60 protein-coding genes and 2 pseudogenes (2 of these 62 only partly in view) are annotated in these 57671 nt (G+C 49.2%); 15 read left to right on the top strand and 47 right to left on the bottom strand.

The genetic code is table 11. The annotated features are described in order from the left end of the window. Positions 1-518, bottom strand: the 5' end (the start) of a protein-coding gene (locus METTU_RS04160) for a calcium-binding protein (RefSeq protein ID WP_006890050.1). The gene continues 1585 nt to the left of window position 1, outside the view; the window shows 518 of its 2103 coding nt (coding positions 1-518); it begins with the start codon at positions 516-518; the stop codon falls past the left edge of the window. 77 nt (positions 519-595) lie between these two features. Here METTU_RS04160 and METTU_RS24310 point away from each other — a divergent pair, with 77 nt between their 5' ends. Together METTU_RS24310 and METTU_RS24305 are read left to right on the top strand one after the other, a co-directional pair. Beyond that, entirely contained in the window at positions 596-1099 is a 504-nt protein-coding gene (locus tag METTU_RS24310) for a transposase family protein (RefSeq protein WP_050897715.1), read from the top strand. Further along, positions 1053-1433, top strand: coding sequence for a transposase family protein (locus METTU_RS24305; RefSeq protein WP_254257792.1), 381 nt, complete (start codon positions 1053-1055; stop codon positions 1431-1433). Before METTU_RS24310 ends, METTU_RS24305 begins: the two co-directional genes overlap by 47 nt. Here the strand turns inward: METTU_RS24305 and METTU_RS23855 are convergent. The 11 genes from METTU_RS23855 to METTU_RS04115 all read right to left on the bottom strand — a co-directional run bounded on the left by METTU_RS23855 (position 1430) and on the right by METTU_RS04115 (position 15540). Beyond that, positions 1430-3961 (bottom strand): glycoside hydrolase family protein, encoded by a 2532-nt coding sequence (locus tag METTU_RS23855; protein WP_006890048.1) that lies wholly within the window; start codon positions 3959-3961, stop codon positions 1430-1432. The two genes, METTU_RS24305 and METTU_RS23855, sit on opposite strands and share 4 nt — an antisense overlap. 15 nt (positions 3962-3976) lie before the next feature. Continuing rightward, the gene (locus METTU_RS04145; RefSeq protein WP_006890047.1) at positions 3977-4459 is read right to left on the bottom strand and encodes a hypothetical protein; all 483 of its coding nucleotides are present in this window, start codon (positions 4457-4459) and stop codon (positions 3977-3979) included. Between the two features lie 119 nt (positions 4460-4578). Next, entirely contained in the window at positions 4579-4782 is a 204-nt protein-coding gene (locus tag METTU_RS04140) for a hypothetical protein (RefSeq protein ID WP_006890045.1), read from the bottom strand. Positions 4783-4784: 2 nt separating this feature from the next. Next, on the bottom strand, positions 4785-5783 hold the full coding sequence (locus tag METTU_RS04135; RefSeq protein WP_006890044.1) for a hypothetical protein: 999 nt from the start codon (positions 5781-5783) through the stop codon (positions 4785-4787). Positions 5784-5941: 158 nt separating this feature from the next. Continuing rightward, complete coding sequence (locus METTU_RS23530) at positions 5942-6112, bottom strand: hypothetical protein (protein ID WP_006890043.1); 171 nt, start codon at positions 6110-6112, stop codon at positions 5942-5944. Positions 6113-6274: 162 nt separating this feature from the next. Then, complete coding sequence (locus METTU_RS04130; protein WP_006890042.1) at positions 6275-6964, bottom strand: calcium-binding protein; 690 nt, start codon at positions 6962-6964, stop codon at positions 6275-6277. An 18-nt stretch (positions 6965-6982) separates the two neighbouring features. Further along, on the bottom strand, positions 6983-9877 hold the full coding sequence (locus tag METTU_RS23525; protein ID WP_006890041.1) for a calcium-binding protein: 2895 nt from the start codon (positions 9875-9877) through the stop codon (positions 6983-6985). Beyond that, positions 9768-10373, bottom strand: coding sequence for a hypothetical protein (locus tag METTU_RS23000; RefSeq protein ID WP_150107731.1), 606 nt, complete (start codon positions 10371-10373; stop codon positions 9768-9770). The genes METTU_RS23525 and METTU_RS23000 overlap by 110 nt, the downstream gene beginning before the upstream one ends. 87 nt (positions 10374-10460) lie before the next feature. Continuing rightward, on the bottom strand, positions 10461-10631 hold the full coding sequence (locus METTU_RS23520) for a hypothetical protein (protein ID WP_006890040.1): 171 nt from the start codon (positions 10629-10631) through the stop codon (positions 10461-10463). Between the two features lie 18 nt (positions 10632-10649). Next, positions 10650-11723 (bottom strand): lysozyme inhibitor LprI family protein, encoded by a 1074-nt coding sequence (locus METTU_RS04120; protein WP_217182781.1) that lies wholly within the window; start codon positions 11721-11723, stop codon positions 10650-10652. Between the two features lie 154 nt (positions 11724-11877). Continuing rightward, positions 11878-15540: a calcium-binding protein gene (locus tag METTU_RS04115; protein WP_006890038.1), complete on the bottom strand. Its 3663-nt coding sequence runs from the start codon at positions 15538-15540 to the stop codon at positions 11878-11880. Positions 15541-15678: 138 nt separating this feature from the next. Between METTU_RS04115 and METTU_RS25050 the strand changes: the two are divergent. Beyond that, positions 15679-16568: pseudogene (locus METTU_RS25050) on the top strand (IS982 family transposase). Here the strand turns inward: METTU_RS25050 and METTU_RS04100 are convergent. From METTU_RS04100 to METTU_RS04060, 9 genes are all read right to left on the bottom strand, one after another. Beyond that, positions 16565-16954 (bottom strand): hypothetical protein, encoded by a 390-nt coding sequence (locus METTU_RS04100; RefSeq protein ID WP_006890036.1) that lies wholly within the window; start codon positions 16952-16954, stop codon positions 16565-16567. The pseudogene METTU_RS25050 and the gene METTU_RS04100 overlap by 4 nt on opposite strands. Before the next feature lie 18 nt (positions 16955-16972). Then, a complete protein-coding gene (locus tag METTU_RS04095; protein ID WP_006890035.1) occupies positions 16973-17524 on the bottom strand; it encodes a DUF5625 family protein in 552 nt (183 codons plus the stop codon). 18 nt (positions 17525-17542) lie between these two features. After that, positions 17543-18091, bottom strand: coding sequence for a DUF5625 family protein (locus tag METTU_RS04090; RefSeq protein ID WP_006890034.1), 549 nt, complete (start codon positions 18089-18091; stop codon positions 17543-17545). A gap of 18 nt (positions 18092-18109) precedes the next feature. Then, positions 18110-18496, bottom strand: a complete 387-nt coding sequence (locus METTU_RS04085; RefSeq protein ID WP_150107730.1) for a DUF5625 family protein — start codon at positions 18494-18496, stop codon at positions 18110-18112. Between the two features lie 496 nt (positions 18497-18992). Next, positions 18993-19592: an IS630 family transposase gene (locus tag METTU_RS24285; protein ID WP_050897714.1), complete on the bottom strand. Its 600-nt coding sequence runs from the start codon at positions 19590-19592 to the stop codon at positions 18993-18995. After that, positions 19589-20062, bottom strand: a complete 474-nt coding sequence (locus METTU_RS24280; protein WP_006893918.1) for a helix-turn-helix domain-containing protein — start codon at positions 20060-20062, stop codon at positions 19589-19591. The genes METTU_RS24285 and METTU_RS24280 overlap by 4 nt, the downstream gene beginning before the upstream one ends. 387 nt (positions 20063-20449) lie before the next feature. Next, on the bottom strand, positions 20450-21007 hold the full coding sequence (locus tag METTU_RS04070) for a radical SAM protein (RefSeq protein WP_217182779.1): 558 nt from the start codon (positions 21005-21007) through the stop codon (positions 20450-20452). A gap of 8 nt (positions 21008-21015) precedes the next feature. Then, entirely contained in the window at positions 21016-22209 is a 1194-nt protein-coding gene (locus METTU_RS04065; protein ID WP_006890030.1) for a glycosyltransferase, read from the bottom strand. 87 nt (positions 22210-22296) lie between these two features. Continuing rightward, positions 22297-23634: an HlyD family type I secretion periplasmic adaptor subunit gene (locus tag METTU_RS04060; RefSeq protein WP_006890029.1), complete on the bottom strand. Its 1338-nt coding sequence runs from the start codon at positions 23632-23634 to the stop codon at positions 22297-22299. Positions 23635-23653: 19 nt separating this feature from the next. On the opposite strand from METTU_RS04060, the gene METTU_RS23960 reads away from it, so the two are divergent. Beyond that, positions 23654-23851 (top strand): hypothetical protein, encoded by a 198-nt coding sequence (locus METTU_RS23960; protein ID WP_006890028.1) that lies wholly within the window; start codon positions 23654-23656, stop codon positions 23849-23851. Between the two features lie 264 nt (positions 23852-24115). After that, a pseudogene (locus METTU_RS24915) lies at positions 24116-24415 on the top strand (transposase); the annotation flags it as partial. 4 nt (positions 24416-24419) lie between these two features. Here the strand turns inward: METTU_RS24915 and METTU_RS04055 are convergent. The 3 genes from METTU_RS04055 to METTU_RS04045 all read right to left on the bottom strand — a co-directional run bounded on the left by METTU_RS04055 (position 24420) and on the right by METTU_RS04045 (position 28463). Then, positions 24420-26450, bottom strand: coding sequence for a translocation/assembly module TamB domain-containing protein (locus METTU_RS04055; protein ID WP_150107803.1), 2031 nt, complete (start codon positions 26448-26450; stop codon positions 24420-24422). A gap of 369 nt (positions 26451-26819) precedes the next feature. Next, positions 26820-27710, bottom strand: a complete 891-nt coding sequence (gene cysM, locus METTU_RS04050; RefSeq protein ID WP_040580011.1) for a cysteine synthase CysM — start codon at positions 27708-27710, stop codon at positions 26820-26822. A 66-nt stretch (positions 27711-27776) separates the two neighbouring features. Beyond that, a complete protein-coding gene (locus tag METTU_RS04045; RefSeq protein ID WP_006890025.1) occupies positions 27777-28463 on the bottom strand; it encodes a histidinol-phosphatase in 687 nt (228 codons plus the stop codon). A 162-nt stretch (positions 28464-28625) separates the two neighbouring features. Between METTU_RS04045 and METTU_RS04040 the strand changes: the two genes are divergently transcribed. Then, positions 28626-29174 carry an RNA pyrophosphohydrolase gene (locus tag METTU_RS04040; protein ID WP_006890024.1) on the top strand — a complete coding sequence of 183 codons (549 nt, stop codon included), beginning with the start codon at positions 28626-28628 and terminating at the stop codon, positions 29172-29174. A gap of 99 nt (positions 29175-29273) precedes the next feature. Then, on the top strand, positions 29274-29402 hold the full coding sequence (locus METTU_RS24790; RefSeq protein WP_302050573.1) for a hypothetical protein: 129 nt from the start codon (positions 29274-29276) through the stop codon (positions 29400-29402). Between the two features lie 469 nt (positions 29403-29871). On the opposite strand, the gene METTU_RS04035 is transcribed toward METTU_RS24790, so the two are convergent. Both METTU_RS04035 and METTU_RS04030 read right to left on the bottom strand, forming a co-directional pair. Beyond that, a complete protein-coding gene (locus tag METTU_RS04035; protein ID WP_006890023.1) occupies positions 29872-30240 on the bottom strand; it encodes a hypothetical protein in 369 nt (122 codons plus the stop codon). Positions 30241-30713: 473 nt separating this feature from the next. After that, positions 30714-30914 carry a hypothetical protein gene (locus METTU_RS04030; protein WP_006890022.1) on the bottom strand — a complete coding sequence of 67 codons (201 nt, stop codon included), beginning with the start codon at positions 30912-30914 and terminating at the stop codon, positions 30714-30716. A 68-nt stretch (positions 30915-30982) separates the two neighbouring features. Here METTU_RS04030 and METTU_RS04025 point away from each other — a divergent pair, with 68 nt between their 5' ends. After that, positions 30983-31426, top strand: coding sequence for a helix-turn-helix domain-containing protein (locus tag METTU_RS04025; RefSeq protein ID WP_040579597.1), 444 nt, complete (start codon positions 30983-30985; stop codon positions 31424-31426). A 213-nt stretch (positions 31427-31639) separates the two neighbouring features. Further along, positions 31640-31960, top strand: a complete 321-nt coding sequence (locus tag METTU_RS04020; RefSeq protein ID WP_006890020.1) for a coiled-coil domain-containing protein — start codon at positions 31640-31642, stop codon at positions 31958-31960. A gap of 354 nt (positions 31961-32314) precedes the next feature. On the opposite strand, the gene METTU_RS04015 is transcribed toward METTU_RS04020, so the two are convergent. The 3 genes from METTU_RS04015 to smc form a co-directional block, all read right to left on the bottom strand. Next, positions 32315-34279 carry a helix-hairpin-helix domain-containing protein gene (locus METTU_RS04015; RefSeq protein ID WP_006890019.1) on the bottom strand — a complete coding sequence of 655 codons (1965 nt, stop codon included), beginning with the start codon at positions 34277-34279 and terminating at the stop codon, positions 32315-32317. Between the two features lie 150 nt (positions 34280-34429). Beyond that, positions 34430-35134 (bottom strand): cell division protein ZipA C-terminal FtsZ-binding domain-containing protein, encoded by a 705-nt coding sequence (locus tag METTU_RS04010; protein WP_006890018.1) that lies wholly within the window; start codon positions 35132-35134, stop codon positions 34430-34432. Then, positions 35134-38724 carry a chromosome segregation protein SMC gene (gene smc, locus METTU_RS04005; protein ID WP_006890017.1) on the bottom strand — a complete coding sequence of 1197 codons (3591 nt, stop codon included), beginning with the start codon at positions 38722-38724 and terminating at the stop codon, positions 35134-35136. Before smc ends, METTU_RS04010 begins: the two co-directional genes overlap by 1 nt. Before the next feature lie 131 nt (positions 38725-38855). Here smc and queF point away from each other — a divergent pair, with 131 nt between their 5' ends. The 6 genes from queF (at position 38856) to METTU_RS03975 (ending at position 42539) form a co-directional block, all read left to right on the top strand. Further along, complete coding sequence (queF, locus tag METTU_RS04000) at positions 38856-39245, top strand: preQ(1) synthase (RefSeq protein WP_006890016.1); 390 nt, start codon at positions 38856-38858, stop codon at positions 39243-39245. Positions 39246-39251: 6 nt separating this feature from the next. Then, on the top strand, positions 39252-39536 hold the full coding sequence (locus METTU_RS03995) for an EscU/YscU/HrcU family type III secretion system export apparatus switch protein (RefSeq protein WP_006890015.1): 285 nt from the start codon (positions 39252-39254) through the stop codon (positions 39534-39536). Continuing rightward, on the top strand, positions 39533-40393 hold the full coding sequence (asd, locus tag METTU_RS03990) for an archaetidylserine decarboxylase (protein WP_006890014.1): 861 nt from the start codon (positions 39533-39535) through the stop codon (positions 40391-40393). Before METTU_RS03995 ends, asd begins: the two co-directional genes overlap by 4 nt. A 237-nt stretch (positions 40394-40630) precedes the next feature. Then, entirely contained in the window at positions 40631-41104 is a 474-nt protein-coding gene (locus tag METTU_RS24275) for a helix-turn-helix domain-containing protein (RefSeq protein WP_254257816.1), read from the top strand. Next, positions 41101-41700, top strand: a complete 600-nt coding sequence (locus tag METTU_RS24270) for an IS630 family transposase (RefSeq protein WP_050897707.1) — start codon at positions 41101-41103, stop codon at positions 41698-41700. Before METTU_RS24275 ends, METTU_RS24270 begins: the two co-directional genes overlap by 4 nt. A gap of 89 nt (positions 41701-41789) precedes the next feature. Then, positions 41790-42539, top strand: coding sequence for a DUF2971 domain-containing protein (locus METTU_RS03975; RefSeq protein ID WP_150107729.1), 750 nt, complete (start codon positions 41790-41792; stop codon positions 42537-42539). A 74-nt stretch (positions 42540-42613) separates the two neighbouring features. Here METTU_RS03975 and METTU_RS03970 read toward each other — a convergent pair whose 3' ends face one another. The 18 genes from METTU_RS03970 to METTU_RS03890 all read right to left on the bottom strand — a co-directional run. Further along, positions 42614-43429: a TatD family hydrolase gene (locus METTU_RS03970; RefSeq protein WP_006890011.1), complete on the bottom strand. Its 816-nt coding sequence runs from the start codon at positions 43427-43429 to the stop codon at positions 42614-42616. Positions 43430-43525: 96 nt separating this feature from the next. Beyond that, positions 43526-43876 carry a PilZ domain-containing protein gene (locus METTU_RS03965; RefSeq protein WP_006890010.1) on the bottom strand — a complete coding sequence of 117 codons (351 nt, stop codon included), beginning with the start codon at positions 43874-43876 and terminating at the stop codon, positions 43526-43528. 2 nt (positions 43877-43878) lie between these two features. Further along, positions 43879-44892, bottom strand: a complete 1014-nt coding sequence (locus METTU_RS03960; protein ID WP_040579596.1) for a DNA polymerase III subunit delta' — start codon at positions 44890-44892, stop codon at positions 43879-43881. Next, on the bottom strand, positions 44889-45560 hold the full coding sequence (gene tmk, locus METTU_RS03955; protein ID WP_006890008.1) for a dTMP kinase: 672 nt from the start codon (positions 45558-45560) through the stop codon (positions 44889-44891). Before tmk ends, METTU_RS03960 begins: the two co-directional genes overlap by 4 nt. Continuing rightward, positions 45557-46612, bottom strand: a complete 1056-nt coding sequence (gene mltG / locus METTU_RS03950) for an endolytic transglycosylase MltG (RefSeq protein WP_006890007.1) — start codon at positions 46610-46612, stop codon at positions 45557-45559. Before mltG ends, tmk begins: the two co-directional genes overlap by 4 nt. Continuing rightward, complete coding sequence (gene pabC, locus METTU_RS03945; RefSeq protein ID WP_006890006.1) at positions 46609-47460, bottom strand: aminodeoxychorismate lyase; 852 nt, start codon at positions 47458-47460, stop codon at positions 46609-46611. Before pabC ends, mltG begins: the two co-directional genes overlap by 4 nt. Positions 47461-47501: 41 nt before the next feature. Beyond that, on the bottom strand, positions 47502-48746 hold the full coding sequence (gene fabF / locus METTU_RS03940) for a beta-ketoacyl-ACP synthase II (protein ID WP_006890005.1): 1245 nt from the start codon (positions 48744-48746) through the stop codon (positions 47502-47504). A gap of 238 nt (positions 48747-48984) precedes the next feature. Continuing rightward, positions 48985-49215 (bottom strand): acyl carrier protein, encoded by a 231-nt coding sequence (gene acpP / locus METTU_RS03935; protein WP_006890004.1) that lies wholly within the window; start codon positions 49213-49215, stop codon positions 48985-48987. Between the two features lie 186 nt (positions 49216-49401). Beyond that, positions 49402-50130, bottom strand: a complete 729-nt coding sequence (fabG, locus tag METTU_RS03930) for a 3-oxoacyl-ACP reductase FabG (protein ID WP_006890003.1) — start codon at positions 50128-50130, stop codon at positions 49402-49404. Further along, entirely contained in the window at positions 50123-51073 is a 951-nt protein-coding gene (gene fabD, locus METTU_RS03925) for an ACP S-malonyltransferase (protein ID WP_040579595.1), read from the bottom strand. The genes fabG and fabD overlap by 8 nt, the downstream gene beginning before the upstream one ends. Positions 51074-51085: 12 nt before the next feature. Beyond that, positions 51086-52054 (bottom strand): beta-ketoacyl-ACP synthase III, encoded by a 969-nt coding sequence (locus tag METTU_RS03920; RefSeq protein WP_006890001.1) that lies wholly within the window; start codon positions 52052-52054, stop codon positions 51086-51088. Continuing rightward, positions 52051-53079: a phosphate acyltransferase PlsX gene (plsX, locus tag METTU_RS03915; protein ID WP_006890000.1), complete on the bottom strand. Its 1029-nt coding sequence runs from the start codon at positions 53077-53079 to the stop codon at positions 52051-52053. Before plsX ends, METTU_RS03920 begins: the two co-directional genes overlap by 4 nt. 95 nt (positions 53080-53174) lie before the next feature. Further along, positions 53175-53357 (bottom strand): 50S ribosomal protein L32, encoded by a 183-nt coding sequence (gene rpmF / locus METTU_RS22175; protein WP_006889999.1) that lies wholly within the window; start codon positions 53355-53357, stop codon positions 53175-53177. After that, positions 53357-53884 (bottom strand): YceD family protein, encoded by a 528-nt coding sequence (locus METTU_RS03910; RefSeq protein ID WP_006889998.1) that lies wholly within the window; start codon positions 53882-53884, stop codon positions 53357-53359. The genes rpmF and METTU_RS03910 overlap by 1 nt, the downstream gene beginning before the upstream one ends. Before the next feature lie 242 nt (positions 53885-54126). Beyond that, a complete protein-coding gene (locus METTU_RS03905) occupies positions 54127-54630 on the bottom strand; it encodes a TPM domain-containing protein (RefSeq protein ID WP_006889997.1) in 504 nt (167 codons plus the stop codon). Beyond that, entirely contained in the window at positions 54624-55469 is an 846-nt protein-coding gene (locus tag METTU_RS03900) for a TPM domain-containing protein (protein ID WP_006889996.1), read from the bottom strand. Before METTU_RS03900 ends, METTU_RS03905 begins: the two co-directional genes overlap by 7 nt. A 1-nt stretch (position 55470) precedes the next feature. Next, the gene (locus tag METTU_RS03895; protein ID WP_006889995.1) at positions 55471-56076 is read right to left on the bottom strand and encodes a LemA family protein; all 606 of its coding nucleotides are present in this window, start codon (positions 56074-56076) and stop codon (positions 55471-55473) included. Between the two features lie 182 nt (positions 56077-56258). Beyond that, positions 56259-57671: the 3' portion of a sodium-translocating pyrophosphatase gene (locus METTU_RS03890; protein ID WP_006889994.1), read on the bottom strand. It continues 714 nt past the right edge of the window; 1413 of the gene's 2127 nt are visible here — the last part of the coding sequence; its start codon lies off the right edge, out of view; it ends in the stop codon at positions 56259-56261.

Below are 57671 nucleotides of genomic sequence, written 5' to 3'. Positions count from 1 at the left end.
TTCTGGCTGCCATAATGAGTCGCTTTTAAGCCGCCGGCGCCGAGGCCGTTGGCTTGCGCCAGTTGAAGGATGTTGTGGCCTTCGGTGTCGATGAGGGTGTCTTCGCCGGTGACGGCGAGGTAGGTATCGTCGCCTGCCCCGCCCATCAGGATGTCGGCTCCGGCGCCACCGTCTAGGCTGTCGTTTCCGGCGCCACCGATCAAGGTATCGTTGCCGCCCAATCCGTTGATGCGGTCGGTGGTGTTGGTGCCGGTGATAGTGTCGTCCCCGCTGGTGCCGTCCAGGTCGAAACCGCGCGCCAGCAGTTGGTTGATGCTCAGCTCGGTGCCGTCGGCAAAGACAAAGGTGCTGACTGAGGAGCTGTTGAAGACGTCGTTGGGGTCGAATCCTTCAATATGGACTTCGTTACCGTTGCCCAGGTCAAGTTCCAGCGAACCGAGCCGCAGGATAATATCGCTATGGTTAACGCCAGTGCCGAAAATAATTTTACTGTTTTTTTGAGGATCGATAATAGACATCTTTCCTAAATAGTCGGTATAGGACTAATCTTGCCAGGGTTATAATAGCGGCCCGACCGCTGAAAACACGGATAGCCATGAAACCTTATGCCCAATTACCCACAGACAACCCCGAAGAATTCATGCGGACTGTCGGCTTATCAAAAGAAGGTTTCCATGTCCTTAACGACAAATTAACAGCTTATATTGCCACACAAAAAGCCCTCAACCCACTGACAATGCGCGGACGGAAAGACACCAAGTTAGTCTTAGAAGACCGATTGCTATTGACCCTCTATTACCTTCGCCATTATCCGACCCTGATAAACTTGGGGGCGATCTTTGATATCAGCGAATCTTACTGTCATAAGATTTATACCCGCACCGCGAGGATGATAGCCAAGGTCGAAAAACTCCCCAACCGTAAAACGTTGCTGGAGGATTCCACGACCACTTTAGCCATTGATGTTTCTGAGCAACCCATCGAGCGCCCTGTCAAAAATCAGAAAGCCTACTACTCAGGAAAAAAAACGCCACACGATCAAGGCCCAGCTCGTGATCTGCGTATTGACGCTGACCATTCTCTCCGTGGTAATGGGTAAAGGTCAACAGCATGATTTTTTGGTCTTTAAAAACAACCGCTTATTGTTACATTCCGGTGCCTTGTTATTAGCAGATTCTGGATATCAAGGGATACACAAACACCATCAGAATTCGACCCTGCCGGTTAAAAAGAAAAAAGGCCAGCCCTTATCGGCAGAAGACAAAGCTCATAATAAGGCGCTAGCAAAACGACGCATCTACATTGAGCATGTCAATCGTCGATGCAAGGTTTTCAGGATTGTCAAAGATGTTTATCGGGGCAAGCACAAAAATTACTCGCTAACATGGCGTTTAGTGGCAGCTCTTGTTAACTTGCGCTACGACGGTATTTAGGAAAGATGTCTAATGGCGTCGCGGCCTTCGTTGGCGTTGATGAGGTAGGTGTCATTGCCTTCGCCACCGTACATAATGTCATTACCGGTGCCGCCAATCAGTATGTCGTTGCCGCTATCACCGTACAGGGTATCGTTTTCACTGCCTCCCAGCAGCGTGTCATTGCCGTCGCCACCGTAGAGCTTGTCATCGCCTGCCCCGCCATCCAGGTCGTCGTTGCCGTGATATGGCAATGCCAGATTGTTTTCATTGTCATCACCCAGCAGCGTGTCATTACCAATGCCGCCGATCAAGGTGTCGTCATTGCCGCCACCGATTAACAGGTCATCACCTGCACCGCCGTCGAGGTAGTCCTTGCCGTGATATTGGCCTGACAATAACGTTTCGCTTTTGTCATCGCCCCAGAGAAAATCGTTTCCCGTCCCACCTAACAGGACATCGTTCTTGCCGCCGCCAATGATCCAGTCTCTGCCTTCGCCCGCGTCCAGAAAATCATTGCCTTGAATGAATGCCGGAGTTGTTTGGTAGAAACCTGAGCCGATAACACCATCGCCATAGATGTTGTCGTCGCCGGTACCGCCGTCGATGAGGTCGTTGCCGCCGTTACCCCATAGCACGTCATTGTCGGCGCCGCCGTCGATATAGTCGTCGCCATGCCCGCCGGTTATATGATCGTCTCCGGCATCGCCGTAGATGGTATCCGGGGCATTATCCAGCGCCAATGATCCGCCGCCATAGATGGTGTAAGTGTTGTTTGGGTTATTCGCAATGCCCCAGGTGCTACCTTGCGCCCAGACCGTTTTTCCTGCCGGTACTTGCCATGTGTCATCCGGGGCTTTGCGTTGCGGGACGTTTAACCCGGTGGCGCTTAAGATTTCGTCGTTGCCTGCACCGCCATGAATGATGTCGGAGCCCGCGCCACCGGCTATCAAATCGTTGCCTTCGCCGCCGTCGATCTGGTCGTTACCGGCTCCGCCGTCAAGGGCGTCGTTGCCGCCCAGGCCGTTGATTTTGTCGGCTTGAGCAGAGCCGGTGATGACGTCGTTGAAATTCTGTTCGGCAACACCGCCGGTGAGCGTGCCGTCAGCCGCCCAACTGGTGGCTGACCAGTCATAAGTATCCATGCCATTGTTCACGGTAACGGGCGCTCGCTGGTCGCCGTTATAGGTGTGGAGCGGAGCCAGCGGTTGCGCCCCCGCGCCCAAGCTAATGCCCAGATCGCCCGGCTGCCAATTGTCGACTTTAAGGACATCGCCGTTTTTGATGATATATAGGGTTTGGCTGCCGTCGGTCTCGGTTTGCAGATTGTAGCTGATGGGGTCTTGTGGGTTTTTCTGGTCTTGCCAGACGTGGGTATTAAACTTTTTCCATTTGTCGGACAGGGCGTTTGCATCGCCTTGGATATTGACCAAATCCCAGACGATCTGCCCGCTGCCGTCACTATCGATAAGGGTGTCAACGCCGTCGCCTTGGCTGTAGATGTAGGTGTCGGAGTCTTGACCGCCGATGAGCGTGTCGTTGCCGGTGCCGCCATTCAGGGTGTCGTTGCCTGCACCCCCAACCAGTATGTCGTTGCCGCCTAAGCCGTTGAGAATATTGTTTTGATCATTACCAATCAGTAGGTCGTTTTGTTCTTGCCCGGTGTTGTTTTGATAACCGTCGCGCTTACCTCCCGATAGATCAGTTTGCTGGTCGCTAGCAAGCTGAATATCCAGTGGATTGATGGTGCTCCGTAAGGCTTCCGGGACATAGAGTTGCTTTAACAAGTCGGCCGCTTTTTGCAGACTGTTTTCCAGGGTTTGAACTTTTGAGCTATTGTCAGTTAAGTGATAATCCGAATTGGCTTTGCCAATCTGACTACTGAATGTTGATTCGTAGTCCAAGATAGCGTCATGGTGTCGGTTATACATGGCGTAAATTTGTTTCGCCTGAACCTCGTCTAATACGGCAGCTTCATAAAGACCGAAAAGCTCGGATTCGTAATAACGGCGCTTGGCTATGCCATCGGCATATGTTGGATTTGTAGTTTGTGCCTTATACCGAATCTGAAACCAGGCTTCTGCCCTATCACCTGTCTCGATAGCCGAATAAAAATCTTGCATTTTGCTATGAACGGCTGGTTCACCACGATTATAAGTTACCGATACGAGAGCTACACGCTCCCAAGACAGTGGCATAGCGAGCTCATCAGCAGGTGATTCATATTTTTGGTATGTCTGCTCCAGTAACGCTTTCGCTTCCGAATGAGTCAGTGTTTTGCCGAACTGGGTGAGCGCAATTACGGTTTTTTGCGCTGAGCTTGCTGAATCAATCTGCTGTAGTATTGTCCATTCACCCGTAGTGAGCGTAATACCGGCAGCCTGCCATAGGGCGATATTATCGTTGCGTTCAAACGTGTACCCATAACCAATCGTTGACATCCCATCTTTGAGATTAGTAACTTGGGAAAGGTAACCTTCTGCTTTGCTGATCACATCAACCACGGTGTTGACATATTGTTGTGTAGTTAAAGTTCTGTAAGTAAACATAAGATTTTCCTCTAATTAAAAGTGTGGACAAATTAACTTTATCGTTTGATTGGTTATTTGATAGGCTCGTCGCTTTCCTAATTTAGCCATCTCCGGTTGCGATAAGCTTTCACCCAAAACCACATAAATATTGGACTTCACTCGTGCCAAGAAAAACTTTTCTTCTTCCAATTCAAATTCTTTGCCACTAGAAAGTTTGACGAATAAAAAACAAAGACCATCTATACCCGCCCCGCAGCTTCTTACAATAGAATCATCGATCCCATCACCATCGATGTCCAACTTTGGATAAATATCACCGCCTCCTCCATGTTCGAGAGATTCAACAAAAAAATCATCAGGAGCACGGCCTTGTTGTCTTAGGATTAAAAGTTTATGAATCTCTGAGCAAATTTGAGGTTGTTGATTTGCATTGGAATTTGATGTAAACATAAAAAAACTAACAACTACCAAACAAAAACTATTAGTCAAGACATTACGATGTTTAGTTTGAAACATATTTATTTCTCCTAATTACTGCAATTAAGGTTTTGGTAGCATACAAAAACGAAAAATGGGGACGGAGCCCGATATTCTTGGCTTCATCCATAATTGTGGCCCCCGCTGCTTTTAGGTCATCAATACTTTGCTTTGTACCATTCGCTGCAAAAATCATAACCATAGCCTATCGCCAGATTTTGTTTCCCATCAATGTGCGGGTGAAGGCCGGAAGTATTGGTTCCCATAGCCAGCGGTGCGTTTTCCGCGATCTTCAACAGAAAAGTTACGTCATCTGTGTACGAGCCTTTTAGATAATTGGTATTGAATGTGGTCAGTGACATGGTTATTCTCCTTTGGATGGTTGATGTACTTCAGTCATGCGAAAACGGCAGATGGTCTCAAATTCTAATGGCGGCTGATTGCGTCCTTTTCTGAAGCTTGATCCCTTGATGTATTTCAATACGTCCATATAGTCTTTGTATATGTGATTAGGCTTAAAGTCGTCATACGGTGATTCATAGCGAGCACCACTCAGGTAGGTAACGCCATCCAGAATAAAAGGGCGAAGCGAACGCCATGTATCAACACCAACCAAGGCTTCTCCCATGCCGTCTACTTCTCTAAAACTTTGCACATCCCTGACTTTAACAACTGATTCACCCACTAGGTCCTTCAAATCTACTGTGCCCGCAGAATAGACGGAAAATGAATCGATACCGTAGACCATGCCTTCAAAAAATCCACCCTGAATCACGGTGTCCATCTTGCCATCGTTGTCAATATCAAAATCTGCCACTAATAAGGGGTTTATTATTGTCCCTGTAAATACGACTTCACCACCGCTCTTAGTGTCTGTCGTCTGATATTTGTATCTTCCTTCACGCCATTGAATGGCCTCAAATTCCGGGCTGCTGGGGAATCTGGCACGGCTCATCAACCCCGCAAGATTGGCATTAAATTCAACTCCAGGCAGTCTAGTGAACACGTTTTTGGCGCGGTTTTCATCACTCCAAACATCGGCACGATAAGCCCATGGAGTGCGAAAATATTTCTTATAAACCTTCTCCATGTGGCGACACACCTTATCATCCTTGCTCATTTCCAATTTGTAGCGGTAGGTAGAGCCGAACGATGTCAGTGCGATTGCATTGCCACTGATCAAAAAGGTAAGAGTCAAACCGAAAAATAAACCGCTAAACCCGATAACCTGCGCCAAATAACTCGATAAAGCCCGGTAGGATTTGCCGACAATAACCCGATAAGGTACGCCAAATAGGATGTGCTGAACAAAGTGAAGCGCATCTGTCGAGTTTTTACATTCCTTCAATCGTTGTTGTTTCATTGTTTCCAGCCTTTTTTAAATTCAAACTTAATAGTCAAACCCCACGTAATAGGGGACGCGTAATAGGGGACGTAGCCCGATATTCTGTTCGACGTTTCTGTTCATATTTATCAGCACACTCATTTCCTCCTCAAACCAAAACCACACTATTTCGATATTCACTCATCGATCCCCTGTTTCCTCGGACGCCCCGGCATTCCGCGAAAAATGGGGACCGAAAAATGGGGACGGAGCCCGATATTCTGTTCGACATTTCTATTCCTGTTCATCACCATGCTCATTTTTTCCTCAACCCAAAGATAAAGCGGCGTGCCACGATTCTTTTTCATGCTACTTTTCCCATACTTCATCATTAATAATTCCGCTTATCAGTGTGTCGTTGCCAGTACCCGTCAGCAGGGTGTTGATCGACAACATCATTGTGACTCAATAAGTTGCTGATGTATGCCCGCTAAAGCCGACACTCTTGTAAGCCTATCTCTATAAATAACCTAAACATGTGTAGATTCTGTATTCTCAACGAGAATATTATCGAAAAAATTTTCCGCTTGCAGCACCATGCCTTGCGCTTGGTAGGCTTGAATGACGGTGTCTTGAATGCCGGCAATAAAGCTTTCCTGCACGCGATCCATTTCACTGCGATTGGCCCGGTAGGCGGCATTCTCGGCCAGCAACGCGCTCAGTTCGCGGGGCACGCCCGTTTGATCCTTGACTTGCCAGTCATGATTCAGGGTATAGAAATTCTTCAATGTCAGGCTGTCGCCGGCATCGGTAACGCCCAGCAGCAGATCCTCGCCCACGCGGGTTCCGGTCAGGCGGGTTACGTTGTAGGCGCTGACTTCGATCATTGAGGTTTCGCCTTCGACTTCGAACACTTGGTCGGCACCGCCGCCACGGGATAAGCGATAGGTGTCGGTGCTGGTTTCGCCGTGCAGGTCGTCGTTGCCGCCGTTGCCGATCAACAGGTCGTCGCCGGCTCCGGCCAGGATGATGTTGCGGTAATCGGTGCCGCTGAGTGGGTCGTTTCCGGCGCTGCCTTGCAGGGGCGTGACGTCCAGTGCGGCCAGGGTTTCGGCGGTGACTTGCAGGCCGTCCGCAAATTCAAACGCTTCCACGCGTTTTGCGGGGGCTGTGTACCAGCCGGTTACGATGATGGCATCGGCCAAGCCGGCGACGGTCACCGACAGGTCACCGACAGGTCACCGACAGGTCACCGACAGGTCGCCGTTGGCCCGATGCTTGAAGGTGACGTCGCTCAGGGCAATACCTGCGCCGAATATCACCCGGTCTTGCGAGCTTTGGCCGGCGTCGGGGTTGTCGTTCTCTTGGATGACATCCTGCCCGTCACCCGGACGATAGTGATAGTCATCCGAACCCAGGCCGCCATCTAACAGGTCGTCTCCTGCGCCGCCCCATAGGCTGTCGTTGCCGCCTTGGCCGTAAAGGGTATCGCCGGCTTGCCCGCCATACAGGGTGTTGTCGGTGTCGTTACCGTAAACGGTCTGCGGCTCGGCCCGGAAGTTCAGCAGGAATTCCGCCGAGGTCATGCGACTGCCGTCGGCAAATTCGAAACTGTAGTGGTCAACGCCGCTGGTGATCGTTGCGGCCTCCACGCCGTTCACTTTCATCCGCAGTGCGGGCTGCCCGGCCATGGTTAGGGTGCTGACTGTCAAGTTGGCGGCGCTTATATCGGCGGCAAAGCGGATGATATTTTGGCCTTCCGTGTCGGTAATCAGGTCGGCACCGGAGGTCGCGCTCAGCTGATAGGCATCATTACCGGCTCCGCCCAGCAGCAGGTCGCGGCCCGCGCCGCCGATCAGGGTGTCGTTACCGGCTCCGCCACTGAGGGTGTCGTCACCCCATGCGCCGCTGAGCATGTCGTCACCGCTACCGCCGTGTAAGCTATCGGCGCCGGCACCGCCGTAGAGTTTGCCGCCGCTATTATCCAGTTGCAGGTTAAGGGCGGTGGTCAGCGAGGCACCCACCAGGGTTTCCAGGTCCAGTTGGTTGCCCTTAGCAAATTGGAGGGTGGCATCGGTGCCGAAAAAGGCATCCTGGATTTTGAGGATGTCGCCGTTATCCAGGGCGATGTCCAGGCGGAGGTATTGGCTCTGGTTGCCATAATGAGTCGCTTTTAATCCGCCGGCGCCGAGGCCGTTGGCTTGCGCCAGTTGGAGGGTGTTGTGGCCTTCGGTGTCGGCGAGGGTGTCTTCGCCGGTGACGTTGAGGTAGGTATCGTCGCCTGCCCCGCCCATCAGGATGTCGGCTCCGGCGCCACCATCTAGGCTGTCGTTACCGGCACCGCCAATCAAGGTATCGTTGCCGGCCAGTCCGCTGATACGGTCGGTGGTGTTGGTGCCGGTGATGGTGTCATCCTGGCCGGTGCCGTCCAGGTCGAAGCCGCGCGCCAGCAGTTGTTCGATACTGAGTTCGGTGCCGTCGGCAAAGTCAAAGCTGCTGACCGATGAGCTGTTGAAGACGTCGTTCGGGTCGAATCCGTCGATGTGTACCTGATCGCCGTTGCCCAGATCAAGTGCCAATGAACCGAGCCGCAGGGTGATGTCGTCGGCACTGATACCTTCGCCGAAGATGAGGTTGCTGTCCTTTTCCGTGTCAATGACGGTATCGCGACCGTCGCCCCGGTTGAAGATGTAGGTGTCTTGGCCGGTGCCACCAATCAGGGTATCGTTGCCGATACCGCCGATCAGTATGTCGTCGCCTTGTTGCCCGCCGATAATGTCGTTACCCGCGCCGCCCATCAGTGTGTCGTTGCCTTCTTGACCGTTGAGGCTGTCGTTGCCGTCTTCGCCGAAGAGGACGTCGTTGCCTTGCCCGGCCCAGACGTAATCGTTGCCTGCCCCCGCATAGATCACATCGGCTCCGGCATCCGCCGGGGTCATATCGCCAACTACCGGTGAATACTGTCGTACGCCATTGGTAGTGCTGATCGTCCAGTTGAGATCGCTCGCCACATAGTTGGCGTCGCCGCTGATGTCGTCATCGCCCGCGCCGCCGATCAAGAGGTCGTTGCCTCCGCCCCCGGTGAGGACATCGTTGCCGACTCCGCCGATCAGGGTGTCGTCGCCGGATTCACCGGCCAGCCATTCGCCTTTCAAGCCGCTACCGGTTTGGCTGTTACCGGCGGCGATAGCATCGGCAACGCTGATTTGTGCATTCGCGTAAAGTCGGTCGTCATTTGCGCCGCCTGCCAGTATGTCGTTATCTGCACCGCCGATGATGACATCGTTACCCGCTCCGCCGTTGACTTTGTCTTGGCCTGCGCCTGCTTCGATCAGGTCGTTGCCGCCGCGTAGGGCGGTGATGATGTCGTTGCCGCCGCCGCTGAGGATGCGGTCGTTGCCGGGGCTGTCGTAAAGGGTGTCTTTCCGGTTGGCTTCGGCTTGGCTGGGGTCGGTTTTGATGTTGCCGAGGGCGTCGGCACCGGTATTCAGGGACGCGAGGTCTCCGACGATGTCCAGGGTGGTTTGCGGGTTGGTCTCGGCAACCGCGCCGGTCATGGTTAGATTGAGGTTTCCGCTTTGGTAGTCCTTGATCATGATGTTGCCGTCTATCACCAGCCCCTGACCGACGTCCACGTAGAGGCGCTTGTTGGCATCGCGATGAACGCGAGCATCGCCGTATTGACTGCCGCCTGACAGCGTAATGTCGTTGTAGATGATGCTGCCTTGGCCGTCGCTGTCTAAGAGGGTGTCGAAGCCATCGCCTTGGGTGTAGATGTAGGTGTCGTTACCTTGACCGCCGATGAGCGTGTCGTTGCCGGTACCGCCGTTCAGGGTATCGTCACCACCTTCACCCAATAGAATATCGTTGCCTGATTGGCCTAGCAGCGTGTTGCCGTTTGCGTCACCTATCAATAAATCATCTGTGTAGCCGGTGCGGGTGGTGGTGTCTTCTCCCGTTAGATTGGGGGTACCATCGTAGCTGATCTGGATGTTGAGCGGATTTATAGAGCCAAGCGTCAGGTTATTGGGCTGAAGATACTCGGTTTCGATTGTATCTGCGGCTCGGCGAAGCTCGAGTTCTAATTTTTGGGTCGTCCCTGGAATACCTGCTGTTGATAAAAAAAATACCATTTGCAGGAGCAATTAATGATGCATGAGTTTTATCATCGGCAACTATTGTATCGTGATGCTTTGTGTACATTTTATAAACACTGAGCGCTTCATCTTTAGTGATATTACCTGACTCATATAGCCCAAAAATAGTTCCCTGCGCATAGTCACGCGTAATGTTAGTGGTTGATGTATTAAAGCGAATTTCATACCAAGCTTCAGCTCTGTTGCCATTAATTATCGCCTTATGCAAACTGGGACTTTTACCCGCGCCGAAAAATCCATTATAAGCCAGTGATTCAAGCACCAGCATTTCTCGACTGCCCAGCAAGCTGTTATAAATTGCATCATCCCCCAGCCATGTTTTAACAGTAGTATCGTATTGGGGAATAATAGTATTAAATAAAGCTAAGGCTTGCGGTTCAGCAGTGATGTCCCAGTCCAGCACATTTTCGTCATGTCTAAAAGGGTTTACTACCCCTGCAATACCATTGAGTGAGTCAGCGGCATTTTGCAAACTGGTCTGAAGTACATTTAGTTGAGATGCTGTTAAATGATTGATACCGCTGGCAGCGAACTCCGCTTGATAATTGGCTCTTACATGTCAATGCCCTGGAGAACCAGTGACCAGTGCATAACCTACACCTAAGGTAGGGATGTTGCGGCTATCTGTGTAGACAAATGGTTCAAAACCTTCAACATTTTTAGTTTTAAGAAAATTGAATAATGCGGTGTTGAAGTCCCCAGCAAGAGGGGTTGCGGTAATTGTAGTCATAGCAATTTATCTCATAAATTAAGGGTTGGGGTTTTTGGCAGACCAGTCACATTTTGCCTTGGTGTTATCAATTGGGCTTATTGTCAATTTATAAAGTTTTCCTCTATCTAATCCTAAAAAATAGTATTTATCTTTGATGTTAATAATGTTTCTATAAACATGCCAGGAGGGTGGCCAAAGATGTGTCGCTTTACAATGATTAGCATCCAGATCGAAAAAACCTGCATCCCCACTGCCACCTGCTTCGCTACCAGCATCTTCTACATCTGGCGTAACATGACCCGCATCCATGTAAAACAAATATCGTTGTTTATCGGTTTTATCGATGGGTATTTCAAAAATTTTAAAGGGCGGCTGACCGTATGTTGGGAACCAACAATCATCTGATTCTGTTGCATGTCCTGATACCGCTTTGGGACACATGGAGAGATCAGGATAAATAACAAGCGATTGACCGATGTTACAATGTTGTTTCCAAGGGTCTAAAGCAGTATCCTCATAACTCATAACGCTTATCTTCGGTTTAACAAGATCAATCGCTTTCGCTTGCTTTAAACCATCCAAAATTTCCTGGCACATCATTGCTGTTATATTGTCATTGGCCGTGCTATAAAAGTTTGCTGTACTGAGTATTTGTTTTAGATCACCGTCACTCTTCTTATATAGCCTTACAACTGAAAATGAACCTAATTCAATTGACTTCGACCAATAGGCGCGTCTAACGCATTTGGCATCCTCGCATCGGTTACGGGTAAATTTAAGCCAATGTTTTTGATGTTTAATCAAATTAGTTTTTTCTTCATCTGAGGCTTTCTCAATTTCCTCTCGAAAATTAATATTTAATCGGTCATCTAATTTTGATATAAAAGTGTCTGAGCAAATTATTTTTTCAACATCGATGGCTGCTTTTGTACAATCAAAGCTGGCGGCATTTACTGTTGATGCTGCACAAAATAACGCAAAAATGGGAACGGAGCCCAATATTCTGGTAATAGGGAATGTACTACAATTCTTTTTCATTCTTGCTTTCCTCCACATTTCATCATTCGTAATTCTGTCCGTAAGCGTGTCATTGCCGATGCCATCCAGCATGATGTTAAGCGACAACATCATTGTGACTCAAAAATCTGCCGATGTATTGCCAGCCAAAACTGATCCCGTGTAGGCCTATATCTACATATGCCTATAAAATTGTGTATAGGTGACTGAGTTTACTACGATAATTTTAATCAAAAAATTTCCCTCTCTATGCTTGGCACAACGCAAAAATGGAGACGGAGGTACGAAGCTCATCAATCGCAAACGATGGGCTTCCTATGGCACTGTAGTTTATTTCCGCCGCATCGCTCGAATAGGTCGAAACACTGAACTGGCCGATCGTTAAACCCGTGGCACTTAAAGAATAATAGTTTGAGTCGGCCGGAACATTGCCATTATATCCCGGCGAGCGGACATAGTTGTCTGTCCGGTGGCTGAGTGTAACCTGCAAGGGCGTCCACCAGCTTCCATCCGCTTGCAGCACCATGCCTTGCGCTTGGTAGGCTTGGATGACGGTGTCTTGAATGCCGGCAATAAAACTTTCCTGCACGCGATTTATTTCGCTGCGATTGGCTCGATATACGGCATTTTCTGCCAGCAACGCGGTCAGTTCGCGGGGCACGCCCGTCTGATCCTTGACTTGCCAGTCATGATTCAGGGTGTAGAAATTTTTCAGGGTCAGGCTGTCGTCGGCATCGGTAACGCCCAGCAGCAGATCCTCGCCCACGCGGGTTCCGGTCAGGCGGGATAGGTTGTAGGCGCTGACTTCGATCATTGAGGTTTCGCCTTCGACTTCGAACACTTGGTCGGCACCGCCGCCACGGGATAACCGATAGGTGTCGGTGCCGGTTTCGCCGTGCAGGTCGTCGTTGCCGCCGTTGCCGATCAACAGGTCGTCGCCGGCTCCGGCCAGGATGATGTCGCGGTAATCGGTACCGCTGAGTGGGTCGTTTCCGGCGCTGCCTTGCAAGGGGGTGACGTCTAGTGCGGCCAAGGTGTCGGCGGTGATTTGCAGGCCGTCCGCAAATTCAAACGCTGCCACGCGTTTTGCGGGGTCTGTGTACCAGCCGGTCACGGTGATGGTATCGGCCAAGCCTGAGACGGTCACCGACAGATCACCGTTGGCCTGATGCTTGAAGGTGACATCGCTCAGGGCAATACCTGCGCCGAATATCACCCGGTCTTGCGAGCTTTGGCCGGAACCGGGCATGTCGGTTTCTTGGATGACATCCTGCCCGTCGCCCGGACGGTAGTGATAGTCGTCCGAACCCAGGCCGTCATCTAACAGGTCGTCTCCTGCGCCGCCCCATAGGCTGTCGTTACCGCCTTGGCCGTAAAGGGTATCGGCGGCTTGGCCGCCATACAGGGTGTCGCCGGTGTCGTTACCGTAAACGGTCTGCGGCTCGGCCCGGAAGTTCAGCAGGAATTCCGCCGAGGTCATGCGACTGCCGTCGGCAAATTCGAAACTGTAGTGGTCAACGCCGCTGGTGATCGTTGCGTCCTCCACGCCGTTCACTTTCATCCGCAGTGCGGGCTGCCCGGCCATGGTTAGGGTGCTGACCGTCAAGTTGGCGGCGCTGATGTCGGCGGCAAAGCGGATGATGTTGTCGCCTTCCGTATCGGTGATCAAGTCGGCACCGGAGGTCGCACTCAGCTCATAGATGTCATTACCGGCACCGCCCAGCAGCAGGTCGCGATCCGCGCCGCCGATCAGGGTGTCGTTACCGGCTCCGCCACTGAGGGTGTCGTCACCCCATGCGCCGCTGAGTCTGTCACCGCCGCTGCCGCCGTATAAGCGATCATTGCCTGCACCGCCGTAGAGTTTGCCGCCGCTATTATCCAGTTGCAGGTTAAGGGCGGTGGTCAGCGAGGCACCCACCAGGGTTTCCAGGTCCAGTTGATGGCCGTTGGCGAATAGGAGGGTGGCGTCGGTGCCGTAAAAGGCATCCTGGATTTTGAGGGTTTCGCCGTTATCCAGGGCGATGTCCACGCGGAGGTATTGGCTCTGGTTGCCGTAATGAGTCGCTTTTAATCCGCCGGCCCCCACGCCGTTGGCTTGCGCCAGTTGGATAGTATTGTGGCCTTGGGTGTCGGTGAGGGTGTCTTCGCCGGTGACGGCGAGGTAAGTATCGTCGCCTGCGCCGCCCATCAGGATGTCGGCTCCGGCGCCGCCGTCGAGGCTGTCGTTTCCGGCACCGCCGCTCAAGGTATCGTTGCCGTCAAAACCCCGGATACGGTCGGTGGTGTTGGTGCCGGTGATAGTGTCGTCCCCGCTGGTGCCGTCCAGGTCGAAACCGCGCGCCAGCAGTTGGTTGATGCTCAGCTCGGTGCCGTCGGCAAAGCGAAAGGTGCTGACTGAGGAGCTGTTGAAGACGTCGTTGGGGTCGAATCCGTCGATGTGTACTTGATCGCCGTTGCCCAGATCAAGTTCCAGAGAACCGAGCCGCAAGGTGATGTCGCCGGCGCTGATGCCTTCGCCGAACAGGAGGTTGCTGTCTTTTTCCGTGTCAATGACGGTATCGCGGCCGTCGCCCCGGTTGAAAAGGTAGGTGTCTTTGCCGGTGCCGCCGATCAGTACGTCGTCGCCTTGTTGCCCGCCGATAATGTCGTTACCCGCGCCGCCCATAATAATGTCATTGCCGTCTTCGCCGAAGAGGACGTCGTTGCCTTGCCCGGCCCAGACGTAATCGTTGCCTGCTCCCGCATAGATCACATCGGCACCGGCATCCGCCGGGGCCATATCGCCAACCACCGGCGAATACTGTCGTACGCCGTTGGTGGTGGTGATTGTCCAGTTGAGATCGCTCGCGACATAGTTGGCGTCGCCGCTGATGTCGTCATCGCCCGCGCCGCCGATCAAGAGGTCATTGCCTCCGCCCCCGGTGATGACATCGTTGCCGACTCCGCCGATCAGAGTGTCGTCGCCGGATTCGCCGGCCAGCCATTCGCCTTTCTGGCCGCTGCCGGTTTGGCTGTTGCCGGCGGCGATGGCGTCGGCAACGCTGATGGGTGCATCCGCGTAAAGTCGGTCGTCATTTGCGCCGCCTGCCAGGATGTCGTTATCTGCGCAGCCTATGATGACGTCGTTGCCCGCACCGCCGTTGAATTTGTCTTGGCCCGCGCCCGCTTCGATCAGGTCGTTGCCGCCGCGTAGGGCGGTGACGATGTCGTTGCCGCTGAGGATGCGGTCGTTGCCGGGGCTGTCGTAAAGGGTGTCTTCCCGGTTGGCTTCGGCTTGGCTGGGGTCGGTTATGATGTTGCCGAGGGCGTCGGCACCGGTATTCAGGGACGCGAGGTCGCCGGCGATGTCCAGGGTGGTTTGCGGGTTGGTCTCGGCAATAGCGCCGGTCATGGTTAGATTAAGGTTGCCGCTTTGGTAGTCCTTGATCAGGATGTTGCCGTCTATCACCAGCCCTTGGCCAACGTCCACGTAGAGGCGCTTATCGGCGTCGCGGTGGACGCGGGCATCGCCGTATTGGCTGCCGCCTGACAGCGTAACGTCGTTGTAGACAATGTTGCCTTGACCGTCGCTGTCTACAATGGTGTCGAAGCCGTCGCCTTGGTTGTAGATGTAGGTGTCGGTGCCAGCGCCGCCTTGGAGAATGTCATTCCCGTTTAAGCCATAAAGAAAATCGTTGTCGTCTCCACCGTAGAGTTTGTCATCGTATACCGTCCCTGTTAATGTGTCGTTACCTCCACCACCATAAATTGCGTTAGCGCCGATTTGGCTGTGAATATCAATGCTGATTACTCCTTGAATATCCTCATCATTCCCACTGCCGTAAATTGCATTAAATCCTCCTTGGCTTGCCCAATCCGAGTTCCAACCTGTTAAGCCTTTAAATAAATAGGTGTAGAGTACCCTATCTATATCGTCAGCATTCCACGATGACCAGGGATCTCCTTCAAATCCGCTTGAATGTGAATTAAGAGCTAAATAGAAGCCAGATCACCGGTTGGGCTAGACTATTGGGAAAGACACGACTCCCCCCAATCCTCTAAGTAAGCGATGAACTGGCAAGAACAATTAATAACAATTTACCTGTATGTATGCAAGCGCTATCAGGATAACCTTTGGGTTTATAGTCAGCGAATGTCGAATTACGCAGACTTGAGTTTTACAGATGAAGAAGTCATAGCGATCTATCTATTCGGTGTCATTGATAAAAATAGAGAGCTAAAAAAGATCTATGGTTATGCCGATCGCCATTTGCGGCATTGGTTTCCAAGGCTACCCAGTTACACAGCCTTTGTTCAGCGACTGAATAAGGTAGCTGATGTTTTCGCGCCGTTGCTGGAAATCATTCAGCAAGAGCAAGAAGAAAAAATCAAGGGCAAGTCTGGTTGATGGATTCTTTCCCTGTGGCGCTAGCCAAGCAAGGTCACCGGTTTAAAGCACGCGTTGCAAGGGAGTTAGCGGATGCGGGCTATTGTTCAACCAAGAAACTGTACTATTACGGTGTTCGGGTTCATATCGTCGGGCGTCGTCAAGCGGGCACGTTGCCGAATCCTGAATACATTGGTGTAACCGGAGCAAGTTGCCATGATGGAACAGTATTTGATCAGATTAGGCCTGAATTAACTCACAATGAGCTCTATGGCGATAAAGCCTATCACCGATCAGATGCAAAAGAAGTGAAAGAAACTCAAAACCTGACGGTATTAACGCCGGTAAAAAAACAAAAAGGCCAAAGGTATTTAGGCCCCCAGGATCAATGGTTATCGACTGCCGTTTCTCGTATCAGGCAGCCGATTGAAACTTTATTCGGCTGGATTGAACAACAAACAGGCATTGAATGCGCGGGTAAGGTTCGATCATACAGCGGTCTGATGGTGCATGTATTCGGCAAGTTGGCCGCCGCCATGTTTTTTTGGAATTATTTACGCGTTAGCTCTTAATTCACATTTGAGTTCAACCCAATGACTTCTAATCCTTTCCAAGCAAAATCAATGCAGCTATTAGTCAGTACGTTATAAAAGGTGCTGAATCCATAACTTTCTGGCGAGTTTGCAAAAGCGACTAGTTGGCTATATTGGCTGTCACTGATGACAATTGTTCCGGTGTAATACGTTTCAAGATATTTCTGATCATCATCAGGATGAACGTCTCCTGCGGCAAAAGGCTTGCCCTGCTCATCTGTCCTTGGAGCGAACCCCATTGAAACGGCAGGTGCCGAGCCAGTGCCGTCGATATCAGCAGAAAGCCATACATGCCCGGCCAGAGAATTTCCGGTGAAATCGTATGTTGTGCCGCTCTGAGAAATTTTTACCGTAAGTGTTGCCATTTTTAAGTTTCCTGTGGTTTACATAATGGGGGGGCGAATGTAGTACATACCAAATTCGACTTTGGTATTGGACAATTCAGGAAATTCCTCAATAGTTTCTAGCCTTATCCGATATTTTCCCGATTTAATAGTTAAATCATCAATTAGTCGATTTAATTCTTTTGCTCCATAACCAGCTAATTTAGTAGCAGGATAAGTTTTTTCGAGTATAGCCAAGTCTTCTTTAGGGGATATATGTTTCGTAATCCGCACTTTTATTGGGATGGATGTTTTTGTTTCACCAAATCCTCCCAGAAATGCCAGCAAGCGCTTTCGATCATCTGGTTGGTCATTCACAAAAAACCTTAACTGAAGGGTTACCCTGTCATCCTGCGCTATTTCGAAATCTGCTTCCGCCACGCTACCTGCTTGATGCAGGGCTATGGGCATTTTTATTATGGTGTTATCAAAAAATGTACATCCCGTTAAACACATCAATAACCCCGATAACATAAAAGTCCTTTTGTGAGCCGCACGTTGGAGGGCTCGGTAAAAGTATTGCCTAACAGCTTTTACGGTCAGTGTTGCCATTTTTACTTCTCCTGTGGTTTACATGATCGGGGGGCGAATGTAATAAACTCCAAACTCGACTTTTGTGTCGGACAATTCAGGAAATTCCTCAATAGTTTCTAGCCTTATCCGATATTTTCCCGATTTGATAGTTAAGTCATCTATTTTTATATCAAAAAAATTTTCCGCAATTCCGAATAACCCTGGTACTGAGTATATTCTTTCAAGAATCGACACATTTTTAGAGCCAATATGTTGTGTAATTTGTATTTTTAGCGGCACAGAAATTTTGTTTTTCTCTGGGCTATCCAAAAAAAACAGTAGGCGATCTCGATGGCCTTGGTCATTCACAAAAAACCTTAAACGAAGCGTTATCCTATCATCCTGCGCTATATTAAAATCGGCTTCCGTTACGCTACCTGCTTGGTGCAAGGCGATAGGCATTTTTATTATTGTGTTATTAAAAGATGAACATCCCGTTAAATACATAAATAAACCCCATAGCATAAGAACATTTTTATTAAGTACACGCTGAATACGCTGGTTAAAAACCTGTTGCATAGCTATTTCTACGGTAAGCATTGCCATTTTTAATACTCCTATGATTTACATGATGGGGGGACGAATGTAGTACATACCAAATTCGACTTTTGTGTCGGACAATTGGGGAAATGCCTCAATAGTTTCTAGCCGTATTCGATATTTTTCTGATTTAATAATTAAATCATCAATTAGTTGATTTAACTCTGTTGACCCAGAACTTACTATTCCATTAGTAGCATAAACTTTGTCTAATATTACTGATTCTTTAAAATTCGTATATTTTATAATCCGCAACTTTAATGGAACGGAAATGCTTAATGGGACAAGAACTCCGATTTTTTTTGAGCGCCCCAAAAAATCCAGTAGACGATCTAGGTGTCCTGGTTGGTTGTTGGGCAAAAATAGGGGACGGAGCCCGATATTCTGTTCGACATTTCTGTTTCCGTTCATCACCGCACTCATTTTCTTCTCAAATCAATAGTATATAAGAGGGCGTACCATGATTCTTTTTCATTCCTGCTTTCCTGTCTATTTCATCATTTGTAATCCCGCTCGTCAGTGCGTATTACGTACAGCCCGCATGATATTTAGCAACGATGCCATTGTGGCTTATTAAGTTGCTGTTATATGCAAGCCTATGCTGAACTTTTTAAGCAGTAAAAGGGGCATATATGCTAAAAATATATCTAGCTTTCTAAATAGGTTGACTTGGGCGTGAGTTTGCCTAGTTACATGTCCAATATCCATATTTTTGTGATGGTAATCTCATTTATGTCGCACCCAGCAGAAAATATAAGCAGGGGTAAATTTTTCGTGGACATCTTTTGGTTTTCTTGGCCGTCCCTATGGTTTGATTTTAATACGACGCCCAAATTGGCTTCGATTTCATCCCGAAACCCAGCACACAGTTTTTGTTCAAGTGTGTCCGTATGGCTTCAATAAGTAGTTACGCAAAAGTTATTTGGAATTTTTTACCGATGTCACTCAGGATTTCCAACACCCACTTTTTCAAGTGTCCGTAACTTTGATAGGCATCAAGCGGCAACCATTCGTACTTAACTTTACGCCAGAGTATTTCGATCAGGTTCAGCTCTGGGCTGTAAGGCGGAAGAAAATGTAAGCACACACCACGTTGTTGCCAGCCCGCCAGCTTTTCTTTGAATACGCCGCTACGATGAATGGAAGCATTATCCAACACCACACAGCACGGCACTTTAGTTTCTTCGTACTTGCCTGCATACGTTTCGACAAACGCATCAAAGGCATTGATAACCGTATCCGTTGTCACCGATTGTTCGGAGCTGTGGAAAAACAGATCATTGCTGCGAATCAAAAAACCTAACACATTCATGCGCTTGCTACGATAGCAGGGTATTTGTCGGGTCTCGCCAATCCGTTGCCATCCATAGGGTACACAGGGTGTCGTGCTAAATCCGGATTCGTCAAAGTAGTAAAGCTTCAATTCCCCATCATCCTCTTGCTGTTTCAAGGCCTTCAGATATGCCTTATCACGTTGGAAATCTGCTTCATTACGCTTTCCCTTCACTGATTGCCGACAACGTTTCCAGGCATAGGCACTTTTTTTAAAATTCGTTTAAAGGTGTCAAGGCTGGCTTCCTTGCCCGTCTCCTCCAGCAATCGTGCTGCGGCGGCCTTGGGCTGGTGTGGGTTTTTGTCAATATAGCCCAGAAAAACGGCTTGTTCCTCAACCGTGAAGCGCACAGGCCTACCGCTTCGTGGACAATCGTAAAGCCCTATTAATCCCTCTGTTTCCCATTTGTCTAACCATGAGCTGACAGTCTCATGCTGGGACTCAAACAATTCGCTCAGCCGTGCAATTACATACCTTCTATTATTCAATAAGATAGCATGTGCCCGTTGTCTAACCCGGAATAATGGGTGGTTACGATAGGCTTCGGTTAACGTTACTTCCTCTTCCGGGGTCAGTTTGGCGATGAATTTCAGGTGGACTCCTAATTTTTGTCTGTTATTGCAATCGTTTCCAGTTTGACACAATAAATTTACTTCCTAATAACTTTCGCATTACTACTTATCATGGCTTACCAACGGTTGCTGAAAAGCGCACGATAAACCGGTGCATGACTCTGGAATCGTGGCGCAACGCAAAATTCATCGTATCGATGGTTTTGATTATCGTCTCTGCCCATCACCTGATGACTTAAACGGTATAGGCAATTTGAACCTCTCCGGATTGGCCGGACACATGCCGCAAAACGCTTCCTCCTCACGCTGAAAGAATTCCACTAGCTGCTCGTCGGTGCAATTTGACTCTAACGGTTGATATTGCAAGTACGGTTTCCAACTGTCGGAAAGACGATACTTGGCATCTTGCAGCTTCAAATAGGCTAACGATGCGCACTTCCATATTTCCCCTTCAAACAGTTACGGATAATGTTTGGCCGGGCAACGCTCCCAACTTTGCCTCGGCAGCCCATTTTTCAACGGCTCCATAGCACTTCGGCTGCCTCGATACACACGAGTCCAGTGCTTGAACGACAGGTAGATATTGACTCGAATCCGGTAATTGCGAACCCAGCTTTTCAATAGCTCCATGACAGGCCGGAGTTTTTCTGCATATTCCGGCCCGTCGTGATGAATCGACAGATAAATACTGGTGTTGTGATCGCGTTGCAGAATGGCGGGCAAGGCTGGGTGCCGGTGCAGAAAGAAGCCATTGGTTACCAGACGCAGATGTGCACTCGGCCAGATTCTGCGGGCCAGCAAAACGAACTCCGGCAGGTCGGGATGAATACTGGGTTCGCCTCCCAACAAGGAGAAAGTGTGTGGGACCAGCCGCCGATGCCACAGTTTCATCGAGTGCTCCGCTTCGGCTAATGAAAGAATGCCTTTGTGCCCTTGGTTGGAATAGTGGGAGCAGCTCTCGCAAGCAAGATTGCAAGCATGGGCAAGGTGAATTTCCAAGTGGGGGATGCTTTTCATGCTACTTGCTACGACTGATGACTTAAAACCGTCTCGATCACTCGTACCGCATAGCTAACCGCCTGATCGGGATGAAAACCGCTATGCTGTGCTGCAAATGCTTTCGCCGCTGCTCGAAAACGATCTTCATCCAGCAACTGTTGCAGGGAAATCCGAAAATCCGCTTCGCTACGGTTTGTCCCCATCACTAATCCAGCCCCCAGTGCGTCAACCCGGCAGCTAAACATATATTGCTCGACATTCTGAGGCACCAACAATAAGGGCACGCCTGCCAAAAGCGCGCAACAGACCATACCCGATCCGGCATAAGACACCACAAGATCGGCCGATGAAATAATATTGTCCAGCCGGACGGGGTTAACATAGACTCGCAAGCGGTTCGCAATAGCGCGATTCAAACGCTTGAGACCGGGCACCACACAGATGACTTCGGCATCGAGTTCGGCTAACGCTTTTAGCAGGTTGCCTATACCCGGCACGCTGGGACGAAGGTAAGCGATTACCTTCCACCGATGCGTACTTTGCCATTGTACGGCTTGCCCGCCTGCATTCGAAAAAACAGGACCGGCGTATTCCGTTTCGTTGCGACAGCCATAATGATCCAACTCCGCAAACGTGGTCAAGACCGTTCCTTCGGTGTTAAACAAATCAACTAATCGTTCTAATTCTAAACCTCCGAAGGCACGGCAAACAAAGTTGATGCTACGTAAAACCGTTTCTTCGGCATGTTGCAGGCGTTGTTCGGTTATCGATTCCCAAGCGCGGATCGACGGTAGTGGTGCAATGTTGGGCGGCAATCCGAAGCCATTGTCAATGCAAACGGCTGGAATTTTGGCGATACGAGCGGCCAATAATGCTGTAGGCGAATAATCGGCTACCACGACATCGGGCTGAAAAAGTTGGAACAAACTCAGCCAACTGCGCAACATGCCGGATAGACCGTCTTGCTGACAATAACCTTCGGCGATCAATAGTTCGGCATAGTTAATCGGTGGCGCCGATAAGCAGGCTCGCCCGTGCCAAAACGGTGCCTGAGTGAATGGGAATTCTTGCGGCTCCAGCAGTGCGGCGGCAACTTCAGTGTCGCGCACGGCAAAAAACAGCTCATGTCCCAACTGACGCAATTGCTCTGCGATGGGCATGAGCCTGGTAAGGTGGCCGAAATTGGCTCCGAGCTCCCAGCTTACAAATATTCTACTCATGTCTTATTGTTCGGAAAGTTTTGTAGATACTCAGAAAACGATGACGAAGCCCGATATTCTGTTCGACATTTCTATTCATTCCCAGGCTCATCGTTCATGCCCTGCCTCAAATACCGCTTTTTGTACCGGAGATAGCAGATACTCCAGCACACTGCGATTGCCCAGGTTGATTTCCGCAGTCACCTGCATACCGGGCGTGAGCCGATAGCGCTTTCCGGCGTTTTCCAGAAAGGCGCTGGGCAGGCGAATCACGGCGCGGTAACCCGGTTCATCGCGTTGGCCTTTATCCGGCTCAGTCGCATCGGGGCTTACTTGGCTGACTTCGCCGTTGACCATGCCGTATTTCTGGAACGGATACGCCGCCAGCTTCACTTGCGCATGTTGCTGGGATTGCACAAAGCCTGCATCCAGGTGGGTGATCCAGACTTCCGCTTCGATCGGGTCGTTCTTGGGCACAACGGTCATCACTACCGTGCCGGGCGAAACCACGGTGCCGGGGGTGTGGGTGGCGATGTCTTTGACGATGCCGTCCTGCGGCGCTTTGAGTTCCAACAGTTCGTGGTGGTGCGCCTGTTTCTGGTTTTCCTGTTGCAATTTTCGGTATTCGCCTTCGGCCTGCACCCGTTCGTTCTGTAACTCCTGCCGATAGTTGGAGGTGATCTGGGCGATCTGTTGTTCGGTTTGGCGGATCGTTGAGCGCAAGCTATCCACGGTGTAGCTTTGCGCGCGCAGCTCTTGTTCCTTTTCGATATGATCGCGGGATTTTTCGTTGGCCATAAATTTGGAAACCGAACCGTCTTTAACCAGACGCTGAAACGCCTCGTCATGTGCCTTGTAAATCGGCACGGTCTGTTTTAGCTTGGTCTCGATTTCCAGCGCACTTTGCAGTTCTTGTTGGGCTTTGCTGCGCTGAGCGTGCGCCGTACCGAGGGCATCGGCGTAGGCTTTCTGGCGGGCAATATATTGAGAGTTGACTTGGGCGAACAGTTCCGGCAGATCATCGCTATTCGGCTGGAGCGAAACGTCCGCAAGTTGCGCATCGGCACGGCGCAATTGCAGGCTTTTAAGATGCAGCTCGCTTTCCAGCGAGCGCCCGTCGGCATCGGAGAACTGCGTATCCATGCGCGCCAGCACCTGCCCGGCGTGTACTTCATCGCCTTCGCTGACCAGTATCTCCTTGACGATACCGGCATCGGCCGGTTGCACGATCTTGACCGAGCTTTGCGGCACCAGTTTGCCTTGGGCGACCGCGATAATATCCAGCCTGCCGAAGATCGACCACAGCAGCATGGATAGCAACAACGCCAACAGACACCACAGCACCGCACGCGGCAACGGCGAAGGCGGCTGGTGCTGCAAGCGCTGGATGTCCGGGGCAAAGTCGTAAGCGTCGGCCTGTAGTTTGTTGCGCCATTTCTCCGCCATTGTTTAGCTTAACCTCACCATGCCGTCACTCAACCCGTGGGTAATAGAGGACGTACCACAATTCTTTTTCATCATGCCGCTTTCCTCCATATTCATTATTCGTAATTCCGCGAGTCGGCGTGTCGTTGCGCGTATCGTCGGCATGGTGTTGAACTACATTATTATTGTGCCGCAAAAAATTGTCGACGTATGCCCGCCAAAGCTGACACTCTTGTGAGTCTATATCTATAAATGACCTAAACGTGTGCAGGTGCTGTATTGTCAACGAGAATATTTATCGAAAAATTTTCCTCTATGCTTTGCAGAAGGTATTTTGTGTGAACTAATCCCTGCAAGTCGTTCGTGACTTTCTTGGTAAAAATCCCTTAGAAGCTGTTTAAAAACCTAAGCACTCGATTAAGCTACAACATTTTTGGCTTAGGAGGGCTGACGGTTGTACTTGACGAATTTAACTGGCTAGCAATGACGGTTATTATGTCCGGTACTTGAAATTGCACGCATCCCAAAAACAGGGGGTAGACCGCGAAGCTATCCATTTCGCGAAATCGTTAACGGCATTCTCTACCTCACCAAGACAGGTTGCCAATGGCGGATACTATATGTGGCAAGCCTGTCGTACTGCCTCACAGATGGATTGCTGAACGCTCTTTTGCCTAGCTTGGATACTCCAGACGGCTTTCCATGGATTATCAGTGACCGAGTATTCATCAAAACTACTGAAATACACTGTCTTTACACGGAATTTATTAGGTTTTTAAACAGCTTCTTAGCTACTGGGTAATCATTTATTCAACAATCACTTCATCCGATGTCGAAATACGCTTCAATCGATCCATCAACACATTCCAGTCAACGCGGGGGTTATAGCCGATCACATCAATCCGTGGTAGGCCGCCGCCGGTAATAATGGCATAGCCGGATTCTCTAGCCTCTACGCCCATCAATTGACACACGCCGTCATGCAAGTAACAACCCAGACCCAGCTTGTCGTAGCCAAAGGTTTCAAAAAAACGTAAAAAACTTTTGGACAGTAGATCAGCTGCACCACCGCCACCAATGTTGGCGATGTTTTGTACCGCTTTTTGACTGATCCTGTGCCGCGAATCATCGTTTTCCGGCGTGCCCAGCCACGCGAAAAAAGTGACCGGATGCCAGTTTTCCATGTACAACTGTCGGACATAACCCGATAACTTGCCGGTGATGCCGCCGAATTTAAACTTGCCGGTTAACTGATCCAGATCCAGGTTTTCGATTTCCAGATCGCTGTGAAATTTGGGGAAATCGGTAAATAATCCCGAAGAGGCAAGATTGCTGATTTTAACTTCACCGTCGAAAACCTTGACGATCAGTTCGCCGCCCAGACTCAGGGTTTTGTTGCTGTACTCGACGCGGGGAATATGACCGCTGATGGTGCCGGATAACGGTGTCCAGTTTAGGACCAGAGACAGTTGCTCAAGCGACACATTACTGACATCGCCTTCAAAGGACAGCTCGGGGTCTTGCTGCTTTTTGGCCTGCCAGTTGAATTGGTTGATAGCGATTGCGCCGCCCAAAAAAGGCAGTTGGGTCTTTTTTAACAGCCGGATGCTGTCAGCTCTGCTCAGCAGTGAAAGCTCGGCAGGACCTATGGGCACGGCGCGCACCTGCAATTGCCGCCAGGCAAATTTCGACGGCAGGCTAAAGGTTTCATCGTTCGCCCAGTTGAGCTGACCTACGCCGCCCTGAATTTCGCCGCGCCCGGCTGCATCTTTAACATCAAGATTATTAAAGCTTGCCGCCAACGCGGTTAAGAATTGGTCGTTAATAGAAAAATCGGCTTTTAAATGGCCTGCGAGCGTAACGCCTTGCAATACGGTCTGCTCAAAAAACGGTTTCAGGTAGATTGCAGACAAGTCCTGCAAATTGTCACTGTTCAACGAAAGTTGAGCTTTTTCAAGGCTTGCGCCATCCTTGTATTGAACGGTTGCACTGCCGCTTAATTCTCCGACTTTTGAATGCCGGTAACTTGCAGACTTTATTTCGACTCGTTTGTCTGATGCGTTCCAGTCGCCTTGTGCATCCAAAATGATATTTTGCCCGGCCGCTTCCAGGTACAAAGGCTCCGCATACAACGCGCCGCCGTTAATTTCGATATGACTTTGCCATTGCCACAAGCCGTTATTGTGTTGGGCGTTCAGGGTTGATTCCAGTACTAATGCCTCGGTAGCCAACCGCCCGTCTTTGGTCTGGCCGGTCAGGCCGTTAAGCCCGGCGGTTAAGGTAAATTCATTAACCCGCGCATAACTGCCGGACGCATTTAACTTAACATTGATTTTGCCGCCTTTCAGTTTGAACCGATCCTGCGGCAATAGCTGTTGAATCGACTTGCCATCCACCGCTTTGGCGTCGATCTGTAACTGCCATAGCTCGCCCTGCTCTTCGCCGTCAATCGCAATGATTCCACCGGCCAGATGTAAAGCGGTTAATTTGAATGAGCTGCGCTTTTCCGTGACATGAAAAGAAAAATTGGCGGTTGGCGATTGCCATTGCTTTGAACGCATCTCCGCCCTGCCCTGTTCGCACATCAGCTCCTTGTTTTGCCAAGTGAAAGCAGTGCAGCGGATATTGACCAGATTGAGGTCGTTGAAAGGTTTGGGCAGGCTTAACTTTGCGATCGTTAAGGCCAGTTTTTGCGGGTTTTGCGACAGGTCGGTCAAGGCGATATTGACGCCTTCCAGCTTCCATTGGCTTCCTGCAATGGTTCCTACATTAAGCGATACGTTATCCAATGCATGGGCGGTGGGTGTTGTTAAAGTAACGATGATGACCAAGATCATCACTGCAAAACGCGCCCACATTATCTAGGCTCAAGACGACGCTGGAGCGTCAAATACTGCATTCCCACGCAGGAGCGCTCATCGTGATACACAAGTGTCTGCGAAACACCGTCACTACTCCTCGTTCCCACGCGCTGCGTGGGAATGCTGTGCCGGACGCGCTGCGTCCCGTATACGCAAGACGCTGTTCGTAACTCGCGGCGCAGCGCGCCTTGACTGCATTCCCACGCAGCGCGTGGGAACGAGGGCATTCCTACCTGTATGACGACTTTCGGGCGGAGTTGTGTATAACGATGAGCCCCGGAGCTTGGGAACGATAATAAGGACGACCGGTTGGTCGTCCCTACAAACCCTTCAACAGGGCTTTCATTAGCCAGGAAAAACACCCGTAGATAAATACCGGTCACCCCGGTCGCAGATAATGACCACAATCACCGCATTTTCAACTTCTTCAGACAATTTCAAGGCAGCATGAACAGCGCCGCCGGATGAAATACCGGCAAAAATACCCTCTTGGGCCGCCAAAGCGCGGGTGACGTTTTCAGCTGAAATTTGGTCAACATCGATAATCCGGTCAACCCGATCAGCCATGTAGATCTTCGGCAAATATTCCTGGGGCCAGCGCCTGATGCCGGGGATTTTAGACTCGCCTTCCGGCTGTACGCCAATCACCTGAATATCGCTGTTTTGTTCCTTCAGGAATTTTGACGTGCCCATAATCGTACCGGTCGTACCCATGGAGCTGACAAAATGGGTTACTTTGCCCTGCGTATCGCGCCAGATTTCAGGCCCGGTGCCTTCATAATGCGCACGCGGATTGTCGGGATTGGAAAACTGATCCAGCACCTTGCCCTTGCCTGCTGCTTCCATTTCCCTGGATAAATCAATCGCCGCCTCCATGCTGCCTGCGGCAGGCGTCAGGATGATCTCGGCGCCGTAAGCTTTCATCGAAGCCCGGCGTTCTTCGCTCATGTTATCCGGCATGATCAAGGTCATTTTATAACCCTTGATCGCCGCCGCCATCGCCAGGGCAATGCCGGTGTTACCGCTGGTCGCTTCAATCAGCCGGTCGCCGGGCTTAATCTCGCCTCTTTCCTCGGCATGTTTAATCATACTGAGCGCCGGACGGTCTTTTACCGAACCGGCCGGATTATTGCCTTCCAGCTTAACCAGGATAGTGTTGCCGGTATTGCCGGGTAAGCGTTGCAGTCTGACAAGAGGTGTATTGCCGACAAAAGATTCTATGGTTGGGAAAGTCATAATCGTCATTGTGGTACCAGGCAGTAATTTAGGAACGGGCAACACACATCTATGTTGCCGTGTTTTCTATTTATGAAAATGATGCGTCGGACATTGGCCGTTTCTCAGGCTGATGACCGGCCAGTTGGCGGCGTCGGCGAATTCGGTCAGCTTTTCGTCTGGATCGACAGCGACCGGATGGTCTACCAGCTTGAGCAGCGGCAAATCATTGTGGGAATCGCTGTAAAACCAGCTACCTTGCATGGTTTCGGTTGAGCCCTTTAACCAGTCTTCCAGCAACCTAACTTTGCCTTCCTGAAAACAAGGGATGCCGTTAAAGCCGCCGGTATATCGGCCATCGATAAATTCCGGCGTGGTCGCCAGTAAATTTTCAATGCCGTACAGCTGGACTATCGGCTCGGTAACAAAGCGGTTGGTTGCGGTAATGACCAGCAAGGTATCGCCCCGGTCTCTATGTTTGGCGATCAGCTGCTGCGCAGGTTTTAACAACAGCGGTTTGATGGCTTCTTCTATAAATTGCGCCCGCCACTGATAAAGTTGATCGGGGTCGTTGTCCGCCAAAGGTTGTAGTGAAAAGCGGAGAAACTCGACAATATCCAGAGTGCCGTGTTTATAGTCATCGTAGAATTTGGCGTTGGCGCTTTCATAGTAACTTTTATCAACGATGCCCTGGTCTACAAGAAACTGTCCCCATAAATAGTCGCTGTCATCGGCAATCAGCGTGTTATCCAAATCAAAAATCGCTAAGCTCACGGTTAATCCTGTCTTGAGTAATTAAAAAGAGCTGTGCGCTATGGCATCTGCACTTTATTTATGGAACAATGCTGTCATTAATTTAAATTACTGACCTCTCTTTAATAATTTTACCATCAGCAAGATTAAAGAACTAGGAAAGGTAAAAACACAGGTTTTAACATGATTGACTCTAAAGGATACCGGCCCAATGTCGGGATCATCCTTTGCAATGACGAGGGTCGCGTGTTTTGGGCAAAACGAATGGGTGTAAACTCATGGCAATTCCCGCAAGGCGGGATAAATCCGAATGAAGACCCAGAAGCGGCGATGTATCGAGAGTTGTGCGAAGAAACGGGACTGCAACAGCAGCATGTCCAGGTGCTTGGGCGTACCCGCTATTGGCTGAGATACCAGCTGCCCGAGCGCTATATACGCAAGAATTCCCTCCCGTTATGCATAGGCCAAAAGCAAATCTGGTATATGTTGCGCTTGATTACGCATGAATCCAATGTGCGTTTTGATCAGTGCGCCAAACCGGAATTTGACGACTGGCGCTGGGTGGATTACTGGGAACCCCTTAAAGACGTGGTGTATTTTAAGCGCAAGGTTTATCTCAAAGCGATGAGCGAGTTAGGTGCTATTTTGACCGCCGATACTATCCCGGTTAATGCCTCAGGGTATTTGGCCAAGGAAATTGAAAAGGCAAAAGACAAAAGGCGTAAAAAGTAAGAACGCCCCCCTTCCCACGGTGTCATAAACAAGCCGTGGGAAGATCACTCCACTGCCGTTTAAATACGGCAACTCCAATATCCATGCTTTTTCCCCAGCTTGTCTTTGCTGCTGGAATTCGGCCTGCCCGCACTCGAAGTGCCGGTTATTGCAAAATCCTACTATTTAAAGGATGCCATTGATAAAAACGGACAGTTGGTTTTATTGTCTGCGAAGCAAGGTCGTTGAAATCCGGCATTGTTATCTTTAACCACCGTACGGTTTTCAAACGAAGTGTTCTATAAATATTTGCAGGAAAACAGCGTGACCTGCATCTTGCGTGGCGGCATACGATCTTCGCCCCATTTTTATGGCACGCTTGAGTTGATTGCATTGTTGTAGATACCAGTGATGTAAACCGATTCATCTCCGAAGCGCAATCATCTTAAAAAAATCCGTCGTTATATCTAACTACAGGAATGCCGGGCATAAAAACATACGCGGCCTACGCGGCTGAGAGCGTCAATTTGCTCAGCTCGGATGCTTAGAGGCGATAGCCCACTCATACACATTAATGATGTATTGCCAACAGGCAAGCAAAGCTTGCACTCCTGGAATACGACAAACATTAATGAGACGTCCAGAAACATATTTTTAGACGCCGATATTTATGAAAAAACCTGCCATGGTTAGCTTAACCAAAACACCACCCAATCAATCACCCATGTAATGTATTTCGCGTTGCACTACCCATCAGCGCTGACGCCATAAACAAACTTAATGGCATTACAAACCGCTTTTGGCTGGGCTGGCAAATAACCGCCACTTGATCGGCAGTACAATTATCTACATCGATGCGCCATTTGATGTCGGACGAAGATTCGCACTGATTAACCATATTAATGACCAAATTCTTAAGCTGATCATAGGTGAAAAAATCGTCTTCAAATTCAGATAGCCCAATCGTACACAAGTCAATAAAGCGGCTGCGCTGCTTGAGTAGATGATCATTGTTTTTATAAATATAAGTTTCAATCGCACCCAGTATTTGGGCCATTTTTTTAATTATTCCAAATTGATCCGACATGGTTCTATCCTCTATTGACGTTGAATATGTGCCAGCCGAACAACTGGTACATGGGCGATGATCTAACAGATCGTTTTATCAAAACAATTACAAGAGACCGTTCGGTCTGAGCTTGGCGAAGGCTGGTAAAACGATCGACTGGATATGTGTTGCATAGTATTGGCCAGTATTATTTCTACAAGCCCTCATGTTGCAAGCTATTAATACGATCCCTCAGAAGCTGCGTACACTGAATCTACGAAAAATACTCTCTCTTATATTTTGGCGATAATCCGTAGAAACCCTGAAAAGGCGTACGACAATTTCTATGTTGCAGTCTATACCTAAGGTTTTCAGTAAACGGCCCTTATCAATAATCTTGATGTTAATTCGCTGCATTTTGAATTAAAACACGTATTTTAACGAGATGAGTTATTAGCGATAATTCAAAACCATTTCTCAGGGAATCGCTAATCAACTAGCGATACGATTAGTTATTCCTGAACGATTTGATTATTCCGTATATCCAAGTTGTACATGGCTTTAAGCCCGGCATTGAAAATATTGCGGTACATGGTGCTTGGGAGCAGGTTGTTTTCGGCAGCTTTTGCATCAACAAAAGCCTTAACTTCAGCACTGTGGCGCAAATTCATCACGACCTTTTTATTTCCTGCCGAGATTGATTCTATCTGCATGATGATTCCTTGTATAATAAAAGAAAACTTATGAGACAAAAGAAAACTTATGAATCAAAAGAAACTTTATGAATACGATAACACGTAAAATAGGGAGATCAAAAAATAAAACTCCTGAAATTACGAGATTTCTTCTGGTTATGGACACACTCGGCTTAAAAGCCGCTGATATTGCAAGTAAAACAAAAATATCAGAACGGACAATTACTAATTTTATTTGGAACGATACGCCGATTGGTGCGCAGTTATTGCGGGAGTTGCACGCTAAATATGGGATTTCAATCGATTGGCTGTTGTCAGGATCGGGATCTATGCTGTTGGGCCAAACAAATGAGCCTGCGGGCACCTATGATGTCACGCCCAGCAGTGATCTCCGTGTCCAGCGCATGTGTACGCTTGTCCAAGAACTTATGAGTTCAGCCTCGCCTGACGAGCAGGCATTACTGGAGACACACTTCAAATTCTCCATGCGTCAATATCAGCAAATGTTATCGACGACGAATCAAGAATAGAACGTGGATTTTCGGGTAATTTCATTCAATTCCCGAGTCATCCGGGGCTGTCATTGATGCCGTTACGTCCTGTTTGTTGACCGCACAATCCCAAACTTTATCCCTGCCGGACGGGATATATTGCCTCATCAGATATGCTTTGCGGAGATTTCGTCACATTGCCTTTAGCCTATCCTATCGTGCTAAACTAGCAAAAAAACACCAGGAGCATCTATGTCGACCATCACATTCGATACCCACGAGTTTATCAAGGAACTGAAAAATGCAGGGTTCAGCGAAGAGCAGGCTGAAATTATTACCAAGCTCCAAAAAACGGCGGTAGCGTCGACACTTGAGCAAGCGCGGCATGATTATGATCTTGATAACCTGGTCACCAATCAATCGCTTGATAGCCGGTTCAGGGAGTCTGAATTAAAAAGCGAAGTCAAACTGGCAGAAACTAAAAGCGAACTTATTCGCTGGATTATCAGCGTTGGTCTATTACAAACAGCGCTGATTACGGCGTTGTTGATTAAATTGAGCGCAGTTGTTTAATTAATTTTTTGATCCAGGCGTTATTGGAGATAGTTCATCGATCTTATAGGCGCAATAGCGGTAGCGTATTACGCCATTTTCAAACCAACATGCGGTTGCAATACGACTAACGCCTATTGCAACCTACGAATTGCGGCTTACCGCGTTGGGATTGGTCGGGTTGCCGTAGAACCGTAGCAATTGCGGTGGATTGCCTACAAATAATCAACCTTACAGCGTTTAGCTTGGACATCATAAAAACGTTAGAAACGGGGACTGCAAACCTCGTCCCGCTTAGGAGCGACAGCGAAAAAAGCGTTTCCGGCCAGCAACCAAGCTACCAGAAACACCACATCGTGCTACGCTTTGGCGGTCTTACTCAGACCTACCCAGCAACGCCAAATAATCCTCTTCACTAATAACCCGCACACCCTTTTCCGTGGCGGCAGCGATTTTTGCCGCGCCCACATCGGAACCGGTAACCAGAAAATCGGTTTTTCCGGTGACTGAACTGCCCACCTTTGCACCCAAGCGTTTGGCTTCCTTACTCATGTCATCACGTTTACCGTGGATCATGGCGCCGGTAAAGACGATGGTCTTGCCGGAAATCGGGCTGATGTTTTGCTGCTGCTCGGCGATTAACGGCGTTTGGATTAAATTAAAACCCAGCTGGTGGATTTGCATGAAATCGGTTTTTATTTTTGCCAGGCATTCAACCACGGCGGCACTGGTTTTCTCGGCAAAGCCTTCGATATTAATCACGTCTTCAACGGTCAGCTTAAAAATATCCATCAGGTGATGGTGTTGCAGCAGGCGTTCGCAATTGCCCAGTCCCATTCTATGTATGCCGAAAGCGCCCAGGAACCGCCAGTCTTCTATGGATTCGGAACGGCTGCGCTGCAGTTGATCCATCAGGTTTTGCGCGGTTTTGTCGCCAAAACCCATGTCTTGCAATTGCTCCATATCCAGCTGATAAACGGCATAAACCGAGTTGATGCCGCAAGCGTGGAGTTTTTCTACGGTTTTTTGCCCGAAACCGTCGACATTTGCCAGGGTTCTGAAAAAATGCTCGATGGTGTTTTCAATTTGCGCGGGGCATTTCGTGGTGTTCAGGCAATAAAGGTAATCGCTGTCCCAAACCAGTTCGCTGCCGCAACTGGGGCAATGTTCGGGAATTTGCGGTTCTTTTGGGATAATGACCCGCTCGATTTTGGGTATCACCAAGCCTGAACGCGTTAACTCGATCAGTGTGCCGACGCCGATACCCAGCTCCTTGACCATGCCGTAATGATGCGCCGTCGCCCTCGAAATCACCGCACCGCTGAGTTTGGTAGGCGTTAGCTCTGCAACCGGATTAACCCGGCCGGAACGGGAGGTTTGCGGGGTGACTTTAATCACGATCACTTCGGCGGTTTCGACATTGCTTTTATAGGCGATCTGCCAGCGGTGGTGGTGCCGCGTTGCGCCCAGATATTTTTTTATCTGTTCATTGCCGACCAACTCGAAAACGACGCCGTCCACGTCGTAATCGACCAATGAGTACACTTTTTCGATAACCTGATCGAAATCGGCCAGCACTTCGGCGGCCGTGCCTTTCCAATCAGGCAGCTGTGAGAATGGAAAAAAAACTGCAGCATGGTTTTGGATGGCTTCCAAAGCATGTTGTTCCAGGTCTTTTTCTTTGATGATGCTGGCCTGGAAGTTTCGGGAGTTTTCAAAATAATCGGCCAGATGATTGTTGAAATAAGTCTGACTGACCACGATTTCGCCTGCGCCCTGTCCTCTTTTGCCGTTGCCGCCGACTTTCAAGCCGCGCTCGAAAACCCGACTAATATCAGTGCCTTTTCGGCCATCGCCGCGCGTGTACAGCAGTTTTCCGTCGTCGTAAGCCGCATAGCCGTCCAGCTTGGGGGTGGCGCGGATCATCAGCGTGGAAAAATCCACATCACAATCATCGGCGGCTTTTTCCAGACGGGACAGCCATTTTTCGATGCCGCTTTGGCTATAGGTTTTTTCGGTCGAGAGCATAGGCTCCGGCAGAGTGACGGTCTTGCCGACAGCGACGACTTCCGGTTCGACGGTCTCTAAATAGGGATGGTGCGGATGGCGTTTTTGCAATTCCGCCAGGAAAACAAAGTCGTAATCCGCATCGGAAATAAATGGTTCGCCGCCTCGATACAGCGCGTTGCAAACTTGCAAAAACTCAAGCAGCTGCTCATTGGTCAGTTCTTTAGGACTGGCCTGTTTTGCGATTTGAGCGATTAGCTCAGGGGATAAATGGGTTGATTCAATGTCAGCTTCCTTAAGAAGCTCTATCTGCGTTTTGCTGAGGGATGGCATTTAGATAGTCTAGGCAGGAAAACCACTTTTTGATTTGATTTTTTACATCCATGTATTCTGGATTCCGGCAATCCCTGCCGGAATGACGACAATATAATCTGGGTGATACCTATAAGCTTTAACGCAACCCAATCTACGAGGTCATTAAAATCACAAACTCTGCCGAATGGATTGCACAGTCGCGTCGGTCAACGGCTGTCTTCTATGATCAAGCACTACACCGTCCAATTTCTCGGCCAGCAGGTTGATTGTTTCTATATAGTCGTCAAAAACGGCCGGTGCATCATCCAATGCTTCGGGCTGCATAAAAAACACGATGCCGGGGCAGTAAAAGTTTTCTAAATCCTTATCCGGAAACGTGCCCGGCTCTACAATACAGGCCACGCCAAAATCGACCAGCCGGTTAGCGTCCAAGCGCTCGAATATTTTCAAACTGCCGTATTCAAGCCCGACCATTTTAAAAGCTTCAACCAAATCAGCGCCGTTAAAATCTTCGTCCGCCTTGGTGATAATGCTGAACTGAATAATCGCCGGTGCGGCGGCGCGTGGCGGCGGCTCTACGTCGTCATCCTGTTCATAGTAATCTTCGTCTTCGTTTTCATCATAATATCGGTCCGCTTTGTCATGGGCCTGATGACCGCCGACATTACCTTTAGCCGCTCCCAGCGGGATAATATCAAAGTCGTCCTCTGTGTCAACGGAGGTATCCGCCGCCAATGATTCATCCGAATCGTCATCGTAAAATTCCAGGTCTTCCCGTGCTTTTTTATCTTTTATATAAGCCCAGACCAACATACCGATAACTACAACCATACCGGTCGCAATAATTACAATTCTTAATATTTCTTTATCCATTAGATTTCCGCCAGACTCACTGCTTCTTCAATATCAACTGCGACCATCCGGGACACGCCCGGCTCTTTCATAGTAACACCTGCCAGCTGTTTTGCAATTTCCATTGTCACTTTGTTGTGGGAAATATACAAAAACTGCACAGATGCAGACATCTCTTCAACCATTTTTGAAAACCGCCCAACGTTAGCATCATCCAGCGGCGCATCGACTTCGTCCAGCAAACAAAAAGGCGCCGGATTAAGTTCGAAAATCGAGAACACCAAGGCGACCGCCGTTAATGCTTTCTCTCCACCCGACAACAAATGAATGGAGCTATTCTTCTTACCGGGAGGTCTGGCAATAATGTTTACGCCCGATTCCAGCTCGTCTTGTTCAGTCAATTCCAGATAAGCATGGCCGCCCCCGAATAATTTCGGGAACTTTTCCTGCAAACCGGTGTTTATTTTATCGAATGTTTCTTTAAAGCGCAGCCGACTTTCTTTATCGATCTTGCTGATCGCCTGATCCAGAGTCTGCAACGCCTCTATTAAATCGGCATGTTGCTCGTTAAGAAAATTCATCCGCTCGGACTGCGCCTTGTATTCCTCAATGGCGGTCAGGTTTATGGTACCTAATCTTTCGATTTGAGCCAATAAGTCGTCGACCGTTCTTTTCCAGCTGTTTTCTTCCGCCTGTTCCGGCAAGCTTTGCAATACCTGCTCGACATCCGCATCGATTTCTTTAAGCTGCTCGTTGACGGTTTGCTGGCGCACTTTGCTTTCCTGCAATTCAAAACGAATCGTATCCAGCGCTTCTTTTTGCTTTTCCAAGGCTCGCTGCACCCGGATGTGTTCCTCGGATAAGCGGGTTATTTCCGCTTCGAGGTCTTCCTGAAGCCGGCGTTGTTTCTTCAAACGCGTCTCTAGTTGTTCCTTGTCCACAACCATCTGCTCCAGCTGCTTTTTTTCCTCGTCCATCGGGGTCAGCGTTTGGTGCAGATTAAGCTCCAGATCGGCAATGCGTTCGACCGATTGTTGATGTTGCAGCCGCAAACGCTCCAGCTGTTTACCCGTTAAGGTTTCGGAAGAACGTAACGATTCAATTTGCGCCTTGATGCTGTAAACCTGCTGTCTGGCTTCATTGGCGGATTGGTCGACACGCTGTTGCTCGGATTGCAGCTCCTGATTTAACGCCTCCAGACTGTGCTTGTTTTGCTCTTGCTGTTCCATGCTCTGCTCGGCCTGTTCCAACAACAACTGGTATTCGGCGATAGTCTCGGCATTATCGGCGGTCTCGCGGCTTAACTCATCAATATCGTTACAGACCTGCTCCAGACGGCGTTGCTGATGTTCCAGCCGGGCCGAATGCGCACTGAATTCGGCGCTTTTTACCGACAGCTCACTTCCCAGGCTATTATCCTGTTGCTGAATCGATTCGCGCGTGACTTCCGCATCTTTCAAGCCGGTTTCGGCAGTTTCCAACTGGTCTTCAAACGCTTCGATTTCGATATGCAGCTCTTCCTGACGCTGCTTTAACAGGCGCAATTCTTTTTCGCGCTGCAACACGCCGGTTTTACTGTCTTTGGCGCGGATTATTTTTATCCAGCCGGAACCGAACCAGGTGCCGTCGGGGGTAATTACCGATTCATGCGGTTTTAATTGGGAGGATAAAGTTCTTGCCGTTTCGGCATCATCGACGCAGTAAACACCGGACAGTAGGTTGCTTAAATCCCACGGCGCTTTTACCTTATCCAGCAAAACCGCCCCTTCTCCCTCAGGGAGAAGGCTGGGATGAGGGGATCTAAATAAACTTTTTTCCTGCTGATTTCCCCTCACCCAACCCTCTCCCTCTGGAGAGGGCTTTGCACCGGCTAAGTCTCCAGTTTCAACCAACATTAACGACTCGTCGGTCAAACGCTGCAAGCCCGGAATAATCTGGTCGGCGCTTTCTATGCAAATCGCCTCAAGGTAACTGCCCAACACCGTTTCAACCGCCGTATCCCAGCCAGCCTGCACGTCCAGAAACTCGGCAAGTCGCTGGTTTTCGACCAAATCCACGGACTCCAGCCATGCGCGCAGGTGTTTATTATCTTTACCCATCGCATGCTGCTGCAATAATTCCAGCGAGGTGATTTTGCCTTTGACGCTTTGCATTTCCGAGCGGTGCGTATGCAACCCGTCATGATACTGCTTGATCTGTTGCCGCTGCTCGCGTATCTGCTGATGCAAATCTTCAAGCTGCTGATGAAGATCGGCGCGCTGCGTTTCAATGATTTCGATGCCCGTATCCAGCGATTCAATCTCGCTTTGCAAGTCGCTGGACTCCAGCTCACTGCGCTCGCCGTGCAACTTATCCAGACGAACCTGCAACTGGCGATTCTGGTTTTCCAGCTGCACGGTTTTGACCCGCTGCACCTCGGCCTGTTCTTTATAGCTTGAACTGGTCGTGCGATAGGTTTCCCACTGCTCCTGCCACGCGCTTTTTTGCTGCTGGACTTCCTGCTGGTTATATAAAACGTCTTCCTGCCTTTCCTCGGCGACAATCAACGCTTCTTCCGCTTCAAACAAAGCGGCTTTAATTTCTTCCAGCTGCTGCACATCGGCTTCGAGTTCTGCTAACGACTGGTCGGCCTGCTGGCGCAAACGATTAATTTCGACGCTGGTTTGTTCGCGGCTGCTTTCGCTGTGCTTGATAGTCTGCTCAAGACCGCTGACTTCGGCGACGATCTGGTAATAATCGCCCTGAGAGCTATTGGTCTGCTGTTGCTGGGCTTTATGGTCGGCGCGTTTGGCTTCAATGCTGTTATCAATGTCGCGCAATTCTACAAACAAGCGGTTATGCTCGTGAGCCACTTCCTGCAATTTTGCATCCAGTTGTTTCGCGGCCTGATGATAGGTATTCCAACGCATCGCCAGCAACTCTAATCGATATTGGCGTTCCTGTTTTTTAAGCTCGGTATATTTTTCGGCTTTTTCGGCCTGTTTTTGCAGATGCTTGATTTGCTTTTCAACTTCGTCGCGCAGATCATCAAGCCGCTCCAGGTTCTCGCGGGTATGTTTCATCCGGGTTTCGGTTTCGCTGCGACGTTCCTTGTATTTGGACACGCCCGCCGCTTCCTCGATATGAACCCTTAACTCATCCGGCTTGGCTTCGACCATGCGGGAAATAGTGCCCTGCTCAATGATCGCATAACTTCTCGATCCCAGACCGGTGCCCAAAAATATGTCGGTGATGTCTTTACGGCGGCAACGCGAACCGTTCAGCATGAACACCGAGGTACCGTCGCGACTGACTTGACGCTTGATCGCAATGGTATCGTATTGCGAATATTCGCCGCCCAACTTGCTGTCGGTATTATTAAAAACCAGCTCGACCGAAGCCGTGCTGACCGGTTTGCGTCCCGACGAGCCGTTAAAAATCACATCAGCCATACTGCCGCCGCGCAAATGTTTGGCGGAACTTTCGCCCATCACCCAGCGCACAGCATCGATAATGTTGGATTTACCGCAACCGTTAGGCCCGACAATGGCGGTCAAATTACCGCTAATCGGTATGACCGTTGAATCAACAAAGGATTTAAAACCCGAAAGTTTGATTTTTTCAAGTTTCATAGTACTGGTATGAATATCCCAACAGTTGAATTAAAATAACTGACTATTATTAACGATAATTAGCCGAGTATCGAATTTTTTCGCCTAAAGCCTACTTTCGATATACACACCACCTTTAATATAAGCAGAAGATGACAACACAACCAAGCAAAGATCTGGAAACTTTCGACAACCCGCAACCGGGTCGTGATTACACTATCCGCATTGATGTACCCGAGTTCACCTGCCTGTGTCCGAAAACAGGCCAACCGGATTTTGCCACCATCCAGATCGAATACGTACCCGGCGCGCTGTGCGTGGAACTCAAAGCGCTTAAACTGTACATGTGGGCATTCAGAGATCAAGGCGCGTTCCATGAAGCGGTCACCAATGAAATCCTTGATGACATCGTAAAAGCCACAGCGCCCAATTTCATGCGCATCCGCGCTGAATTCAATGTGCGCGGCGGCATCTACACCACCGTCGTCGTGGAACACAGAAATCCCGATTGGCAAGCACCGGAACTGGTTACGCTGCCGTAAGGCATCATGGCTAAGACCTATTACACCTCGGACATTGCCATCGCATTAAAATACGACGGCAAAAATGCGCCCAAGGTTACCGCCAAAGGCTCGGGCCTTACCGCAGAACAAATCCTGCAAATCGCCGAACTCCACGGAATACCGCTACAAACCGAGCCGGAATTGGCAAGAATTCTGGCTCAAATTCCGTTAGGCGATGAAATCCCCAATGAACTCTATGTTGCCGTCGCGGAAATTATCGCGTTTGCGTATTTCTTAAGCGGCAAAACACCCGACAATTACCAGCCATGAATTTTAAAGAAGCCCTGACCACCCTGCCCCAATACGTTTTACCTCATCACGCCCTGTCCAGCCTGATGAGCAAACTGACCCACTGCGAAAACAAGACCTGGAAGAACCTGTTTATCAAGCAGATCATCAAGCATTACGGGGTCAACATGGATGAAGCGCGGGAACCGGACATCAATGCCTACAAGAGCTTTAACCACTTTTTTACCCGCGAACTAAAACCCGGCGTTAGACCGCTCAGCAGCGAAAGAAACGCGATCGTCTGCCCAGCCGACGGCGCAGTCAGCCAAGCCGGAGACATCACCGACGGCCAAATCTTCCAGGCCAAAGGCAAAAGCTTTACCGCGACCGACTTGCTGGGCGGCGATGCAGCCCGCGCCGAACCGTTTAATAACGGCATATTTACCACTATTTACCTGTCACCCAAAGACTATCACCGCCTGCACATGCCGTTGACCGGCACCTTAAAGGAAATGGTGCATATCCCCGGCCGCTTGTTCAGCGTCAATGAGGCCACCGTCAATTCCGTCCCCGGATTATTCGCCAGGAACGAGCGCGTCGCCGCCATATTCGACACGGATTCAGGCCCGATGGCCTTGATCCTGGTCGGCGCAATCTTCGTGTCCAGCGTGGAGACAGTTTGGCACGGCGTAGTCACGCCGCCTAGCATTACTTCAGTGCAAAATTGGCAGTATGACGATGATGCGCCTACGCTGAAAATCGGCGAAGAAATGGGGCGGTTTAATATGGGATCTACGATTATTGTTTTGTTTGGCAAAGATAAGGCGGAGTGGGATGCCGAGTTTAAAGCGGAAAAAACGGTTAAGTTGGGGGAGTTGATTGGTAGGACTGTCAGTTAATTCCGTAGGCCGGAATAAGCTGGTTTGAGCGGCAGCGAGAACTGGCGTTTCCGGCAAACACCACTTTACGTTATCCGTCCAGGTCAACTTGGAGCAAGACCATGCCCTTGATAGATTTTAAGCAAGTCGAAGCCCAGTTCGCCGAGGCAATTTGTACTGCTCTCAAGAACTCTCCATTCACACCATTGGCAGGGCCTCTCTAAGTAGTAATGCGAAAGTTATTAGGAAGTAAATTTATTGTGTCAAACTGGAAACGATTGCAATAACAGACAAAAATTAGGAGTCCACCTGAAATTCATCGCCAAACTGACCCCGGAAGAGGAAGTAACGTTAACCGAAGCCTATCGTAACCACCCATTATTCCGGGTTAGACAACGGGCACATGCTATCTTATTGAATAATAGAAGGTATGTAATTGCACGGCTGAGCGAATTGTTTGAGCCCCAGCATGAGACTGTCAGCTCATGGTTAGACAAATGGGAAACAGAGGGATTAATAGGGCTTTACGATTGTCCACGAAGCGGTAGGCCTGTGCGCTTCACGGTTGAGGAACAAGCCGTTTTTCTGGGCTATATTGACAAAAACCCACACCAGCCCAAGGCCGCCGCAGCACGATTGCTGGAGGAGACGGGCAAGGAAGCCAGCCTTGACACCTTTAAACGAATTTTAAAAAAAGTGCCTATGCCTGGAAACGTTGTCGGCAATCAGTGAAGGGAAAGCGTAATGAAGCAGATTTCCAACGTGATAAGGCATATCTGAAGGCCTTGAAACAGCAAGAGGATGATGGGGAATTGAAGCTTTACTACTTTGACGAATCCGGATTTAGCACGACACCCTGTGTACCCTATGGATGGCAACGGATTGGCGAGACCCGACAAATACCCTGCTATCGTAGCAAGCGCATGAATGTGTTAGGTTTTTTGAGTCGCAGCAATGATCTGTTTTTCCACAGCTCCGAACAATCGGTGACAACGGATACGGTTGTCAATGCCTTTGATGCGTTTGTCGAAACGTATGCAGGCAAGTACGAAGAAACTAAAGTGCCGTGCTGTGTGGTGTTGGATAATGCTTCCATTCATCGTAGCGGCGTATTCAAAGAAAAGCTGGCGGGCTGGCAACAACGTGGTGTGTGCTTGCATTTTCTTCCGCCTTACAGCCCGGAGCTGAACCTGATCGAAATACTCTGGCGTAAAGTTAAGTACGAATGGTTGCCGCTTGATGCCTATCAAAGTTACGGACACTTGAAAAAGTGGGTGTTGGAAATCCTGAGTGACATCGGTAAAAAATTCCAAATAACTTTTGCGTAACTACTTATCACTTCACCGATCTAAATGGGATCCTGCAAACGCGATCATTGTGGGCTAGTCTCGCTACGGCTTTAGAGGATCAATCAGAGATGCGGTACGCGCTCACAAGAGCAACGCAGCTCATTGAGTCAGGTCAAATCGAAGGTGATGCCTCATTCTTGGGCGATATTGTTCCATGCCTCAATTCAGCGACATCTCCAACAGCCGCCATCTTGGGTCTGAAGACATACGTGACATCGTTTCGCACGAACACAGACGCGAGCACACACTGGAAAACTTACGCGAGTGCTGGCACCGGCTTTGCATTGGCGTTCAACCCGAAGCTACTTGAGATCCCGGGAACGCTCTTACATCCTGTAATCTACGACATTGAGGAGCAAGACAAGCTTCTTCGCGCCTTCATTGAATCAACTGATCTTCTTTTTAAGCGGATCTCAGTGCTGGGGCATAATAACGACACAGCCTTTCGCCTGCGGCAACGCGCCATCCATTGGACGGCACTTGGGTTATGGACTTTGGCACCCCTCGTCAAGGAGCATCGATTTCGCGAGGAGAATGAATGGCGACTGATCGTCATTGAGCCAGTGTCTGCTGAAGTGAAGAACGGTGAAGGCATCTCACAGGAAGTTCGTCTGCGCAGTTCCAATGGTCGAGACATTCCGTACAAAGTTCTTGGGTACAACCCGTTGCCAGTCGTCGAACTTGAGCTGGGAAAGCACACCGCTGTTGCCCTTGATGACCTCGGCTTAAAAGAACAACTGCAGCATGCGACATCTAGCTCCGATGTATCAATAACACGGTCCGTGGTGTGTCCAAAAAAGTCCCGTAGGCCGGAATAAGCCGGTTCAAGCGGCAGCGAGAACTGGTGTTTCCGGCAAACACCACCCAAACTCGCCGGAAACGCCACCGCGCGCTACGCTTGGGTGGTCTTATTCCGGCCTACGATAATTGAAGACTGTGCAAGTTTGAATAATCGATAAAAATTTTCAGTCGATGTTTCTGCAATTTTATTGATCGTCGTTCCGCGCAACTCTGCCAGTTTTTCTGCAACGTAGCGTACGTAGGTTGGATAGTTGGGTCTGCCGCGGAAGGGTACGGGTGCCAGATAGGGCGAGTCGGTTTCGATAAGGAAGCGGTCTGCGGGTACTTTTTTGGCGACTTCCTGGATTTCCTTGGCGCTGTTGAAGGTGACGATGCCGGAAAAGGAAATATAAAAATTCAAATCCAAGGCTTTTTTGGCGAACTCCCAGTCTTCGGTAAAACAGTGAATAATCCCACCTACTTCGCTAGCACCCTCTTCTTCCAGCATGCGTAGCGTATCGTGTTTGGCTTCGCGGGTGTGGATAATCAACGGTTTTTTCAACGCTTTTGCGGCGTTAATATGATTTCTGAAACGTTGGTGTTGCCAGCTTAAATCGCCTTCGCTACGAAAATAATCCAGGCCGGTTTCGCCTATGCCGATAACTTTGTCGGATTGGCCTAAAGCGATGAGTTCTTCAACGCTGGGATCTTGACCATCCTGAACATTGGGATGCACACCCACGGTTACCGATATTTGCGGATAAGGAGTCACCAAATCCAGCATTGCCGGATAAGCTTCCAAATCTATCGCGATACATAACAGGTGTTCAATTTGGCTGTTTGCCGCTTCGTGCATGAAACAGGCAAAATCATTTTGATAGGGAGCCAGATCGATACGATCCAGGTGACAATGGGAGTCTATTAACATGAAAGTTTTTTATAAAAGCAGGCGAAAGGCTAAGGGCTAAAGGCGAAAAAACCTGGGCGTCAACGTCTGCCCTTAGCCTTTCGCCTTTTGTCTTGTTTACATTGTATGCGTCGAACGGTCACCCTCTAAAGCACCGGCCAGATAGTTTTCTATTTTGTTGCGTGACACGCCGCCGTCCTGGTCGCTAAATTGTACGCCAACGCCACTGGCTCTATAGCCTTCCGAGCCAGGCGGCGTTATCCAGATTATTTTTCCGGCTATCGGCAACCGTTCGGTTTCTTCCATTAAATTGAGCAGCATAAAGACTTCCTGCCCCATTTCATATTCACGATTGGTCGGAATAAACAACCCGCCGTTAGTGACAAAAGGCATGTAGGCTGCATACAAAGCGTTTTTATCTTTAATTGAAAGGGACAATATGCCTTGTCCGGGCCCTGCATCTGCCATGGTCATTTACTCCGGTTAAGTTCGTGCCATTGTATTAAAATTTCTTCAAACAATAACTGCTTGTTGATCTGGGTATCCAGTCGTTGCCGACTCGCCAATAATAGATCATACAACTTATATAGTCCTTTTAATTCTAGTCGTTGGGACAGTCCTTGCAACGGCTCACTTAAGTCCGGATTATATAAATTTTCGACCTTGGTGTGATATGAACACTTAATCAAGTCGATAATCCAGGATGTAATCCAGAATATTAACGGCGATGCGGGTAGCTTGTGCCAGTCTTCGGCAATAATGACCGGGGATTTAAGCTGTTTTGCTATTGCCATCCAGGCATTGAAACTTTCATTACGCAAGGTTAATGTCTCATCATTGGCATAATCCAGCGCCAGTAAAGGCGCTCCCTGCGCTAAAGAGACATTGCAAAGCAAATCCCCCCTTTGTAAAAGGGGGGATTTGCTTTGCAATGTCTTGTCCAGCCACTCGACTACAGTTTCTTTATCCGGTGTCACTACGGCCAGTTTCTGGCAACGACTGATGATAGTCGCAGGCAATTTGGCCGGTTTTTCGGTGATTAAGATGATGACAGTGCGCTCGGTCGGCTCTTCCAGGCATTTTAAGAATGCATTAGCCGCAGCATTGTTCATCTTGTCGGCCGGATTGACAATAACAACGCGATACGTCTCAAACTGGGGCTTTAAGGTTAACCGGGTAATCAGGCTGCGTATCTGTCCGATACCGATGCCTTTGCCGGGTTCCTCGGGCTGTACCTGAATAAAATCGGGGTGAGTTTCGGCATTAACCAGCAAACAGCTGCTGCAAACACCGCAAGCCATGCCGTTGGCCTGCGGTGTTGCGCAAAGCAGAGCGACGGCGAACTGATTGGCCAGCTGCTGTTTTCCCAGCCCCTTATTGCCGGTAATGAGTAACGCTTGGGGAATGCGTTCCTGCGCAATATAACTGCACAGATGCTCCCACTGATGTTGTTGCCAGGGCAATAACCGGTTAGGCACAGTCACTTTACGATGCCATGCCTGGAGGACGTAGGACAATTCAGGGCGCACAGACCGAGTAAAGTGCGAATGACATCGGTAATGGCTCTTTGCACATCGATTAACGGTTGGTTGGCTTTGATCAGTTTGATGCGCTCGGGGTATAGTTCGGCCTGCAACAAATAAGCCCGCCTGACGTTTTCGAAAAAACTGATTTTTTCTAATTCAAAACGATCAAGCGCTCCGCGTTCCCTGACTCGCGCTATGCCTATTTCAATCGGCGCATCCAGCAACAGCGTCAAATCAGGTCTCAATGTGCCTTGCACCAGGTTTTCCAGCCATTTTATGGTGCTGATTTTCATGTTCCGGCCGCCGCCCTGATAGGCGTATGTGGCATCGGTAAATCGATCGCAAAGCACCCATTTTCCTTGCGCCAACGCCGGTTCAATAACATGTTTGATATGCTGGGCTCTGGCCGCAAACATCATCAATAATTCGGCCTGCTCTGAAATGGTCTCGCTTTTGTTGTCCAGCAATAATTGGCGTATTTTTTCGGCAAGCTTGGTGCCGCCGGGTTCGCGCGTGACAACAACAGAAATGTTATGTTGCTCTAAGTAGTCTTTGATAAAAGCCATATTGGTGGTCTTGCCAACGCCTTCACAGCCTTCCAGTGTAATAAACTTCCCTCGGATCATTTCTTATTCCTTTGAAATTTGTCAACGGCTACATTATGGTCTTTTAAGGACGCTGAAAACACATGCGTTCCGTCGCCGCGAGCGACAAAATAAAGGCTGTCGCCCTTATCGGGATGCAGGACGGCATAAAGTGCATCGCGTCCCGGCATGGCAATCGGCGTGGGCGGCAAGCCGCTAATAACGTAAGTGTTGTACGGTGTAGCGGTGGTTAAATCTTTGGTTTTAATATCACCCTGATAACTTTCGCCCATCCCGTAAATGACGGTAGGATCGGTTTGCAACAACATGTTCTGCTCCAGCCTGCGAATAAACACGCCGGCTATTAAAGGCCTTTCAGCAGCCGCCCCGGTTTCTTTTTCTACAATCGAAGCAAGAATCAGGGCTTCATAAGGCGTTTTAAACGGCAGGTCTTCCGCTTTGTTGAGCCATTCCTGTTGCAATACCTGCTGCATTTTGTCGTAGGCTCTTTTTAACAAAGACGTATCGGAGGTATGCTTTTCAAAAAAATAGGTGTCGGGGAAAAGCAAACCTTCAGGCGACGGCATGTCGGACTTGAATTTGGCCATCACGCTTCCAAAACCGGCACCGTTTAAAGTATGCTCAATATCGGGATTTTTCTCAATTTCATGCAGTATTTCCTTAAAGCTCCAGCCTTCCGGAAAAGTAATGGCGTGTTGCTTGGTTTTTCCCTGCACGAATAACGCTAATATTTGCGGCACAGTTAAGCCGGAAGTTAATTCGTACTCCCCTGTTTTAAGTTTTTTGAGCGCATTTTCCTGAAAGGCAATGACTTTAAACCAGAAGGGTTTAACAGCCAGTTGTTGGGTTACCAGCTTATCGATAATGCGATCCAGCGAATCGCCCTTTTCAATTTCTACATATATCGTTTTATTGACCAGCGCCGGCTGGTGCAACGCGCTTTGGTAATCCATCCACAGCCAGCCGCCTGCGCCGCCCGCAAAGCTTAAGACCAATAAGGTAAAGCCAATGATTTTATTGGTCCTTGTTAAGCGCCCAGACAACCACGCTCGGTATTGGCCTACCTTTTTCATCCCGCCTCCATGCAGTCATCGCTGGTAAATTTGTCCAGCCAGACTTGAATGCTCTGTGTTAGCGGGCCGACTGAAAAACGCGTAGTTTCGATTTGCTTAATGGGCCAGATACCGATAATCGAGTTGCAGAGGAAGATTTCATCAGCCGATAACAACGCATCTTTGGTAAATGCATGCTCAATTACCGGAAGGCCATGCTCAGCTGAGAGCTTCATTATAATGCCGCGCATAATACCGGCCACGCCCGATTGAGCCAGCGCTGACGTATAAAGGCTGTTATTTTTAATGTAGAACAGATTAGTCATTGTTCCTTCAATAACGTGATCGTTGACATCCAGCATAAGTCCTTCCTGAATGGCCGGGTCGTTCCATTCAGCTCTCGCCATGACCTGTTCAAGCCGGTTCAGGTGTTTAATGCCTGCCAAAGTGGGATTCAAACCTAAACGGGTAGCGCATAGACGAGCGACTATGCCCTGCTCTCGGTATATTTCCGGGTAATCCGGATAGGGATGGAGACTTAATACGCGAGTAGGTTGAATGACATCGGGTTGGCGATAACCTCGCCCACCCGAGCCGCGCGTGACTATGACTTTAAGCACGGCTCGAACGGAGTGCCTGCCGCCAGCCGATCGGCGACAAAGCTCTCCAGCTTCAAAGCTTAATAATTCCGCGCCTGGAAAAGGAATGTAAAGCCGTTGACAACCTGAGTTTAACCGTTCCAAATGGCGTTCGAGAAAAACAGCCTGTCCGTCTCTAACTTCAATGGTTTCGAATAATCCATCGCCGTATTGAAAACCGCGATCGGCTATTTCGATATGTTCCTTGCTTTCACCATTGATGAGAATCATTTTTTTGATTCACGGTTTTCAGTTTTTTAACTGAAAACTAATTACTCATACCGTTTAAAAATTAACGAGCCATTAGTTCCGCCAAAACCGAATGAATTGGACATGGCTACATCAATCTTCATGTTTCTTGCGATATTCGGCACAAAATCCAGATCACATTCCGGATCTTGGTTTTCCAGATTGATGGTTGGCGGAGCAATTTGATTTTTGATGCTTAATGCGGTCAGCACCGCTTCAATACCGCCCGCAGCGCCTAATAAATGACCGATCATCGACTTTGTCGAGCTGACGGCAACTTTATAGGCATGGTCGCCCAATGCGGCTTTCATCGCTTGAGTTTCACCCACATCGCCGGCCGGTGTTGATGTGCCATGCGCATTGATGTAATCGACAGCATCGGCATTTAGACCGGCATCACGCAAGGCATTTTTCATGCAACGCGCAGCGCCTTCGCCACCGGGTGAAGGTGTAGTCATGTGATAAGCGTCACCGCTCATGCCAAAGCCTACCAATTCAGCATAAATTTTTGCGCCACGCGCTTTGGCATGTTCCAGTTCTTCAAGAACCACAACACCGGCGCCATCGCTTAACACAAAACCGTCACGGTCTTTGTCCCAGGGACGACTGGCGGCTTGCGGATCATCATTGCGACGGGACAAGGCTTTTGCCGAAGCAAAACCGCCCATTGCCGTCGGTGATGTCGTGCAGCGTTCAGCGCCGCCCGCAATCATGACATCGGCATCGCCGTATTTAATTAAACGTGCTGCATCGCCAATGTTATGCGTGCCTGTTGAACAGGCGGTAACAATGGCGTAATTTGGACCTTTTAATCCGTATTTGATTGAAAGGTTGCCTGAAATCATATTAATGATATTACCTGGAACAAAAAATGGCGAGATACGTCGTGGGCCACTCTTGTCATAAACGGCATAACATTCTTCAATACCGGTAATACCACCGATACCCGATCCGATAGCAACGCCAATACGTTCGGCATTAGCTTCGGTTACTTCAATACCTGAATCTTCAATCGCCTGACAGCCCGCTGCAATACCGTAATGGATAAATCCATCCATACGTTTGGCATCTTTTTCGGGAATATATTGGCTAATATCAAAATTCCTTATGACGCCGCCAAAGGTGGTGGCAAAAGAAGAAATATCGAAGGAATCAATTGGGCTGATGCCGCTTTTACCGTTAATAATACCGTCCCATGTTTCTGAGACCGTGTTAGCTAAAGGCGTGATTGCGCCTAATCCAGTTATTACAACTCGACGTTTGCTCAATGTGATTTACCGTAAGAAAAATAAAGGAGGGGAATAAAGAGTTGGTTATGTAGGCCGGTGTGCATGTGATACGTCATCAAAGCACTAAGTATGGGTTACGCTACGTTTGGCAATCGCTCCGTGCGTTGCTTTACCTTCTGCATCCGTGCAGTCGTCGGCAATTGCTCCTGCTTTGCTCTACTTTCTGCATCCATGCAGTCGTAACCCAACCTACAAGTTCATCAACTAAAGATCAGTTTTAAGCGTTTTTTACTACGTAATCGATAGCTTGCTGAACAGTTGTTATTTTCTCAGCTTCATCGTCTGGAATTTCGCATTCGAATTCTTCTTCAAGAGCCATGACGAGTTCGACTGTATCAAGAGAATCAGCACCAAGATCATCTACGAATGAAGCATCAGTAGCGATATCTTCTTTAACACCCAATTGTTCTGCAACAATCTTTTTTACTCGTTCTTCAATGTTACTCATAATTATTGTCCTCAAACAATGTAGTTTCCCAGTGTCTAATCTGAGACCTACAATAGTATTGTTATTAATTTTATTTGAAATCCCGTCTCCGGAAATTCCAGACGGCGGGGGAATTATACTTTATATTGCGACAATGTCACAATATTAAGGCATGAACATACTGATACGGCCTATAGGCAACACCTCTTACGGCATGAACATGCCACCATTTACATGAATGTTTTCACCAGTGATATAGGCTGCACCATTGGAAGCCAGAAATGAAACCGTATGCGCGATTTCTTCCGCCTTACCCAAACGAGACAGGGGAATAGACGACAGCAAGGTATTTTTAATATCATCACTCAGCTCTTTGGTCATATCAGTATCGATAAATCCAGGCGACACTGTATTGATGGTGATATTACGTGAACCCACTTCTTTGGCCATGGATTTGGCAAAGCCAACCATTCCGGCTTTTGCTGCGGCATAATTTGCCTGCCCCGCATTACCGGTTGAACCTACTACAGATGAAATATTGATAATACGACCTGTTTTGGCTTTCATCATGCCGCGCAGTACTGCTTTGCTCATACGAAAAACCGAAGTCAGGTTGGTGTTGATAATATCATCCCACTCTTCGTCCTTCATGCGCATCAACAAATTATCACGGGTGATACCGGCGTTATTGACCAGTACGATCGGCGCCCCAATCTCGTCATTAATACTTTTCATGACTTCTGCAATGGAGTCCGGATTGGCGACATCAAGCTTTAAGCCCTTGCCATGCTCGCCCAGATAGGCGGAAATTGAATCGGCGCCGTTATCCGTAGTAGCGGTGCCGATAACAAAAAAACCATCTTGAGCCAATCTTTCTGCTATTGCCCGACCAATGCCACGACTGGCACCCGTTACTAAAGCTACTTGTTTATCCATTGAGTTGCTCCAATACTTTATTTAATGTTTCCGGATCATAAATAGACAGTTGCTCGGCATCCTTGGCGATACGCTTGTTCAGCCCGATTAACACCTTGCCCGGACCGCATTCAACAAAACAGGTAACGCCCTGATCATGCATAAACTTGATACTGTCGGCCCAGCGCACCGGCTTATAGAGTTGTTCTTTTAATGCGTTACGAATGACTTCGGGGGCGCTGTGCGATGCAACATCTACATTATGGATCAGCGTCATTTTTGGCGTATCAATCGCCGTGCGCTGTAATTGCTCATCCAGCTTTTTGGCAGCCGGTCCCATTAACGCACAATGCGAAGGCACACTGACCGGCAACAATACAACTCGTTTGGCGCCTGCCGCTTTTGCCGCAAGCATTGCTCTTTCAACAGCAGCAACGTTACCCGCAATGACCACCTGCCCCGGCGAATTGAAGTTGACTGCCGAAACTATTTCGTCCTCAGCCGCATCAGCACAAACCTGAACAACTTGATGATCCTCAAGACCCAAAATTGCCGCCATTGCACCGACGCCGGGAGGCACAGCCTCCTGCATCAGTCGCCCTCTTGCTGCAACCAGTTTTATGCCATCTTCAAACGACAGAGCATCCGAACACACCAAGGCGGTATATTCGCCTAAGCTGTGCCCTGCCATCCATGCGGGACGAACATTACTGTGTTTACACCAGACCTCCCAAACGGCCACACCGGCGGCCAGCATTGCAGGCTGTGTATTATGCGTTTGATTAAGCTCGTCTTCCGGACCTTTTGCGACAATAGACCATAAGTCTTTGCCCAGCGCATCGGATGCTCGTTCAAAAGTATGCTTTACCTCAGGATAGCTGGCAGCCAAATCAGTTAACATACCGACAGATTGCGAACCTTGTCCTGGAAAAACAAAAGCTAAGTTATAAATTTGGTTATTCATTTCCATACGCTTTTAGTATTTAATTAACGCAGAACCCCAAGTGAATCCTGCCCCAAATGCTTCAAGCAGAACAACTTGTCCCCGCTGAATGCGACCGTCCCGAACACCTTCATTGAGAGCGAGCAGAACCGATGCGGATGAGGTATTACCTTGATTTTCCAGGGTCAAAATAACATGATCCATGGACATTTTTAATTTTTTTGCTGTCGCCGCAATAATCCTCGTGTTCGCCTGATGAGGAACCAACCAGTCAACATCGGATTGCAACATGTTATTTGCAGCCAAGGTTTCATCGACTATGCGACCCAGCGTATTGACGGCCACCTTGAACACTTCGTTACCGCGCATGTTGATGTAACCGGCCTCATCTTTGTTCGCCTCGGTAGCCGCCTGAGGGTTTGGACAGTACAGTAGATCTTCATATTCGCCGTCAGAATGAATATGCGTCGATAAAATACCGGCCTCATCCGATGCGCCCAGCAGTACCGCGCCTGCGCCATCACCGAACAAGATGCAAGTACCCCGATCAGTCCAGTCAACAACGCGCGAACAGATTTCAGACCCCACAACAAGAACCTTCTTGGCTGCACCCGACTTTATATATTGATCGGCAATACTCAACGCAAAAATCGAACCTGAACAGGCGGCCTGAACATCAAAGGCGACGCAGTTTTTAATACCCAAGCGCCGCTGCAATAAACAGCCTGTACTAGGGTAAACACGATCAGGCGTTCCGGTCGCAACAATAATCAAATCAATTTCTTCGGGATCGCAAGCTGCGGCTTCTATAGCCTGTCTTGCCGCAATTTCAGCCATACTTGAAGCTGTTTCTTCAGCTCCTGCGATACGACGACTTTTAATGCCGGTTCGCTCAAAAATCCAACTATCGGAGGTATCAACAGTTTGTGATATCTGTTCATTGGTGCGAACTTCTTCCGGCAAATAACCGCCGGTACCGATTACTCTTGAATAACGAGTCATGCATTCTCTCTCAGAGCCAAAGTCTTTTCGACTTGCTCACTTATTTTTCTAATAACATCTTTTTTGACTTCAATTTCAGCAAGATGAATAGCCGTTTTGAACGCCAGCACGTCAGCGCCGCCATGGCTCTTAATAACCAGACCACGTAACCCTAAAAAGCTTGCGCCATTATACAAACGCGGGTCGATACGCTTTTTAAATGATTTGAGTACCGGATAGGCCAGCAATCCCGCCAACCTGGTTACAATATTCCTGCCAAAAGCCTCTTTCAATGCAGTGCCGATCATTTTAGCCGCGCCTTCAATGGATTTGAGTGCGACATTGCCGACAAAACCATCGGCAACAATCAAATCAACTTCGATATGACCTGCATTTAAAGAATCGCCTTCGACATAGCCTATGTAGTTTAACGATGAATTCTCCAGTAATTTTGCAGCTGCTTTAACCTGCTCATTACCTTTCATATCTTCTTCGCCGATATTTAACAACCCCACCTTGGGATTATCAATATTCTCAACCGCTTTAACCAGCTCGGCACCCATCACTGCAAATTGAAAAAGATGCTCCGCAGTGCAATCCACATTTGCCCCCAAATCAAGTGCATGAGTATGTCCGTTAATTGACGGTAACGTGGAAATAATGGCGGGTCGATCAATACCGGGGATCATTTTAAGTACAAAACGGGCAGTAGCCATTAAAGCCCCGGTATTGCCGGCACTAACACAAGCATCTGCGCGCCCGTCATGAACCAGGTTGATGGCAACCCGCATTGATGAGTCTTTTTTATTTTTTAGCGCTTTAGACGGTGATTCATCCATTCCAACACACTGAGAGGCGTGCTGAATAGTGAGTCTATCCTGAAAATCAATTAAGGCTTGGGCCAGCTGCGGATTAAGGACAGCTTCATCGCCCACTAAGATCAGTTTTAAGTCTGGATTGTTTTTTAAACAATCCAATGATGCCGGAATGGTGACTTCAGGACCGTAATCCCCGCCCATTGCATCAATCGAAATTGTTAGGCTCACGCTTACGGATGACTCCTGAGTTATTATAAAAAAGCCGAACCTGACCTGATTTGATCAACTTCGGCATTCATCATGCTGCAAGGTGGAAAGATTTATTAATCTTCGTCGCCGTTGCTTACGATTTGGCGGCCTTTAAAGAAGCCATCCGGAGTAACATGGTGACGAATATGAGTTTCACCTGTCATTGGATCTTGAGACAAGGTTCTACCTGTTAACGCGTCGTGTGAACGACGTTGACCACGTCTTGAACGCGATACTTTACTTTTTTGTACGGCCATTATAAATCTCCAGTGTTTTTTAATTTGGCTAAGATGGAAAAAGGGTTTTTGGTGGGCGACTGCTGTTCATTCGGTAAAAAATCCACTTTATTGTTACCCTGCTTATGGGCGAGACAATTGTGCTTGTGCTTGGGGAATGCAGGCAAAATAAGTAACAACTCGTCTTCAATAATGCTTTTTAGAAGGATTTTTTCTTCATCAACCAACAACGGCTCATAATCCTCGGGCAATCTGTCTGCTTGATCTAATGAAGTAACAATACCCAGCTTGACGGCACTTTTGACCGGCCACTGCACTGCTTGCAGACAGTTTTGGCATTTAAGCTCCAGAACCGCTTCTATTTGCCCTTCAACTTTGGCCAATCTTCCTTCCCGACCAAAAAAAAGATCCACAGCTACAGCTCCCGTCTCGTTGAACAGCACATCGGCCAAACGATCCAAGCTACTTATGGGTATTTGCCCCTTCAATTCACCACGCTTATCAGCAAGGTGCAAGGGATCTATATATTCAGGTAATCGAGCTAACATAACCGCGCAATGGTATATGGAAACAACAAATTCGTCAAATCCGCGTGAGGTATTTATAAAAAGATTATCACCACGAAGACACAAAGGACACGAAGTTTTTACTCTATATGAACTGAGTGCTTCGTGGCAAAAGGATATTTATAATAAACTGCTTACAAGCGCCGCACGTGCGCCTTCTATGTAGTTTTGGATTCCCCCTCTATCTATCTTTTCTTCGTGTCTTCGTGGTAAATAAAATCCCATTACTTAACGATAACAGGCTTATTGGAAAGCTCATTGGGATTATCTGCACCGGGTGGAAAATAAGTAGCCAGCAACACCGTAATGCGCTCGATGCCTTGCAACGACCCGTGCAGAAAGTCGCCACGCCGGTATTCTTTCTGCATCGCTTCAGCTACCACATCCCACTCGGCTTGCGCTACGCACTTGGCAATACCCCGGTCTGCGACAATATGGACTTCACGGTCCGCCAGCAACACATAAATCAAAACACCGCTGTTTTGTTCAGTATCCCAGACCCGCAAATTTGAAAACACCTCTATCGCCCGCTGACGAGCCGATATGCCCTGCCAAACCTGACCCAGTGCAAGTGCATTTTCAACGGCAAAACGTAGCTCCCCGCCATGCTGATACTCGGAATGTTTTACCGCTTTTTCAATGCCTCCAAGCACCGTTTGGGGAAACAATATGCGCCACCGCCACGGCGGCATAAAGGCATGACGAAACCAACGTTTAATATTTACCATGATCCTGATGCGCCTCCTCCGCCAAAGCGGCCGCCACCACCGCCCCATGAACCGCCGCCACTACTCCCGCCAAAGCCTCCACCGCTAGACCAACCGCGTCCGCCCGTTGAACGAACCCCAACGATAAAAAAAACCATTAACCCGACAAATGTCGCTGCCGAAAAAGCCACCCCAAAAATCAGTGCGGCCAGCAGGCCACTACCCAATCCCGCCAGCATACCGCCCATGACCCGCCCCAGCATGGCTGACAGCACAAAACCTGCGATTAAGCCGCCCATCAAAATAAACATAAAAGCCCCCTCGCCCTGTCCTTCACTCGAACTTTCAGACGGTGCGGGCAAGGCCTCTCCTCCGATCAACGCCATTAGCTGCGTAATTCCTGCATCAATACCGCCGGCGTAGTCGCCCTCCTTGAAATGCGGCGTAATGGTCTCGGCAATCACCCGCTTGGCAACTGCATCGGGAATAACACCTTCCAGCCCATAGCCGACTTCCAGACGCAGTTTTCGGTCATCTTTTGCCACTATCAAAATGACGCCGTCATCGACCCCCTTCCGACCGACTTGCCATAAATCGGCAACCTCTATGCCGAACTCAGCTATATCTTTGGGCTGAGTAGTCGGCACGATCAATATTGCGATCTGACTGCCTTTTTTGGCTTCGAATGCGGCCAACTTATTTTCCAATGCCGTGGCCTGTTCGGCGCTGAGTGTGGCGGTAAGATCGGTGACGCGACTTGATAACTCGGGAACGCCAACCACTGCCCAAGCCGTCATGCAAAACAGCAACAGGGCAACGCCAAATCCGTAACGGACGCGGGGAAATATCGCAGACAACATATTACTGGCCGCCAACTTTTGCAGGTGCGCCAAAATCCACTTTGGGCGGCACCGCAATGGCCTGTTCATTTTCAACAGTAAAGCTCGGCTTAGTCTGGTAACCGAACATCATCGCGGTAAGATTGGAAGGAAAAGAGCGCACGGTAATATTGTATCCCTTGACCGCAGCAATATAGCGATTGCGCGCCACAGTGATACGATTTTCCGTGCCTTCCAGCTGCGCCTGTAAATCACGGAACAGACCGTCGGCTTTCAGTTGCGGATAATTTTCCGCCACCGCCAGCAGCCGTGAAATCGCACTGGTCATTTGCCCCTGAGCGGCAATAAACTTCTGGAACGCCTGCTCATCATTAACCAATTCCGGCGTAGCCTGCAACGCGCCTACTTTGGCACGAGCCTCGGTCACTTCGGTCAGCACATCCTTTTCGTGAGCCGCGTAGCCTTTCACCACATTCACCAGATTAGGCACCAGATCGGCGCGGCGCTGATACTGGTTCAGCACCTCCGCCCAGGTCGCTTTAATGTCCTCGTCACTGGACTGCAAGGTGTTATAACCACAGCCGGACAAAACCATCATCAACAACAAAACAATCAACCGTTTAAACATATCAACCTCGTAACTTGGATTTTAGTGACCGCATGTATCAATATAAGTATATTTAAAGATTATCACCACGAAGGCACGAAGAGCACGAAGTTTTATTTCCGTCCTCAACAATTACCCCGGCATTGTTACACCTCATGCATCCTTGCAGTCCTTCGTGGCTTTATACCAATACAGATACGCTTTTAAAAATTAAACCACCCCGAACCGAATGAATTGGCAAACACAAGACTGACGATAGTCATCAGTTTGATCAAAATATTCAAAGACGGACCGCTGGTGTCTTTAAACGGATCACCTACCGTGTCGCCGACCACCGCCGCCTTGTGGGAGTCGGAACCCTTGCCGCCGTATTGCCCCGTTTCAATCCACTTTTTCGCATTGTCCCAGGCACCGCCCGCATTAGCCATCATCACCGCCAGCAGGAAGCCGGAAGACATAGTGCCAACCAGCATGCCCGCAAGCGCTTCCTTACCCAAGACATGCCCCACAACCAGCGGCACCACAACCGCCAATGCCCCGGGCAATATCATTTCACGCAACGCGCTTTCGGTGCTGATACCGACGCAAGTTGCGTAATCAGGCTGTCCCGTGCCTTCCATCAAACCCGGAATTTCGTGAAACTGACGACGCACCTCGACAACAATCTCATGTGCCGCTTTACCCACCGCCATCATGGTCAGTGCGGAAAACAGATAAGGCATCATCGCGCCAATCAGGATGCCCGGCAGCATGGTAGGTCCCAGGATATTCAAATTATCGATTTTTGCCGCCGTCACATAAGCGGCCAATAAAGCCAGCGCGGTCAATACCGCCGAACCGATCGCAAAACCTTTGCCGGTAGCGGCAGTAGTATTGCCCAAGCTATCCAGCGCGTCGGTGCGATGGCGCACCTCACTGGGCAAATGGCTCATCTCGGCAATGCCGCCCGCATTATCGGCGACCGGGCCATAAGCATCAGTCGCCAGCGTAACGCCCAGCGTGCTTAACATCCCCACACCCGCCAGAGCCACCGCATAGAGACCTGCGGCCATAGTACCGTCGGCTTTATGACCCAGCCAGATACTCAGCAAGATAGCCGCCGCGACAATCAATACCGGAAATACGGTACTCATCATACCCACGGCCAAACCCTGGATAATGGTTGTTGCCGCACCCGTTTGCGTCGCGTGGGCAATGGCCTGCGTGGGTTTGTCCGTATAGGACGTGTAATATTCAGTCACATAAGCGATAGCATTTCCCGTCACCAAACCGACCAGAATAACCAGCCAATAATTGAAACTGACACCCGAAATCAATACAGCCATTAAAGAAAGCCCCAGAATGATCACTGAAGCACCCCAAACGGAATGGCGCAACGCTTTCAACAAATCATCCAGACTGGCATTTTCATCAATTTTTATCACATATTGCCCGATAAACCGGGCGATGCGGGCGAGTATAGAATCATTGCCGTTTTCCGACTGTTTTGGCTCTTCGCCGGTCACCATATAAATACCGAAAAGGCTGGCAATTATACCGACGGCGGCAACCAGAAAAGGCAAGCCGATAAAAGCCGGCGACTTTGCACCCAATGCCGCACCCAACGTTGCAGCAGC

The sequence above is a fragment of the Methylobacter tundripaludum SV96 genome (assembly GCF_000190755.2).
GTDB lineage: Bacteria > Pseudomonadota > Gammaproteobacteria > Methylococcales > Methylomonadaceae > Methylobacter_A > Methylobacter_A tundripaludum.
This window is presented reverse-complemented; position numbering and strand designations above follow the sequence as displayed.

Coding starts and splice junctions, on each gene's coding strand:
- METTU_RS23520 (WP_006890040.1), bottom strand. CDS start 10,631: ATGACTACAATTACCGCAACCCCTCTTGCTGGGGACTTCAACACCGCA.
- METTU_RS04135 (WP_006890044.1), bottom strand. CDS start 5,783: ATGAAACAACAACGATTGAAGGAATGTAAAAACTCGACAGATGCGCTT.
- METTU_RS03975 (WP_150107729.1), top strand. CDS start 41,790: ATGCGGTACGCGCTCACAAGAGCAACGCAGCTCATTGAGTCAGGTCAA.
- METTU_RS04065 (WP_006890030.1), bottom strand. CDS start 22,209: ATGAGTAGAATATTTGTAAGCTGGGAGCTCGGAGCCAATTTCGGCCAC.
- rpmF (WP_006889999.1), bottom strand. CDS start 53,357: ATGGCCGTACAAAAAAGTAAAGTATCGCGTTCAAGACGTGGTCAACGT.
- METTU_RS03965 (WP_006890010.1), bottom strand. CDS start 43,876: ATGGCAGATGCAGGGCCCGGACAAGGCATATTGTCCCTTTCAATTAAA.
- tmk (WP_006890008.1), bottom strand. CDS start 45,560: ATGATCCGAGGGAAGTTTATTACACTGGAAGGCTGTGAAGGCGTTGGC.
- METTU_RS04085 (WP_150107730.1), bottom strand. CDS start 18,496: ATGAACGGAAACAGAAATGTCGAACAGAATATCGGGCTCCGTCCCCTA.
- METTU_RS03895 (WP_006889995.1), bottom strand. CDS start 56,076: ATGTTTAAACGGTTGATTGTTTTGTTGTTGATGATGGTTTTGTCCGGC.
- METTU_RS03910 (WP_006889998.1), bottom strand. CDS start 53,884: ATGTTAGCTCGATTACCTGAATATATAGATCCCTTGCACCTTGCTGAT.
- METTU_RS04070 (WP_217182779.1), bottom strand. CDS start 21,007: ATGAAAAGCATCCCCCACTTGGAAATTCACCTTGCCCATGCTTGCAAT.
- METTU_RS04020 (WP_006890020.1), top strand. CDS start 31,640: ATGTCGACCATCACATTCGATACCCACGAGTTTATCAAGGAACTGAAA.
- smc (WP_006890017.1), bottom strand. CDS start 38,724: ATGAAACTTGAAAAAATCAAACTTTCGGGTTTTAAATCCTTTGTTGAT.
- METTU_RS04025 (WP_040579597.1), top strand. CDS start 30,983: ATGAATACGATAACACGTAAAATAGGGAGATCAAAAAATAAAACTCCT.
- pabC (WP_006890006.1), bottom strand. CDS start 47,460: ATGATTCTCATCAATGGTGAAAGCAAGGAACATATCGAAATAGCCGAT.
- METTU_RS04095 (WP_006890035.1), bottom strand. CDS start 17,524: ATGGCAACACTGACCGTAAAAGCTGTTAGGCAATACTTTTACCGAGCC.
- METTU_RS04030 (WP_006890022.1), bottom strand. CDS start 30,914: ATGCAGATAGAATCAATCTCGGCAGGAAATAAAAAGGTCGTGATGAAT.
- METTU_RS04060 (WP_006890029.1), bottom strand. CDS start 23,634: ATGGCGGAGAAATGGCGCAACAAACTACAGGCCGACGCTTACGACTTT.
- acpP (WP_006890004.1), bottom strand. CDS start 49,215: ATGAGTAACATTGAAGAACGAGTAAAAAAGATTGTTGCAGAACAATTG.
- METTU_RS04140 (WP_006890045.1), bottom strand. CDS start 4,782: ATGTCACTGACCACATTCAATACCAATTATCTAAAAGGCTCGTACACA.
- mltG (WP_006890007.1), bottom strand. CDS start 46,612: ATGAAAAAGGTAGGCCAATACCGAGCGTGGTTGTCTGGGCGCTTAACA.
- METTU_RS04035 (WP_006890023.1), bottom strand. CDS start 30,240: ATGTCGGATCAATTTGGAATAATTAAAAAAATGGCCCAAATACTGGGT.
- METTU_RS03920 (WP_006890001.1), bottom strand. CDS start 52,054: ATGACTCGTTATTCAAGAGTAATCGGTACCGGCGGTTATTTGCCGGAA.
- METTU_RS04040 (WP_006890024.1), top strand. CDS start 28,626: ATGATTGACTCTAAAGGATACCGGCCCAATGTCGGGATCATCCTTTGC.
- cysM (WP_040580011.1), bottom strand. CDS start 27,710: ATGACTTTCCCAACCATAGAATCTTTTGTCGGCAATACACCTCTTGTC.
- METTU_RS04010 (WP_006890018.1), bottom strand. CDS start 35,134: ATGGATAAAGAAATATTAAGAATTGTAATTATTGCGACCGGTATGGTT.
- METTU_RS04145 (WP_006890047.1), bottom strand. CDS start 4,459: ATGTTTCAAACTAAACATCGTAATGTCTTGACTAATAGTTTTTGTTTG.
- asd (WP_006890014.1), top strand. CDS start 39,533: ATGAATTTTAAAGAAGCCCTGACCACCCTGCCCCAATACGTTTTACCT.
- METTU_RS24310 (WP_050897715.1), top strand. CDS start 596: ATGAAACCTTATGCCCAATTACCCACAGACAACCCCGAAGAATTCATG.
- METTU_RS03995 (WP_006890015.1), top strand. CDS start 39,252: ATGGCTAAGACCTATTACACCTCGGACATTGCCATCGCATTAAAATAC.
- METTU_RS03970 (WP_006890011.1), bottom strand. CDS start 43,429: ATGTTAATAGACTCCCATTGTCACCTGGATCGTATCGATCTGGCTCCC.
- queF (WP_006890016.1), top strand. CDS start 38,856: ATGACAACACAACCAAGCAAAGATCTGGAAACTTTCGACAACCCGCAA.
- METTU_RS04015 (WP_006890019.1), bottom strand. CDS start 34,279: ATGCCATCCCTCAGCAAAACGCAGATAGAGCTTCTTAAGGAAGCTGAC.
- METTU_RS04055 (WP_150107803.1), bottom strand. CDS start 26,450: ATGATCTTGGTCATCATCGTTACTTTAACAACACCCACCGCCCATGCA.
- fabG (WP_006890003.1), bottom strand. CDS start 50,130: ATGGATAAACAAGTAGCTTTAGTAACGGGTGCCAGTCGTGGCATTGGT.
- METTU_RS03905 (WP_006889997.1), bottom strand. CDS start 54,630: ATGGTAAATATTAAACGTTGGTTTCGTCATGCCTTTATGCCGCCGTGG.
- METTU_RS03900 (WP_006889996.1), bottom strand. CDS start 55,469: ATGTTGTCTGCGATATTTCCCCGCGTCCGTTACGGATTTGGCGTTGCC.
- METTU_RS04100 (WP_006890036.1), bottom strand. CDS start 16,954: ATGGCAACACTTACGGTAAAAATTTCTCAGAGCGGCACAACATACGAT.
- METTU_RS23525 (WP_006890041.1), bottom strand. CDS start 9,877: ATGGTATTTTTTTTATCAACAGCAGGTATTCCAGGGACGACCCAAAAA.
- METTU_RS04090 (WP_006890034.1), bottom strand. CDS start 18,091: ATGGCAATGCTTACCGTAGAAATAGCTATGCAACAGGTTTTTAACCAG.
- METTU_RS23855 (WP_006890048.1), bottom strand. CDS start 3,961: ATGTTTACTTACAGAACTTTAACTACACAACAATATGTCAACACCGTG.
- METTU_RS23960 (WP_006890028.1), top strand. CDS start 23,654: ATGCCGTCACTCAACCCGTGGGTAATAGAGGACGTACCACAATTCTTT.
- METTU_RS23530 (WP_006890043.1), bottom strand. CDS start 6,112: ATGAAAAAGAATCGTGGCACGCCGCTTTATCTTTGGGTTGAGGAAAAA.
- fabD (WP_040579595.1), bottom strand. CDS start 51,073: ATGAATAACCAAATTTATAACTTAGCTTTTGTTTTTCCAGGACAAGGT.
- METTU_RS04120 (WP_217182781.1), bottom strand. CDS start 11,723: ATGCTGGATGGCATCGGCAATGACACGCTTACGGACAGAATTACGAAT.